The sequence below is a fragment of the Fictibacillus halophilus genome (assembly GCF_042680145.1).
Lineage (GTDB): Bacteria > Bacillota > Bacilli > Bacillales > Fictibacillaceae > Fictibacillus > Fictibacillus halophilus_A.
Map to the genome: position 1 here is coordinate 1 of NZ_JBHTNQ010000006.1, position 55499 is coordinate 55499.

At 39.3% G+C, this 55499-nt stretch carries 65 protein-coding genes, 8 tRNA genes and 2 rRNA genes (1 of these 75 running past the window's edge); 67 read left to right on the top strand and 8 right to left on the bottom strand.

Annotated elements, in window-relative coordinates; translation table 11 throughout:
• The 11 genes from ACFQ4X_RS17145 to rocF form a co-directional block, all read left to right on the top strand.
• Positions 1-84, top strand: a 23S ribosomal RNA gene (locus tag ACFQ4X_RS17145); the annotation flags it as partial.
• 150 nt (positions 85-234) lie between these two features.
• Positions 235-350 (top strand): 5S ribosomal RNA (rrf, locus tag ACFQ4X_RS17150).
• Positions 351-379: 29 nt separating this feature from the next.
• A tRNA-Asn gene (locus ACFQ4X_RS17155) sits at positions 380-454 on the top strand.
• Positions 455-463: 9 nt separating this feature from the next.
• Positions 464-539: transfer RNA gene (locus ACFQ4X_RS17160), tRNA-Thr, on the top strand.
• Positions 540-553: 14 nt separating this feature from the next.
• Positions 554-628: transfer RNA gene (locus ACFQ4X_RS17165), tRNA-Glu, on the top strand.
• Positions 629-638: 10 nt separating this feature from the next.
• Positions 639-714: transfer RNA gene (locus tag ACFQ4X_RS17170), tRNA-Val, on the top strand.
• A gap of 5 nt (positions 715-719) precedes the next feature.
• Positions 720-795: transfer RNA gene (locus ACFQ4X_RS17175), tRNA-Thr, on the top strand.
• 62 nt (positions 796-857) lie between these two features.
• A tRNA-Tyr gene (locus ACFQ4X_RS17180) sits at positions 858-942 on the top strand.
• A 47-nt stretch (positions 943-989) separates the two neighbouring features.
• Positions 990-1063, top strand: a tRNA-Gly gene (locus ACFQ4X_RS17185).
• Between the two features lie 8 nt (positions 1064-1071).
• Positions 1072-1147 (top strand) — tRNA-Ala (locus ACFQ4X_RS17190).
• Between the two features lie 420 nt (positions 1148-1567).
• Positions 1568-2467 carry an arginase gene (rocF, locus tag ACFQ4X_RS17195; RefSeq protein WP_379837354.1) on the top strand — a complete coding sequence of 300 codons (900 nt, stop codon included), beginning with the start codon at positions 1568-1570 and terminating at the stop codon, positions 2465-2467.
• Between the two features lie 28 nt (positions 2468-2495).
• On the opposite strand, the gene ACFQ4X_RS17200 is transcribed toward rocF, so the two are convergent.
• Positions 2496-2666, bottom strand: coding sequence for an aspartyl-phosphate phosphatase Spo0E family protein (locus ACFQ4X_RS17200; protein ID WP_077365737.1), 171 nt, complete (start codon positions 2664-2666; stop codon positions 2496-2498).
• 201 nt (positions 2667-2867) lie between these two features.
• Between ACFQ4X_RS17200 and sigW the strand changes: the two genes are divergently transcribed.
• The 6 genes from sigW to glmS all read left to right on the top strand — a co-directional run bounded on the left by sigW (position 2868) and on the right by glmS (position 10164).
• On the top strand, positions 2868-3443 hold the full coding sequence (gene sigW / locus ACFQ4X_RS17205) for an RNA polymerase sigma factor SigW (protein ID WP_066285604.1): 576 nt from the start codon (positions 2868-2870) through the stop codon (positions 3441-3443).
• Positions 3444-3449: 6 nt separating this feature from the next.
• On the top strand, positions 3450-4112 hold the full coding sequence (locus ACFQ4X_RS17210; protein ID WP_379837357.1) for a zf-HC2 domain-containing protein: 663 nt from the start codon (positions 3450-3452) through the stop codon (positions 4110-4112).
• Between the two features lie 337 nt (positions 4113-4449).
• On the top strand, positions 4450-5283 hold the full coding sequence (gene cdaA / locus ACFQ4X_RS17215; RefSeq protein ID WP_066285608.1) for a diadenylate cyclase CdaA: 834 nt from the start codon (positions 4450-4452) through the stop codon (positions 5281-5283).
• Positions 5267-6520 carry a CdaR family protein gene (locus ACFQ4X_RS17220; protein ID WP_379837359.1) on the top strand — a complete coding sequence of 418 codons (1254 nt, stop codon included), beginning with the start codon at positions 5267-5269 and terminating at the stop codon, positions 6518-6520. The genes cdaA and ACFQ4X_RS17220 overlap by 17 nt, the downstream gene beginning before the upstream one ends.
• Before the next feature lie 18 nt (positions 6521-6538).
• Entirely contained in the window at positions 6539-7879 is a 1341-nt protein-coding gene (gene glmM / locus ACFQ4X_RS17225; RefSeq protein WP_379837361.1) for a phosphoglucosamine mutase, read from the top strand.
• Between the two features lie 482 nt (positions 7880-8361).
• Positions 8362-10164: a glutamine--fructose-6-phosphate transaminase (isomerizing) gene (gene glmS, locus ACFQ4X_RS17230; protein WP_379837363.1), complete on the top strand. Its 1803-nt coding sequence runs from the start codon at positions 8362-8364 to the stop codon at positions 10162-10164.
• Positions 10165-10208: 44 nt separating this feature from the next.
• Here the strand turns inward: glmS and ACFQ4X_RS17235 are convergent, their stop codons facing one another.
• The gene (locus ACFQ4X_RS17235) at positions 10209-10538 is read right to left on the bottom strand and encodes an Mpo1-like protein (RefSeq protein WP_379837365.1); all 330 of its coding nucleotides are present in this window, start codon (positions 10536-10538) and stop codon (positions 10209-10211) included.
• A gap of 168 nt (positions 10539-10706) precedes the next feature.
• On the opposite strand from ACFQ4X_RS17235, the gene ACFQ4X_RS17240 reads away from it, so the two are divergent.
• From ACFQ4X_RS17240 to ACFQ4X_RS17265, 6 genes are all read left to right on the top strand, one after another.
• Positions 10707-11054, top strand: coding sequence for a MerR family transcriptional regulator (locus ACFQ4X_RS17240; protein WP_379837367.1), 348 nt, complete (start codon positions 10707-10709; stop codon positions 11052-11054).
• Positions 11051-11515 (top strand): SRPBCC family protein, encoded by a 465-nt coding sequence (locus ACFQ4X_RS17245; RefSeq protein ID WP_379837369.1) that lies wholly within the window; start codon positions 11051-11053, stop codon positions 11513-11515. Before ACFQ4X_RS17240 ends, ACFQ4X_RS17245 begins: the two co-directional genes overlap by 4 nt.
• A 99-nt stretch (positions 11516-11614) precedes the next feature.
• The gene (locus ACFQ4X_RS17250) at positions 11615-12037 is read left to right on the top strand and encodes a pyridoxamine 5'-phosphate oxidase family protein (RefSeq protein WP_379837371.1); all 423 of its coding nucleotides are present in this window, start codon (positions 11615-11617) and stop codon (positions 12035-12037) included.
• Between the two features lie 135 nt (positions 12038-12172).
• Positions 12173-12670, top strand: coding sequence for a hypothetical protein (locus tag ACFQ4X_RS17255; protein ID WP_379837372.1), 498 nt, complete (start codon positions 12173-12175; stop codon positions 12668-12670).
• 13 nt (positions 12671-12683) lie between these two features.
• On the top strand, positions 12684-13538 hold the full coding sequence (locus tag ACFQ4X_RS17260; protein ID WP_379837374.1) for an ABC transporter permease subunit: 855 nt from the start codon (positions 12684-12686) through the stop codon (positions 13536-13538).
• Complete coding sequence (locus ACFQ4X_RS17265; RefSeq protein ID WP_379837376.1) at positions 13535-14530, top strand: ABC transporter permease; 996 nt, start codon at positions 13535-13537, stop codon at positions 14528-14530. The genes ACFQ4X_RS17260 and ACFQ4X_RS17265 overlap by 4 nt, the downstream gene beginning before the upstream one ends.
• A 42-nt stretch (positions 14531-14572) precedes the next feature.
• Here the strand turns inward: ACFQ4X_RS17265 and yjcZ are convergent, their stop codons facing one another.
• Positions 14573-14755 (bottom strand): sporulation protein YjcZ, encoded by a 183-nt coding sequence (yjcZ, locus tag ACFQ4X_RS17270; RefSeq protein WP_379837378.1) that lies wholly within the window; start codon positions 14753-14755, stop codon positions 14573-14575.
• Positions 14756-14880: 125 nt separating this feature from the next.
• On the opposite strand from yjcZ, the gene ACFQ4X_RS17275 reads away from it, so the two are divergent.
• The 3 genes from ACFQ4X_RS17275 to ACFQ4X_RS17285 all read left to right on the top strand — a co-directional run bounded on the left by ACFQ4X_RS17275 (position 14881) and on the right by ACFQ4X_RS17285 (position 16371).
• Positions 14881-15090, top strand: a complete 210-nt coding sequence (locus ACFQ4X_RS17275) for a hypothetical protein (protein WP_379837380.1) — start codon at positions 14881-14883, stop codon at positions 15088-15090.
• Between the two features lie 149 nt (positions 15091-15239).
• Entirely contained in the window at positions 15240-15368 is a 129-nt protein-coding gene (locus ACFQ4X_RS17280; protein ID WP_379837382.1) for a hypothetical protein, read from the top strand.
• A 133-nt stretch (positions 15369-15501) separates the two neighbouring features.
• On the top strand, positions 15502-16371 hold the full coding sequence (locus ACFQ4X_RS17285) for a metal-dependent hydrolase (protein WP_379837384.1): 870 nt from the start codon (positions 15502-15504) through the stop codon (positions 16369-16371).
• A gap of 265 nt (positions 16372-16636) precedes the next feature.
• Here the strand turns inward: ACFQ4X_RS17285 and ACFQ4X_RS17290 are convergent, their stop codons facing one another.
• A complete protein-coding gene (locus tag ACFQ4X_RS17290) occupies positions 16637-19027 on the bottom strand; it encodes a transglycosylase domain-containing protein (RefSeq protein WP_379837386.1) in 2391 nt (796 codons plus the stop codon).
• A gap of 110 nt (positions 19028-19137) precedes the next feature.
• On the opposite strand from ACFQ4X_RS17290, the gene ACFQ4X_RS17295 reads away from it, so the two are divergent.
• The 13 genes from ACFQ4X_RS17295 to ACFQ4X_RS17355 all read left to right on the top strand — a co-directional run bounded on the left by ACFQ4X_RS17295 (position 19138) and on the right by ACFQ4X_RS17355 (position 31759).
• Positions 19138-19434, top strand: coding sequence for a hypothetical protein (locus tag ACFQ4X_RS17295; protein ID WP_379837388.1), 297 nt, complete (start codon positions 19138-19140; stop codon positions 19432-19434).
• Positions 19435-19731: 297 nt separating this feature from the next.
• Entirely contained in the window at positions 19732-20649 is a 918-nt protein-coding gene (locus ACFQ4X_RS17300) for a GNAT family N-acetyltransferase (RefSeq protein ID WP_379837390.1), read from the top strand.
• Positions 20650-20700: 51 nt separating this feature from the next.
• A complete protein-coding gene (locus ACFQ4X_RS17305; RefSeq protein WP_379837392.1) occupies positions 20701-21309 on the top strand; it encodes a TetR/AcrR family transcriptional regulator in 609 nt (202 codons plus the stop codon).
• Positions 21310-21719: 410 nt separating this feature from the next.
• Positions 21720-22265 (top strand): RNA polymerase sigma factor SigX, encoded by a 546-nt coding sequence (sigX, locus tag ACFQ4X_RS17310; RefSeq protein ID WP_379837394.1) that lies wholly within the window; start codon positions 21720-21722, stop codon positions 22263-22265.
• Positions 22252-23430 carry a hypothetical protein gene (locus ACFQ4X_RS17315; protein ID WP_379837396.1) on the top strand — a complete coding sequence of 393 codons (1179 nt, stop codon included), beginning with the start codon at positions 22252-22254 and terminating at the stop codon, positions 23428-23430. The genes sigX and ACFQ4X_RS17315 overlap by 14 nt, the downstream gene beginning before the upstream one ends.
• A 114-nt stretch (positions 23431-23544) precedes the next feature.
• Positions 23545-24003 (top strand): C40 family peptidase, encoded by a 459-nt coding sequence (locus ACFQ4X_RS17320; protein WP_379837398.1) that lies wholly within the window; start codon positions 23545-23547, stop codon positions 24001-24003.
• A gap of 195 nt (positions 24004-24198) precedes the next feature.
• Positions 24199-27228 (top strand): efflux RND transporter permease subunit, encoded by a 3030-nt coding sequence (locus ACFQ4X_RS17325; protein WP_379837400.1) that lies wholly within the window; start codon positions 24199-24201, stop codon positions 27226-27228.
• Between the two features lie 178 nt (positions 27229-27406).
• Positions 27407-27700 (top strand): hypothetical protein, encoded by a 294-nt coding sequence (locus ACFQ4X_RS17330; RefSeq protein ID WP_379837402.1) that lies wholly within the window; start codon positions 27407-27409, stop codon positions 27698-27700.
• A 110-nt stretch (positions 27701-27810) separates the two neighbouring features.
• Entirely contained in the window at positions 27811-28776 is a 966-nt protein-coding gene (gene uvsE, locus ACFQ4X_RS17335) for a UV DNA damage repair endonuclease UvsE (RefSeq protein ID WP_379837404.1), read from the top strand.
• A 169-nt stretch (positions 28777-28945) separates the two neighbouring features.
• Positions 28946-29671 (top strand): SDR family NAD(P)-dependent oxidoreductase, encoded by a 726-nt coding sequence (locus ACFQ4X_RS17340; RefSeq protein WP_379837406.1) that lies wholly within the window; start codon positions 28946-28948, stop codon positions 29669-29671.
• The gene (locus ACFQ4X_RS17345) at positions 29671-30696 is read left to right on the top strand and encodes an S-adenosylmethionine:tRNA ribosyltransferase-isomerase (protein WP_379837408.1); all 1026 of its coding nucleotides are present in this window, start codon (positions 29671-29673) and stop codon (positions 30694-30696) included. Before ACFQ4X_RS17340 ends, ACFQ4X_RS17345 begins: the two co-directional genes overlap by 1 nt.
• 12 nt (positions 30697-30708) lie before the next feature.
• Entirely contained in the window at positions 30709-31068 is a 360-nt protein-coding gene (locus ACFQ4X_RS17350) for a VOC family protein (protein ID WP_379837410.1), read from the top strand.
• A 184-nt stretch (positions 31069-31252) separates the two neighbouring features.
• Entirely contained in the window at positions 31253-31759 is a 507-nt protein-coding gene (locus tag ACFQ4X_RS17355) for a DUF6886 family protein (RefSeq protein ID WP_379837412.1), read from the top strand.
• 402 nt (positions 31760-32161) lie between these two features.
• Here ACFQ4X_RS17355 and ACFQ4X_RS17360 read toward each other — a convergent pair whose 3' ends face one another.
• Positions 32162-34003, bottom strand: a complete 1842-nt coding sequence (locus tag ACFQ4X_RS17360; RefSeq protein ID WP_379837414.1) for an LTA synthase family protein — start codon at positions 34001-34003, stop codon at positions 32162-32164.
• Between the two features lie 121 nt (positions 34004-34124).
• Here ACFQ4X_RS17360 and ACFQ4X_RS17365 point away from each other — a divergent pair, with 121 nt between their 5' ends.
• From ACFQ4X_RS17365 to ACFQ4X_RS17380, 4 genes are all read left to right on the top strand, one after another.
• On the top strand, positions 34125-34526 hold the full coding sequence (locus tag ACFQ4X_RS17365) for a VOC family protein (protein WP_379837416.1): 402 nt from the start codon (positions 34125-34127) through the stop codon (positions 34524-34526).
• Positions 34527-34536: 10 nt separating this feature from the next.
• Positions 34537-35094 carry a signal peptidase I gene (lepB, locus tag ACFQ4X_RS17370; RefSeq protein WP_379837465.1) on the top strand — a complete coding sequence of 186 codons (558 nt, stop codon included), beginning with the start codon at positions 34537-34539 and terminating at the stop codon, positions 35092-35094.
• Between the two features lie 52 nt (positions 35095-35146).
• Complete coding sequence (locus ACFQ4X_RS17375; RefSeq protein ID WP_379837418.1) at positions 35147-35644, top strand: DNA-3-methyladenine glycosylase I; 498 nt, start codon at positions 35147-35149, stop codon at positions 35642-35644.
• A 62-nt stretch (positions 35645-35706) separates the two neighbouring features.
• A complete protein-coding gene (locus ACFQ4X_RS17380; RefSeq protein ID WP_379837420.1) occupies positions 35707-36042 on the top strand; it encodes a L,D-transpeptidase in 336 nt (111 codons plus the stop codon).
• Between the two features lie 25 nt (positions 36043-36067).
• On the opposite strand, the gene ACFQ4X_RS17385 is transcribed toward ACFQ4X_RS17380, so the two are convergent.
• Both ACFQ4X_RS17385 and ACFQ4X_RS17390 read right to left on the bottom strand, forming a co-directional pair.
• Positions 36068-36319 (bottom strand): hypothetical protein, encoded by a 252-nt coding sequence (locus ACFQ4X_RS17385; RefSeq protein WP_379837422.1) that lies wholly within the window; start codon positions 36317-36319, stop codon positions 36068-36070.
• Between the two features lie 13 nt (positions 36320-36332).
• Positions 36333-37586 carry a tetratricopeptide repeat protein gene (locus ACFQ4X_RS17390; RefSeq protein ID WP_379837424.1) on the bottom strand — a complete coding sequence of 418 codons (1254 nt, stop codon included), beginning with the start codon at positions 37584-37586 and terminating at the stop codon, positions 36333-36335.
• A 224-nt stretch (positions 37587-37810) separates the two neighbouring features.
• Between ACFQ4X_RS17390 and ACFQ4X_RS17395 the strand changes: the two genes are divergently transcribed.
• The 11 genes from ACFQ4X_RS17395 to ACFQ4X_RS17445 all read left to right on the top strand — a co-directional run bounded on the left by ACFQ4X_RS17395 (position 37811) and on the right by ACFQ4X_RS17445 (position 46118).
• The gene (locus ACFQ4X_RS17395) at positions 37811-38713 is read left to right on the top strand and encodes a hypothetical protein (RefSeq protein WP_379837426.1); all 903 of its coding nucleotides are present in this window, start codon (positions 37811-37813) and stop codon (positions 38711-38713) included.
• 78 nt (positions 38714-38791) lie between these two features.
• Positions 38792-39202 (top strand): NUDIX domain-containing protein, encoded by a 411-nt coding sequence (locus tag ACFQ4X_RS17400; RefSeq protein WP_379837428.1) that lies wholly within the window; start codon positions 38792-38794, stop codon positions 39200-39202.
• Between the two features lie 45 nt (positions 39203-39247).
• Positions 39248-39547, top strand: a complete 300-nt coding sequence (locus ACFQ4X_RS17405; protein WP_379837430.1) for a hypothetical protein — start codon at positions 39248-39250, stop codon at positions 39545-39547.
• Positions 39548-39571: 24 nt separating this feature from the next.
• A complete protein-coding gene (locus ACFQ4X_RS17410) occupies positions 39572-40507 on the top strand; it encodes a magnesium transporter CorA family protein (protein ID WP_379837432.1) in 936 nt (311 codons plus the stop codon).
• A 187-nt stretch (positions 40508-40694) separates the two neighbouring features.
• Entirely contained in the window at positions 40695-41900 is a 1206-nt protein-coding gene (locus ACFQ4X_RS17415) for a D-alanyl-D-alanine carboxypeptidase family protein (RefSeq protein ID WP_379837434.1), read from the top strand.
• A gap of 120 nt (positions 41901-42020) precedes the next feature.
• On the top strand, positions 42021-43127 hold the full coding sequence (locus ACFQ4X_RS17420; protein WP_379837436.1) for an HD-GYP domain-containing protein: 1107 nt from the start codon (positions 42021-42023) through the stop codon (positions 43125-43127).
• Positions 43128-43179: 52 nt separating this feature from the next.
• On the top strand, positions 43180-43662 hold the full coding sequence (locus ACFQ4X_RS17425) for a DinB family protein (protein ID WP_379837438.1): 483 nt from the start codon (positions 43180-43182) through the stop codon (positions 43660-43662).
• A gap of 365 nt (positions 43663-44027) precedes the next feature.
• Positions 44028-44333 carry an antibiotic biosynthesis monooxygenase family protein gene (locus ACFQ4X_RS17430; RefSeq protein ID WP_379837440.1) on the top strand — a complete coding sequence of 102 codons (306 nt, stop codon included), beginning with the start codon at positions 44028-44030 and terminating at the stop codon, positions 44331-44333.
• Entirely contained in the window at positions 44330-44704 is a 375-nt protein-coding gene (locus ACFQ4X_RS17435) for a hypothetical protein (protein WP_379837442.1), read from the top strand. The genes ACFQ4X_RS17430 and ACFQ4X_RS17435 overlap by 4 nt, the downstream gene beginning before the upstream one ends.
• A gap of 20 nt (positions 44705-44724) precedes the next feature.
• Entirely contained in the window at positions 44725-45369 is a 645-nt protein-coding gene (locus tag ACFQ4X_RS17440) for a cobalamin B12-binding domain-containing protein (RefSeq protein ID WP_379837444.1), read from the top strand.
• Complete coding sequence (locus ACFQ4X_RS17445; protein WP_379837446.1) at positions 45330-46118, top strand: Stressosome protein rsbRB; 789 nt, start codon at positions 45330-45332, stop codon at positions 46116-46118. Before ACFQ4X_RS17440 ends, ACFQ4X_RS17445 begins: the two co-directional genes overlap by 40 nt.
• A gap of 46 nt (positions 46119-46164) precedes the next feature.
• Here the strand turns inward: ACFQ4X_RS17445 and ACFQ4X_RS17450 are convergent, their stop codons facing one another.
• Complete coding sequence (locus ACFQ4X_RS17450) at positions 46165-46770, bottom strand: rhomboid family intramembrane serine protease (RefSeq protein ID WP_379837448.1); 606 nt, start codon at positions 46768-46770, stop codon at positions 46165-46167.
• A 112-nt stretch (positions 46771-46882) separates the two neighbouring features.
• Here ACFQ4X_RS17450 and acpS point away from each other — a divergent pair, with 112 nt between their 5' ends.
• The 13 genes from acpS to ACFQ4X_RS17515 all read left to right on the top strand — a co-directional run.
• Positions 46883-47242 (top strand): holo-ACP synthase, encoded by a 360-nt coding sequence (gene acpS / locus ACFQ4X_RS17455; protein ID WP_379837450.1) that lies wholly within the window; start codon positions 46883-46885, stop codon positions 47240-47242.
• A gap of 125 nt (positions 47243-47367) precedes the next feature.
• Positions 47368-48381, top strand: a complete 1014-nt coding sequence (locus ACFQ4X_RS17460) for a LolA family protein (RefSeq protein ID WP_379837452.1) — start codon at positions 47368-47370, stop codon at positions 48379-48381.
• Positions 48382-48715: 334 nt separating this feature from the next.
• Complete coding sequence (alr, locus tag ACFQ4X_RS17465; protein WP_379837467.1) at positions 48716-49891, top strand: alanine racemase; 1176 nt, start codon at positions 48716-48718, stop codon at positions 49889-49891.
• A 141-nt stretch (positions 49892-50032) separates the two neighbouring features.
• Complete coding sequence (locus ACFQ4X_RS17470; protein WP_066285713.1) at positions 50033-50314, top strand: CopG family ribbon-helix-helix protein; 282 nt, start codon at positions 50033-50035, stop codon at positions 50312-50314.
• A 3-nt stretch (positions 50315-50317) separates the two neighbouring features.
• Positions 50318-50668 carry a type II toxin-antitoxin system PemK/MazF family toxin gene (locus ACFQ4X_RS17475; protein ID WP_066239453.1) on the top strand — a complete coding sequence of 117 codons (351 nt, stop codon included), beginning with the start codon at positions 50318-50320 and terminating at the stop codon, positions 50666-50668.
• Positions 50669-50863: 195 nt separating this feature from the next.
• Positions 50864-51688 (top strand): STAS domain-containing protein, encoded by an 825-nt coding sequence (locus tag ACFQ4X_RS17480; protein WP_379837454.1) that lies wholly within the window; start codon positions 50864-50866, stop codon positions 51686-51688.
• Positions 51689-51703: 15 nt separating this feature from the next.
• On the top strand, positions 51704-52060 hold the full coding sequence (locus tag ACFQ4X_RS17485) for an STAS domain-containing protein (protein WP_066239455.1): 357 nt from the start codon (positions 51704-51706) through the stop codon (positions 52058-52060).
• 2 nt (positions 52061-52062) lie between these two features.
• On the top strand, positions 52063-52464 hold the full coding sequence (locus ACFQ4X_RS17490) for an anti-sigma regulatory factor (protein ID WP_066285716.1): 402 nt from the start codon (positions 52063-52065) through the stop codon (positions 52462-52464).
• A gap of 11 nt (positions 52465-52475) precedes the next feature.
• Positions 52476-53483, top strand: coding sequence for a PP2C family protein-serine/threonine phosphatase (locus ACFQ4X_RS17495; RefSeq protein WP_379837456.1), 1008 nt, complete (start codon positions 52476-52478; stop codon positions 53481-53483).
• A 62-nt stretch (positions 53484-53545) separates the two neighbouring features.
• Positions 53546-53878, top strand: coding sequence for an STAS domain-containing protein (locus ACFQ4X_RS17500; protein WP_130297393.1), 333 nt, complete (start codon positions 53546-53548; stop codon positions 53876-53878).
• The gene (gene rsbW / locus ACFQ4X_RS17505) at positions 53875-54357 is read left to right on the top strand and encodes an anti-sigma B factor RsbW (protein ID WP_379837459.1); all 483 of its coding nucleotides are present in this window, start codon (positions 53875-53877) and stop codon (positions 54355-54357) included. The genes ACFQ4X_RS17500 and rsbW overlap by 4 nt, the downstream gene beginning before the upstream one ends.
• A complete protein-coding gene (gene sigB / locus ACFQ4X_RS17510) occupies positions 54323-55114 on the top strand; it encodes an RNA polymerase sigma factor SigB (RefSeq protein WP_066285727.1) in 792 nt (263 codons plus the stop codon). Before rsbW ends, sigB begins: the two co-directional genes overlap by 35 nt.
• Positions 55111-55499: the 5' portion of a PP2C family serine/threonine-protein phosphatase gene (locus ACFQ4X_RS17515; protein WP_379837461.1), read on the top strand. Its footprint extends 220 nt past the window's final position; 389 of the gene's 609 nt are visible here — the first part of the coding sequence; the start codon lies at positions 55111-55113; its stop codon lies beyond the right edge, outside the window. The genes sigB and ACFQ4X_RS17515 overlap by 4 nt, the downstream gene beginning before the upstream one ends.

A 55499-nucleotide genomic window follows, 5' to 3' on the forward strand; every position in this document is an offset into this window, starting at 1 on the left:
GAGATGATGAGGTTGATAGGTCTGGTGTGGAAGCGTGGCGACACGTGGAGCTGACAGATACTAATCGGTCGAGGGCTTATCCTTAAAATTGTATGAAACGTTTGGCAACGTCGTATCTAGTTTTGAGAGAACATAAAATGATGAAAATCATTAAAAAAATCTCTTGCAAAATGTATGGAAATATAATAAAATTTATCTTGTCCCAACAGGATATATTATTTTGAGAGTACTAGGTCCAGTGATGATGGCGAAGAGGTCACACCCGTTCCCATACCGAACACGGAAGTTAAGCTCTTCAGCGCCGATGGTAGTTGGGGGTCTCCCCCTGTTAGAGTAGGACGTCGCTGGGCTTTATCTCAAAATACGCAAATTATATTATTCCACAGTAGCTCAGTGGTAGAGCTATCGGCTGTTAACCGATCGGTCGTAGGTTCGAGTCCTACCTGTGGAGCCATTACTTTTTGCTTCCATAGCTCAGCAGGTAGAGTGCTTCCATGGTAAGGAAGAGGTCACCGGTTCGAGCCCGGTTGGAAGCTCCATATCATAAATATATGGCCCGTTGGTCAAGCGGTTAAGACACCGCCCTTTCACGGCGGTAACACGGGTTCGAATCCCGTACGGGTCACCAACTTTTCTTTGGAGGATTAGCTCAGCTGGGAGAGCACCTGCCTTACAAGCAGGGGGTCGGCGGTTCGATCCCGTCATCCTCCACCATTTATGCCGGTTTAGCTCAATTGGTAGAGCAACTGACTTGTAATCAGTAGGTTGGGGGTTCAAGTCCTCTAGCCGGCACCATCAAATTTTACTAACGATTAAAATTTGATTTTAGAGATCTAAGAACGTCTCTTTTTTTATGTGGAGGGGTAGCGAAGTGGCTAAACGCGGCGGACTGTAAATCCGCTCCCTCCGGGTTCGGCGGTTCGAATCCGTCCCCCTCCACCATCTTTGTATAAGATTTAAAAAGACAGACAATACTGCTTTTAGATAATGCGGGTGTAGTTTAATGGTAAAACAAGAGCCTTCCAAGCTCTGGTCGTGAGTTCGATTCTCATCACCCGCTCCATTTATTCCGGGGCTTTAGCTCAGCTGGGAGAGCGCCTGCCTTGCACGCAGGAGGTCAGCGGTTCGATCCCGCTAAGCTCCACCATATACATAACAATTGATATCAGGCGATGGCCTGATTTTTTTTATATTTAAAAAAGGTTAGAAGATGTACTTATCCATCTTCTTTTTCACTTTTATGAAGGATATACCAAATGTCGAAAAGTCTATAAGCGGAGAATTACGGCTACTAAAACTAAAAAAACAGAATTACGGCTTAGAAAATCAAATTACGTCTATAATTTCAAAGAAAATGAAAATAAAGAAATACCACCGCACTCGTTTTCTTCCTCACTCACTCATTTTCCATTCTATATCTCATAAATATGTATTTCACCATCGAAAGCGCTTTCTTTTTGGTATATCTATGCAAAATTTTGTCCAGTTGAACCATGAAATCCCTTACAGATACAATAGTACTAGGAATTCGTTAGTTTTTTTGTTTTTCATAAGGGAGGAAGAAGAAATGTTAAAAGATATATCAGTGATTGGAGTACCGATGGATTTAGGGCAAATGCGACGCGGTGTCGATATGGGGCCGAGTGCTATTCGATATGCAGGAATTATTGAGCGTTTAGAAAACCTTAACTATCTGGTTGAGGATTTAGGTGATATTGAAATTGCTCGTCCAGAAAAACAAAGTAATGAGAACGAAGGTAATCTTAAAAACTTAAACGGAGTTTTGGAAGCAAGTGAAAAGCTTTCTGAATCTGTATCCAGCGTAATTTCCAACAAAAAGTTTCCATTAGTATTAGGCGGAGACCACAGTATTGCGATTGGAACTTTAGCAGGTGTTTCAAAACACTATAAAAACCTTGGTGTCATCTGGTATGATGCGCATGGTGATCTGAATACCGCAGACACTTCTCCAAGCGGCAATATTCATGGAATGCCTTTAGCTGCCAGCATCGGTATTGGCCATGAGATGCTAACAAACATCAGCGGCTATACACCTAAAGTGAAGCCAGAAAACATTGTTATCATTGGAGCGCGCTCACTTGATGAAGGTGAGAGAGAACTTATAAAAGAAAAAGGCATTAAAGTTTACACGATGCATGAAGTGGATCGTCTTGGTATGACAAAGGTTATGGAAGAGACGATTGAATACTTAGCACATACTGACGGGGTTCACCTTAGTCTTGATCTTGATGGATTAGACCCGCACGATGCTCCTGGAGTTGGTACACCGGTACTTGGGGGAATCAGCTACAGAGAGAGTCATCTGGCGATGGAAATGCTTGCAGAAGCAGAAATAATTACTTCAGCAGAATTTGTAGAAGTAAATCCGATTCTTGATGAGAAGAACAAAACAGCTACGGTTGCTGTGGCGTTAATGGGATCTTTATTCGGAGAAAAACTTTTATAAAATTGTTCAAACAAAAACAGTTGCCTCTCTACGGAAGCAACTGTTCTTTTTCATTTATGCGTTGATATTGATTTAGCAGCTGGTCTATTTCTTGAGAAAGTTCAACAACTTCTTCTGCAATTAAGGGAAGATGTTTCGAAAGTTCATTCATTTGCTGTCTGGAGTGTTCGATTTGTTCAATCAATACATCTCTATGCATACAAACAACCCCTCTCTTCACTCGATAAAGTATTTTATATGATTAATATTCCCAGGCCTTATTAGTTTGAAACACCTAAACTAGAAAAATATACCTTTTTATTTCGCCAAATTCTGCAACATGATAAAATAAAAAAATAAAGAGAATCATTGAAACTTATGGCAAGCTGGTACGTAAATAAAATCCGAGTGGTGATAATAGATGGACGCCTTAGTAGCGAATATGGTTGCCCAAGTCAAAAAAGGGGACCAGGAAGCGTTTGAAGGCATTGTAGACCTTTTTAAAGATAAAATATACCGGCATTGTTACCGGATGGTCGGCAATGGACACGAAGCAGAAGATTTAGCACAAGAAACTTTTTTAAGAGCTTACCGTAATATAAGTAAATACAATAATGAATTTAAATTTTCAACTTGGATTTTCAGAATTGCCACAAACCTATGCATTGACAGGCTCAGAAAGAAGAAACCTGATTATTATTTAGATGCTGAAGTACCTGGCACTGACGGAGCTACGATGTATAGTCAGCTCTCATCTGAAGAACCGCTGCCTGAACAGGTTGTTACAGAAAATGAACGATGGAATGAACTGCAAGAAGAAATTATGAAGCTCCCCGAAAAGTATAGGACAGCAATTGTTCTAAAATATGTAGAAGATTTATCACTGGAAGAAATCAGCCACATAATGGACATACCCGTCCCAACTGTAAAAACTCGTATACATCGAGGCAGAGAAGCGCTGAAGAAAGTATTTCAAATGGTTGTAAAAACGAGGTGAAGAAAAATGCAGTGTGAAGCTTCTGTATTTGATGAATTGATGAACAAAGTACTCGATGGTGAAGCGACAAAGGAAGAAGAGCGTGTCTTTCATGCTCATCTGGAAGAATGTGAATCATGTAAAGAAGAATACGAGCTGCTTTTAGATACTCTAAAAGAATTACAGTTACAGAATCATATTATAAAGGCACCTGAAGGATTTACTCGGGCTGTTATGGCAAAGCTGCCTAAAGAGAAACAGCAGATGAAATGGAAACGATGGATGCAGCGCCATCCTGCTTTAACAGCCGCGGCGATCTTTATGTTCTTTATGGCAGCATCGGTTTTCACAAGCTATAATCAACAAGACCTGGCTGTTGTAAAAGGAGAAGGAAACCTTCAGATCAAAAAGGCTGAAAGGGTAGTCGTTGTCCCAGCTGGGGAAACGATAAAAGGCGACCTTGTCGTTGAGAATGCAGACGTCCGTATTGAAGGAAGAGTAGAGGGCGATGTCACCGTAATAAAAGGTAATCAATATCTTGCATCAGCAGGTGAGGTTACGGGCCACAGTCAGGAAATCGGCCAAGTTGTCGAATGGGTATGGTACAAGTTGAAATCATTGGTTAGTACAAAAGAAGAAACTATGCAATATGATAAAAGCCGTTTAGAGACGGCTTTTTTTGTTGGCTGAAGAAAAATGATGCTGGGGTATCCGCGGCGCGAAGTTTGTCAGGGATTGTCGTCTCGTGGTTATTTTTTAATTAACGTGCGATTAATTCAATTAACGTGAGAAAAAACCCAACTAACGTGGGATTAATCCAGTTTACCGTGGAATTCCCGCTCTAATACCTAGGGTGGTATTAAGCAAAGGGCAGTTTCATTGCCGCTACCAAAAGAATGAGCCTCGAATTTCATAAACTTGAGCCTCTCATGCTCAGTTTTCTTTGTAATGAGGTATGCTATAATAAATAAGTTAAATCCATTATAAACTTCAACTTGGAACACATACCCGAGTTGGGAGGGAAGTTATGTTACCAATCGCAGATTTTAATATTTTTAATTACCTTACACAAATAATTGATATTTTATTGGTGACGTATGTCATCTATAAATTGATCATGATTATCCGGGGAACGAAAGCTGTTCAATTGTTAAAAGGGATAAGCGTGATCATTGTAGTATGGTTCCTGAGCAGTTCGTTCGATCTTCGGACGATGTCTTGGCTGATGGATAAAGTCATTACATATGGTTTGTTGGCCATTATTATTATCTTCCAGCCAGAGCTGAGAAGAGCGCTGGAACAGCTTGGGCGAGGCAGATTCTTTTCAAGGACTGGAATTCCTGAAGAAGAGGAAACTGAGAAAACGATCGCGGCAATTGTGAAATCTACAAACTATATGTCTAAACGCCGTATCGGAGCAATCATCTCAATTGAAAGAGAAACAGGGTTAAGTGAGTACGTAGAGACTGGGATTCCAATTCAGGCGCACTTAACTTCCGAGCTGTTAACGAATATTTTTGTACCGAATACACCGCTTCACGATGGAGCTGTCATTATAAAACAAAGTCAGGTTTTTGCAGCTGGCTGTTATTTGCCGCTTACAGAAAGTCCGTTTGTTTCAAAAGAACTTGGGACAAGACACAGAGCAGCATTAGGAATCAGTGAAGTAACAGATGCTATAACGGTTATAGTTTCTGAGGAGACAGGTACGATCTCCCTTACAAAAAACGGGGAAATCTATCGGAATCTGGACGAAGAGTCTTTAAGAAATTTGTTAAATGCAGAATTGATTATTGCGAATAAGTCCACTTCCTCAACTCGCTGGAATTGGAGGGGAAAGAAAAATGGACAAACTCCTTAATAGTTCATGGTTTGTTAAAATCATTGCTTTCCTCCTTGCTTTAATGATGTATACCATCGTTACAATGGAAACGCAGGAAGAAGCAGCTAACCGTTCTATTTTTTCAAAAATGTATACGGAAAGTGAGACCATTCAGGACGTTGAAATTACACCTTATTTTGATGAAAGGCAATATGTCTTAACCGATTTGCCCTCTTCAGTAGATATTACCTTAACAGGCTCGAGCCGGTTAATTACAAAAGCCACAAAAGTAGATAAAGAAGTCGAAGCATATATTGATCTGACTAATGAGGATCCGGGCAATAAACGGGTTAAAGTAAATGTCCGAGGTTTGCCTGAAGGCGTTAAGGCGAAGGTGAAGCCTGAATACATTGATGTAATCCTTCATAAGAAAGTTACGAAAGAGATGCCGGTTAACGTTGATCTGAAAAACACAAGAAAGCTCCCAGAGGGTTATACAGCTGGAGATGTTGAATTCTCTCCAAAATCCGTCAAAGTAACTGGTCCAGAAGGAATGATCGATCAGATCTCATTTATAACGGGATTTGTTGACGTAGGGAATGCGGACGAGACTATACAAACCAAAGTGCCTTTACGAGCATACAATCAACAAGGCGACCTCATTGATGTTCAGGTTTCTCCTGAAACGGCAGAGGTATCAGTGCCGATAAAGAAACCTAAAAAAACAGTACCTATTTCCATCCGTACAAGTGGAGAGCTGGAAGAAGGTCTAACACTTGCGTCAGTAACATCTGATCCAAATGAGATTACGCTGACAGGTACAACAACTTCTTTAGATAAATATGATTCATTTAAAGAGATTTCTATAGATCTTAGCAAGATTAAAAAAGATACAACATTAACCGTGGATGTTCCTGTTCCAGATGGAATTGAATCTGTTTCTGTAAAAGAGGTATCCGTTTCGATTGACGTTGAAGATGAAGAGGTTACACGAACGTTTGAAGATGTTCCATTAACATTGCTTGGCACGACCGATGAGAAAAAAGCTACTATTCTAGACCCTGAAGATGGCGCCGTCGATGTGACGGTGCGAGGCAAGAAGAGTGCGCTTGATTCGCTCCAAAAATCAGATCTCGAAGGTATTTTAGATGTGAGCCAGCTTGAAGAAGGAACTCACGAAGTAAAGATAGATTGGAAAAATCCTGCTGATATTGATCTGACAGATACAGTTCAAGAAGCCAGTGTGGAAATTCAAACAGAAACTAGCAGTCAATAGATGAAGGAGAGAGCAATAATGGGAAAATATTTTGGTACCGACGGAGTAAGAGGAGTTGCAAATACAGAGCTGACGCCTGAACTTGCCTTTAAATTAGGACGTTTCGGAGGATATATTCTAACAAAAGATACAGATAAGCCAAAAATCTTGATCGGCCGTGATACACGAATTTCAGGACAAATGCTGGAAGGCGCTCTTATAGCTGGCCTTTTATCCATCGGTGCAGAAGTAATGCGCTTAGGTGTTATTTCAACACCTGGAGTTGCTTTTATTACAAAAGCGCTGGGCGCACAAGCGGGAATCATGATCTCAGCTTCTCATAATCCAGTTGCGGATAATGGGATTAAATTCTTTGGAGCAGACGGTTTCAAGCTTTTAGATGAGCAAGAAGCGGAGATTGAAGCACTTTTAGATAAAGATACAGATGAACTGCCTCGTCCTGTAGGAGGCGACCTTGGCTCTGTCAGCGATTATTTTGAAGGCGGACAGAAATACATGCAATATTTAAAACAAACGATTCCTGGAGACTTCTCAGGATTGCATATCGCACTTGACTGTGCACACGGTGCTACATCATCACATGCACCGCACTTATTTGCTGATCTTGAAGCAGATATTTCAACGATGGGCACTAGCCCAAACGGCTTAAACATTAATGAAGGTGTTGGAAGCACTCATCCAGAGAAGCTTGCTGCGCTTGTAAAAGAAAAAGGCTGTGACATGGGATTAGCGTTTGATGGTGACGGGGACCGCTTGATTGCGATCGATGAAAAAGGAAATATTGTCGATGGTGACCAGATTATGTTCATCTGTGCGAAGCATCTTAAAGACCAGGGCCGTTTGAAGCAGGATACGGTTGTATCAACAGTTATGAGTAACCTTGGATTTTATAAGGCAGTCGAAGCAAGCGGCATGAAATCTGCCCAAACGGCTGTTGGTGACCGTTACGTAATGGAAGAGATGCGCAAGAACGATTTCAACCTGGGCGGAGAGCAGTCCGGCCACATTATTTTCTTAGATTACACAACGACAGGTGATGGACTTCTTTCTGGAATCCAGCTTGCATCTATTCTAAAAGCAACTGGCAAACCATTATCAGAGCTTGCAGGAGAGATGAAGAAATTCCCTCAGCTTTTAATCAATGTTAAAGTAGCAGATAAATCTAAGCTGAACGGAAATGAAGCGATTAAAGCGGCTATCGACCAAGTGGAAACAGAACTTGAAGGAAACGGCCGAGTGCTTGTACGTCCTTCTGGAACAGAACCACTTGTGCGCGTAATGGTAGAAGCACCTACTGAAGAACTTTGCCAGAAGCATGCAGAGACTATCGTAGAAGTTGTTAAACAAGAGTTAGTATAAAAAGGAAGACTTTTATCCGACATAAAATGAAAAAGGGCACGAAACATATGCATATGCGGCTCACACAAAGGGCTGCTTATGCATATTTTTTTATTATGGAACTTTATGTTTCAACTTTTTCTGAAATAGGGAAAGAATAATAATTGACGGTTTTGAAAAACCCGTGTATGATTATTTTTGTTTACTTCAAATAAAAGGAAGGAGTTTACAGTTAATCATTCATCCAAAAAAGCGCCTGAACTGCTGATCGGAAAAAAGCAGTTGACGAGGAAGAGGTTCATCGATATTTCGGCGGATGCCTCTCGGAACATTCACTTCCGTAAGCTTTTGTTCAAACCAGGCAAGGTGACTTCCTGTACAAAGACGAAAGCAAGTGAAACCAAAATAAAAATAGAAAACATAGGTGGGGTTGTGAGCCCCGCTCACGGCCCTCTTATGTAAGCCGTCAGCAGAGTGTGATGGCTTAAGGAGGACGTTTATTTATGTGTGGAATCGTAGGTTATATTGGAAATAATGATGCAAAAGAAATCTTATTGCGTGGTCTTGAGAAATTAGAGTACCGCGGATATGACTCAGCAGGAATTGCTGTACTTAACGAAGACGGAGTTCACGTATTCAAAGAAAAAGGCCGTATTGCTAACTTGCGTGAGAGTGTTGATCTAGGTGTTGAAGCATCTGTAGGGATCGGACATACACGCTGGGCAACTCACGGTGTTCCAAGTAAAGTGAATTCACATCCACACCAAAGTTCAACAGAGCGTTTTACACTTGTGCACAATGGTGTAATCGAGAACTATGAACAGGTGAAGAAGCAATACATTTCAGGTGTTGAGTTATTGTCTGAAACAGATACAGAAGTAATCGTTCAGCTGGTAGAACACTTTGTAAAAGAAGGCATGGAAGTGGAAGAAGCATTCCGCCGTACATTGTCTGAACTTAAAGGTTCTTATGCGATCGGTTTAATCGACAACGAAAACCCTGAAACCATCTATGTTGGTAAAAACAAAAGCCCATTATTAGTGGGTAAAGGTGAAAGCTTTAACGTTATTGCAAGTGATGCAATGGCTATGCTTTCTCAAACAGATCAATACGTTGAATTAATGGATAAAGAAATTGTAATCGTGACTCGTGACAGCTATACCATCAAGACTCTTGATGGTGAAGTTGTAGAACGTGCACCTTACACAGCAGAACTAGATGCAAGCGACATTGAAAAAGGCACGTACCCTCATTTCATGTTAAAAGAAATTGATGAGCAGCCTTTCGTAATGCGTAACATCATTAATCAGTACCAAAACGAAAATGGCGACCTTAAGCTCGATGATGATATCCGTGCTGCAATGAAAGGCGCAGACCGTGTGTACATCATCGCATGCGGAACGAGCTACCATGCAGGTCTTGTTGGTAAGCAGCTTATCGAAAGCATTGCAAACATCCCAGTTGAATCACACATCGCAAGTGAGTTTGTTTACAACATGCCGCTTTTATCTGAAAAGCCATTGTTCATCTTTATCTCACAATCCGGTGAGACTGCAGACAGCCGTGCCGTATTAGTAGAGATCAAAAGACTAGGTCACAAAGCATTAACGATCACAAACGTTCCGGGATCTACACTTTCTCGTGAAGCAGACTATACGCTTAACTTATATGCTGGTCCTGAGATCGCTGTTGCTTCAACAAAAGCATACACTGCACAAATCGCAGTTCTTGCTATCTTAGCTGTTGATTCTGCTCGTGCAAAAGGCATCGAGTTAGACTTCAATCCGCTTCAGGAGCTTGCGATTGTAGCAAACGCTATGGAAGTTTTATGTGATCAAAAAGAAGAGATGGAACAGATTGCTCGTGAGTTCTTAGCTGTAACTCGCAACGCATTCTTTATCGGCCGTGCTGCTGACTTCTATGTATGCTTAGAAGCTGCACTTAAGCTTAAAGAAATCTCTTATATCCAAGCAGAAGGATTTGCTGGAGGAGAACTTAAGCACGGTACGATCGCGTTAATCGAAGACGGTACGCCAGTTATCGCTCTAGCAACTCAAGAGCATGTTAACTTAAGTATCCGCGGTAATGTAAAAGAGGTAGCGGCACGCGGTGCGTACACTTGCGTGATCTCTATGGATGGACTGCAAGAAGAAGGCGATCGCATCGTTCTTCCGAAGATCCACCCATACTTGACTCCGCTTGTATCTGTACTTCCAATGCAGCTGATCTCTTACTACGCAGCGCTTCACCGCGACTGTGACGTAGATAAGCCGCGTAACCTTGCTAAGTCAGTAACAGTAGAATAAATGAGAGTAAAGACCCCATTTCTATCTTGAAATGGGGTTTTCTTTTACATACTTTTCTCTTTCGAAAGTTTACTTAATTCATTCCCTAGCTGCCCAAACAAAATCATCCGATACATACGAAAATCGGCTCTCAAAGACCAGAATGGATGTCCAAAAGTAGCAGGCTTATTTCCCTCAATGAAAAAGTGGCTGAACCAGGCAATGCCGTAAGCTACAACAGGAGCTAATAAAAGAAACCAAAGGCTTTTCCAAACCGCAAGTATAATAAAGATAAAGACAAATGAAGTACCAACAAAATGCCACGCTCTAGTCGATGGTTTGCTATGCTGCGAAAGATAGAATGGCCAAAATTCTTCGTAATTCTTAAACTCCATGCTAACACCTCCCTATAGTGGTTTAATATTCTCTTATCCAATACTAATTCCTTTTTCTTAAAGGGAAACTCAGCTTCTTGAGGAAGATTATAAAATGATGTGAAAAAAGTTTTGACTCTGTGGTGCGCAACACGGTTTATGATGGAGATGCAGGTGGTGAATGAAAGGATGTATAGAGTTAGTGAGTTTTCAAAAATGACAGGATTAAGCAAGGAGACTTTGAGGTATTATGCAGAGGTGAAACTGCTTGAACCAGCTTACATTGATCCAAAGAATAATTACCGTTATTACGATAATGGATCATATTTAATTGCAATGATCCTGGTAAGTTTGAGAAAATTCAACTTTACGATTCAAGAGATGATCACCGTTATTGAAGATGAATCCTTCGAAAACCTGGAAAACATCCTTAATCAAAAAAAGCGGGACATTCAGAAAAAAATAGAGGAATTGCACGGCACAATAGATGAAATCGACCAGTTTTTAAAGTGGGGAAATGAGGAGGATGTAAGATGATAACATGGAATGAAGAGAAGGTAATCTCTGTAAATATAGAAAAGGTGTGGGAACTCTTTTCTGATGAAAATCTGCAGCGCATCATGCCAAACGTTGTAGAACATACACCAATTGAAAAGAAAGAAGATATAGTGGGCTCTACGTATCGTCAATCTTACAAAGAGGGACGAAGAGTGGAAACATACATTGTTGAGACTCTTGGGTATGAAAACACTGAATCAAAAAAATACTTGCGTATAGGGTTTACGTTAGGAAAAGCCTTCGAAATTGAAACAGCCTTTACTTTAATAAAAATAGATGAAATGAGAACCCGCTTTATTTATATGGGATTTACTAAAGGTATTAATTTCTTAGGCAAAGTCATGCTTAAAATCGCTGGTGATAAAAATAACAACAAAGTGGTAAAAGATTTTATGGATAAGGTAGAAGAGGAAGCGATGAAAGAATCTGCTTCTGTTTAACTTTAAACGAGTCTGCTCCGTTCATGCATAACATGATGTTTTATTTTCCATCCTAGAAGGTAGAGTTAGTAGAGCCAGAAAATTAAAGGAGTGGATGAAATGGATAAAGAGCAGCTAAAACAAGAAATATTGAACGTATTAGAAAAAAGGCAAACAGGAGTACTTGCGAGTGTGAAACAGAATAAGCCGCATTCCAGATATATGACCTTTTATCATGATGAACTTACCTTCTATACGCCAACTAGTATCGAAACTCATAAAGCTGAAGAGATTCAGGAAAATCCTAATGTGCATCTTTTAGTTGGTTATGACGGCGATGGATATGGTAACCCTTATCTTGAAGTAGAAGGTACGGCAACAATTCAAGACGAGCAGGGATTAAAGGAAAAGTTTTGGTCTGAGCAGATGTCTCATTATTTTGATGGACCAAATGATCCTAATTATATACTGCTGAAGATAAAGCCAAGTTTAATCAGATTAATGAACAGTGAAGAAAATTCACCGCTAACATTAGAGTTATAAAAAGAAAGGCCTCTCTTTTGAATAAAAGAGGGGTCTTCGTTCGTCTAATATAAATAATTAGACTTCATTTTCCTATAATTGTAAAAAATAGTAAAATAAATAGACCGAACATTCTTGAAATTAAAGGGGGATAACATGAAGAAGATATGGACAGCTATTGGACAATTAGTATTATTAATCGGATGCTCTGAAAAAGAGATAGATAAAGAGCAGAAGTTTACAGTGAAAGATGCAATTGAGAAAGATCATGTAGTCATTCAAAATTTATCGGATAAAGTAAACGAAATTATGACTGGGGCAACGAAAGCAGAACATCTCGTTCCTATGTTTGCTTTTTTAGATGATGTAGAGGCGGATAAAGAGAGTACGTTAAAAGTAACGATTTTTCCTAAAAACGGAGAGCCTACCACAAGTGAATTACACTATGTGAACAAAGACAAGACAATTTTTAAGAATAAGAATAAATCATTCACCATGCCAATAGGTGATATTGAATGTTCGAGTATAATAGCTAGCAGCAGAAATTTAATGGCAGATGGATGTAATGGTAAGTACAGTACTGTTTTAGTCATTCCATTTGGAGTGAGGGAGTATAATCTTGCAAATGTAGAATACAAAAAGCAAAAAAAATAAATAGGGGGACGTTATGCCATATATATTAAAAGATAGTTTGCTCTCTCTCATTCTATCTGTTATTGGAATTATTCTCTTAGGCTCAGTACCGTTTATGTTTAAAGGGATGTCGTTTAGTACAGGCAGCTATTTAGATGGAATAGGGGAACTATTTAAAACGATGATGAAACCTTCTGAAATCGTGTATTTTACCGGAAGCGGAGTATACCCTCTCTTTCCAGAAATATGGGGTATAATCGGATATTCATTAACCATTTTGTTTTCTTCATTTTTTATCGCCATTATCTTAGCGCTTATGTTTGCTCTTGGGATTTTTACGCTTCCAACACGATTAAAGGATAAGATCCGTGTATTTTCGTTTATGTTCGAATCGATTCCTGATGTTCTCATTGCGATTGGAATGCAGTTCTTTATTATCTGGTTTTTTAAGAAGACGAATATTCTCTTGTTTCAGATTGTATCTTTGTATGACCAGAAAACTTATTTTGTACCGATCTTTTGTTTAACGGTATTGCCAACTCTGCTTATTTTGAGGATATTGCTTCTTAATATGGAAGAGGAATTTAAAAAACAATACATTGATACTGCTAAGGGTAAAGGGATTGGCAGATTTCGCATTCTCTGGAGGCATGTACTTCCGAACACGCTGTTAAGTGTTTTTCACCAATCTCGCAATATCCTCTGGTTTATGCTTTCTAATCTATTAATGGTTGAATACTTGTTTAATATCTATGGAGTTACAACACTGGTAAGAGAAATGGGGAACCCTGCTATTTTTACGATCTCTATGCTTCTACTATTTTCACCCATGTTTCTATTTTTTACGGCTCTTAGAATTTTTACGTATAAGTGGGTGGGTGAAAAATGATAAAAGCGATTTGGAAAGACCCTTTTTTTCTAGCGGGCTTTTTATTCATTTTTGCTTTAATTAGTTATAGTTTTTATCATCATTTTGTAATGGATAATGAAATCTATGAAAACCAGATTATTTATGAAGGAATTACACCTGTTGATAGAGCGCCTTTCGAGCCATCCAGCAAGTATTGGTTCGGCAGTGACAGAATGGGAGCAGATTTATTCCATCAGATTATTTCAGGTGCAAAATACACTTTAGGTGTTGCATTCGCTGCGAGTTTACTGAGAATAATCCTGTCATTCTTTGCTGGAATTATGTTACTGAGTGCCGGCAAGGTTCTTCCGGTCATTAAAGGATTAGGGCAATCTTTCTATTATATACCGTCGGCTCTATTAATCTTTTTTATAGTAGGGCCTATTATTTCAATTGAACAAATAACTTTTTGGGAAAAAGCATTTTTTCAGATTATGCTGATGGTCCTAATTGCAGTTCCCAATACGGCAATACTGATAAAGGAAGAAATAAATTTAATCCAGAGAAACGAATTTATCACGAGTGCCAAGTTAATGGGAGGAAGCAGGTACCGTATTTTATTTAAACATGTTATGCCTCATCTATGGCCGAGGCTCGTCCTTATGTATGTCCAGCAGGTGATTGCAGTGTTATTGTTACTTGCTCATCTAGGCATATTAGGTGTTTTTTTTGGAGGAACAATCTATAGGGAATATGGAATGGAATTTTTGATACCTGCTTCCGTTTCAAACGAATGGTCAGGCTTGTTAGGAGGTTATTATGCTCAGTTAAGACTTGCACCATGGCTTGTGTTTTTTCCGGTACTAAGCTTTGCTGCAGTCATCATGGCGTTTAACTTTATAGCGGAGGGAATAAAACGAGCCGGTGATCAATTGCCTGGCAGGAATAAAGTGAAGAAGAGAGAAAAAGGTAAAGAGGAATCTGTCTCAGGCGAATCTTTTGTTTTTTTAACAGAGCGGAAAATAGGATAAACAAAAAAGGCAAGAGCTGAAACTCTCGCCTTTGGACTGTTCTTATCTCAACGTCGCACCGATGATGATGAGAAGGATAAAAAGCACTACAATTAAAGCGAACACTCCGCCGCCGCTTCCGTATCCATATCCGCCGCCATAGCCATAACCGCCACATGGAGAGCAGCAGCCGTATCCGTATCCTGGATATCCCCAGTTACGTTGTTGTTGTCTCTTTCCAAACATGCTGTAATTCCTCCTTCTTTCTTGTGCCTTATGCTTTCATCTATAGTGTATGTCCCAGGAGAAGGAGTGACAGGGACAATACCCTAATTAAAATCAAAAAGTTTTGAAATTAAAGGAGGACAACCATGAGTGAAGTGCTGACAAAGTATAAGAGTTTTACGAATTGGCTTCTGCAGCTTAAACTAATGCCAGAGGAATATTGGCTGGTGCCTATTAAAGATGGGAAATGGTCAGTTGGTGAAATTGTTGCCCATATTAAAGCATGGGATGTCTTTGTCTGGGATGAGAGAGTTGCTTATTTTGTGAGCGGATCTGAAATTCCGTCAAAAAAATAAACGTTGAAGAGATCAACAGCAATGCTGCAAATGAAGCAAAGTCAGGCATATCCAAAAACCAGCTTCTAGATGAAGTGATTGAATGCCGCCAAGTAGTTGCAAAGAAGTTAGGAGAAGTCCCGAGTTTTGTTTGGCAGGAAAAGATTGAAATGGGTTCAAAAATGATTACATTATGTGAATATATTGGCGGACTGGTGGAACACGACGGACATCATAGAATTCAAATTGAAGAATTCCTTACGGCGAAAGGGATTGATGTATTAAAACAGGAAGTGTAGACCGATAGGAAATAAAGTCGAATTTCCCCGGAAATTATTTCAGGAAATAATTGAAGTTATGGAAAGAGCTTCTATCAAGACAGAAGCTCTTTTTTTCGTTACCATATAAGTAAAAATGAAACAAAGAGGGCACATGGATACAATTACGCATACTTTATTCGGATTAACCCTTTATGGTGCGGCAAATAAATCAAATATGGATAAGTCACATAAAAGAGCACTCCTTCTTACAACGGTAGTGGGCAGTCAAATACCTGATATTGACGTGGTCGTTAATCTGACTGAAACAGGGCGAATCATGCAGCAAATGTGGCATAGAGGCTTAACGCACTCGTTTTTTCTGATACCAATCTGGGGAATCGTGATTTACTTTTTGAGTCGTCTATTATTTAAAGTAAAAGACAGGCGGCTTTTTTATTGGGCACTTCTAGCTGTTTTCATACATGATACGAGCGATCTTTTCAATACATGGGGAACCGGTTATATCGAACCTTTCTCCAGTTATCGTGTAACATTCGGGACGATTCCGATTGTCGATTTTGTGTTTTGGTTTCTGATGCTTGCTGGATTCATTGTTTCTCGAAAAAAACCAGCCAGTGAAAGGTATAAAGTATTCAGAGTGGTATGGCTGTTAATGATCGCTCATGTTGCCATCCAGTCTGCTCAAGGATATATCATTTATAATGAAGCAAAGGAAAAGTATGAAGATGTAGCACTGGCTGCAGGTTTTGTGCCTACTCAATTTCATGTGATCGGAAAAGATGGGAACGAAGTAGAGATTGTAAAAGACAGCATTTTTATAAAACCTGAATTAGAGCACCGTTTGATCTCAAAGGATGAAACCGATCTTGCACCGCTTTTTGAAGAGAATCCGAGAGCAAAAACACTTCATGAATGGTCTCCTTTCGTTGTTGTAGTTGAAGAGGATGACAAGCTGGGAATCTATGACCCGAGGTTTTATCGGAATGGAGAATCTTTCTTATATGAGTTCATAAAAAAGTAACCCTGAAATATTTAGGGTTACTTTTTTTGTAATGTCTATTTTCGTATACATTGTTGCTATGAGAAGATGTTGATTTCCGCTCCAGGATGCTCGCTTTCCGCGGGGCGTGCGGTGAGCCTCCTGGGCGCTTCGCACCATCAGGAGTCTCACCTGTCCCGCTGATCCCGCCGGAGTCTCGCACCTTACGCTCCAATCAACTAGTCAAAGATGCGTACTCAACAAAAAATGTGCAAAAACAACAATCTTTTAGAAGGATACTTTACAGTTAATTCGTTTTTGTTTGAGTGTCTGTTGTTGTCGTGTTAGTCTCTGCAGTGCCATCACCTTCTGCTGGCGGATCAGTTGGTGGTGTGTCTGGTTCTGGCTCTGGTTCTTCTGGATCTTCAGGTTCTGTTGGCGGATCCTCTGGTTCAGGGTCTGTTCCAGGATCGTCCGGTTCGTCATCCTGTGGTGGTGGCGGATCAGCCTCATCATCTCCTTTTGGTTCAGTTGGAGGAGGAGGATCTGTATTCTCGTCATCGTCTTCTTTTCTTTTTTCTTCTTCTTTTTGTTTAGACTCTTCTTCCTTTTTCTTTTCCTTATTTTTCTCTTTGTCTTCATTCTTTTTCGATTCTTTCTTCTTTGGAGCTTTCTTTTCTTTTATTGGTGCTAAAAGCTCTTTTGTAGAAGTTCCTTTTACAATGAGCTCTCTAACTGTGTTGGAACCATTCTTATCTTTTGTGATATAGCCAGTATCTTTATTAATATAGATTTCTTCTACGGATTTCGGCTTTTCAAAACCGGCTGTTTTCTTATCTTTCGAAACCTCAGAAACGATTGATTTAAAGATATATTTAGCAATTTTTTGGTCCTCAGGGGTTAAATATTGTTCGGCGTTTGTCTTGTCATACCCCGTCCATACAGCTGCTGTGTAATTGGTGGTATATCCTGCAAACCATGAATCGCTGGACCCTTTTTCAATATCCAATCCTTCAGGCATGTTCGTTGTACCAGTTTTGCCGGCCACTTCTAATCCAGGAATAGCAGCTATTGTTCCTGTACCTCGTTTCACGACGTCTTTCAGCATATCTGTAACCATATATGCGGTGTAGTCATGCATCGCTGCAACAGGTTTTGATTCAAACTTCTTCTCATAGCCATCAGAAAACTTAACTTTACGCAAAGTTGTTGGTTTATGATAAACACCTTTATTTCCAAAGGCTGTGTATGCTCCGGCAAGTTCCAGTGGGGAAGGACCATGCTTAAATCCGCCAATTGCATAAGCGGGATGAGCAGTCTTGATCGGGATGCCGAGGTTATTGGCAAACTTAACGGCATCTTCTGATCCAACTTCCATAAATGTTTTTATCGCAGGAATATTGTAAGACATAACGAGTGCTTCCCGCATAGAAACGTCTCCATGGAATTCATCATCCCAGTTGCCTGCTTCCCAATCACCGATTTTTAATTCCTCATCTTTTATTTGTTTATAAGTCGACCATTTCAACTTTTCGATGGCAGGACCGTAATCAAGAATCGGTTTGATCGTTGAACCTGGCTGCCTTTGTGTGTCAGTGGCATAATTAAATCCTTTTGCGATATCTTCATCACCGCTCGTTCTGTTTCCGCCTAAAGCACGAATGACTCCTGTCTTCGTATCGAGAAGCGCTACACCCGCTTTAAACTTTTCACTAGGATACTTTATATACTCTTCTGTAGACAGAACTTTTTCAGTATGTGCCTGTGCTTTAGGATCCAGAGTTGTGTAGATTTTTAAACCGCCTTCATAAATAGCACGTTCTGAAATGCCTTTCTCTTTTAATTCTTTGATTACTTGCTGAATGAAAGATTCATATTTTAATCGCTTAGCTTTTTCTTTAACCAGTGTATCAGTAACTGAAGTTTTTACTGCTTTTTCTTTCTCTTCTTTTGTAATGGCCCCATTTTTGTACATTAACTCTAAAACTGTATTGCGTCTCTCCTCAGCCGCTTTTGGATGAAGAAAAGGGTCATATCCGCTCGGTCTTTGCGGAAGGCCTGCTAATAATGCAGCTTCAGCTGGTGTTAAATCTTGTAGCGGTTTGTTGAAGTACGTCTTGGATGCAGTTGCAACCCCGTAAGCTCCGCCGCCAAAATAAATCTTATTTAAGTACATCTCTAAAATTTCGTCTTTGGAGTACTTTTGTTCTAACTGAATAGCAAGGTATGCTTCCTGCACTTTCCGCTTAATCGTTTTATCAGGTGATAGCACACTGTTTTTTACGACTTGCTGAGTGATGGTACTCGCACCTTCTGCACCAAAACCATCTTGCACGTTTGCTAATGCCGCTCCAAATATGCGTTTAACATCAACACCCATGTGTTCTTTGAAGCGGGTATCCTCTGTTGAGATAAACGCTTGCTGCACAAGTTCAGGAATGTCTCCAATTTTAGCGTATTCTCTGCGTTCATTGCTTGTAACATAAGTGACAAACTCATCGTTCATATCATAGATCATAGAAGATTGCGGATCATTTAAGGCTTCTTCCGTTAATTTCGGAGTTCCATTTACATAGGCAAATATCATTGCGCCTCCGAAGGTCACGCTGGATAAGAAAAATATGAGAGTAATAATAGCAGTTCGCCGGATCCAGCGTGACCGTTTCTTTTGCTGACGGAGCTCTGTTCTTTTAGCCACAGCACTCTTCCTTTCTTTGGATACTATCCTTGATTTACCCATTCTCTTCCTAAATAAAACAGTTTATGAAATGAATGAAGGGGAAAATGAGTAAAAGAGGGAGTGATCTCATGAAACCACAGACAAAAGAACGCGCTGAGCTTATCTATTCTATGCTCGGACAAATCATTCAAAAAAAGACCGCAAGTGAAATTGAATTAAACCGTTTAACTGAAATATGCCAGCTATTAAAGGAAGATGTAGAAGTAGGAGAAAAGACATTCGGTGTACTGGATGATCTTTGTGAACTCGGAGGGAAAGCATTGGAACTAACCTCGGATAAACAAAGAGAGGAATTTATCCAGCAGGAGGATAGAAAGCTGGAAGAATATTATGAGCACTTTAAAACCTTATTAGAAGAAAAATGATGGGCTGTCCCAAAAGTAAGTTTAACTTACTTTTGGCAGCNGAGAAAGCTTAATCAGAATAGACATGACCTAAAAAGTTTTTATGCTTTTAGTCATCTCCTTATTTAATGTGGACGGAGATGTCGAAGTTTCGACCCATGGTATGTATCAACAATTACTGTAAATTATTTAATAGAGTCTATGGACCCATTAAATTTTTGTCGAACGATTTTAATAGTCATCCTTCGTTGCTTTTAATAAAATGAAATTAAATAAAACGACCAGTCGTTTTAAAATTAATTTCAGGGAGTGAAGCATGTGCTAGTCATTAAACGTTTTAGTGAGTTATCTTTTAACGAAGCTATATCTTTATGGAATGAATCTTGGAAACACTACTTCTCTGATATGACGATGGACCTCAACCGTTTCTTACAAAAAGTAACAGGAGAGGGAATCTCATTAGAAAATTCCGTTGCAGCTGTTTACGAAGGGAAGCTCGCAGGATTTGTGCTTAATAGTTTTAGAACGATTAACGGCAAACAATATGTATGGAACGGCGGCACTGCGATCGCACCTGATTTTAGAGGAATGGGAATCGGGAAAAAATTAATCTCAGTCTGTCTAGAGATATACGAAGAGCAGAATGTAGATATTGCACGTCTAGAAGCAATTAAAGAGAATGAAACAGCAATAAAGTTATATGAAAAGATGGGCTATCAAACGTTTGAAGAACTTGCTTTTATGCAGCATGTAGGAGAGATTTCTGTATTTAAAGGGCTAGGTTCAAATGTCACTGTGAAAAATGCGGATATGCAGGAGATCAAATCATTGCCATTCTTTGAGCCTCTTACTGCATGGCAAACACAATTCCAAAGTTTAAAAGATTTTTCATGTGCGGTTGCAATAGATGGTGAAAAAACTATCGGATATGCAGTATATAAAAAGGGCTTTAAAGAAACAGGAGAGCTGGCAGGCATTGTACTGTATCAGTGTGGGGTTAATCCTGAATATCATCTAGAGGAAGAAGCAACAGCGAATTTGATCAATTTTGCCTTTGCTCCAGAAGAAGGTGCTGTTAGAAGATTAACGATGAATGTCCCTAAAAAGAATGATGCGTTAAACCGCTTATTAAATGAGGCAGGTTTTACTAAGTTCGTGGAACAAGTCCATATGGAGCGTCCGATTAAAAAAGAGATGGAATCCCAGGCAACAAAAACTTTTTCCGAAATAGACTGAAAACTCTGTTATACTTGAAATGGAAGACGTGTCATAAATGGAGGAAGCATCATGCCTAAAGTTTCAGCTCAGTATAAAGAAGAGAAACGAAACCACATACTTGAGAGCGCCCTAAAATGTTTCGGTGAAAAAGGATATCAAGCGACAATTATTGATGATATCGTGAAAGATTCAAACATCAGTAAAGGCGCTATCTATAATTATTTCGAAAGCAAAGAAGAGATCTATTTGCAGCTTCTTAAAAAACGCACCAATACGTTTTTTGAAGAAATGGATGAAGTGAATGCAAACCTTAATAGTGCGAAAGAAAAACTTGCAAATCTCTTTAAGCGATTTAAAAAGCAAGAATTAAAAGAAGATGATCAGCAGACCATGCGTGTTTATATTGAGTTTTGGCTTTATGGCTCGAGGCAAGAAGACTTAAGAAAAATTCTTGCAGAGAGATACAACCGTTTTATAGACTACATTGTTAATATTATAGTAGAAGGCCAGCAGGCCGGAGAAATTAAGAAGGAAATTGATCCGCAGAATATTTCAAGGATCTTCTGGGCAATTCGCGACGGCAATGTATTGCATTATTCTTTTTTAGGGGAAGAAGAGCAATACCGAATTGCCTGGGATACTATTGAAGAAATGTTCTTGAACTATGTGCAGCAATAAAGACGCCGAGACCGGCGTCTTTTTCTATGGCGCTTTTCTAATTCTTTTGTAAAGCCTTCGTTGACAAGTTGATTGGAGCGCAAGGTGCGAGACTCCTGGGGGATCAGCGGGACAGGTGAGATTCCTAACGGCGCAAAGCGCAGAGGAAGCTCACCGCACGCCCCCCCGGAAAGCGAGCAACCTGGAGCGGAAATCAACAACTTCACATAACGACAATGTTTACGAAAACACCTTTTTCTATTTAACGACTTAATTTGTCTAAGGAGTAATGCTTTTGTTGGTAATTATCGACAAATTGGTCCTTTCGGGATGCCTCAATTAAGAGTAGACTAATAGAGTAACATGTTTGTAATGTAACTTTTTATGAGTAAATACGACTACATAAATAGATAGACAGGGGGCCATTCGAGGTGAAGGAAACGTTCGACCGGTTATACGATGAATATCACCACGCGTTGTTTCAATTTCTTTTTTACATGGTCCGAAACCGGGAATCGGCGGAGGATCTTGTTCAGGAAGTTTATATCCGGGTATTAAACGCGTATGAAAGTTTTGAAGGCAAAAGTTCAGAAAAAACATGGTTGTATTCGATTGCCAGGCATGTGGCCATTGACTGGCTAAGAAAACAATCACGGCGCAACAAACGATTTTTGATCTTTGACATTAAAGAAAGTGAAAGCGTACTAAGAGATCAGGACCCCCTTCCAGAAGAGTTAATAGCAAAGAAAGAGTCTTTTAAAGATTTATATAAAATGCTTAAACGCTGTTCTTTAGATCAGCAGCAGGTACTCGTGCTTCGGTACATTCAGTCATTATCTATCTCGGAAACTGCGCAAATTTTAAGTTGGACAGAAAGCAAAGTGAAAACCACCCAGCACCGGGCCATAAAAGAATTGCGCAATTGGCTGGATCAGCAACCGGGCCTGGAGGAGGAATTGAAAGATGGAACCAATTAAGTGGAACGACGAAAACATTGAACAGCATCTTAAAAGTCTGCCCCCTATAAAAGACCGCCGATCTAAACAAGAACTTTATTTAAAGGTACAGGCGAAGGTTCATTATAAAGACAATAAAGGGAAGCGGCTTCCGACGTGGAGTCTTCCAGCCCTTGCGACAGCTTGTGCACTTGTTATTTTTGGTGTATTTGTTCCTGATTTAATGAAAAATGGCGGAAAGATGGAGCAGAACAAAATGGTTCTTGAAGCTGATAAAGGGTCAAAAGGAATGGATGCAGCTTCAACTGCCACAGATGAAAGGGTAAGTCAGAAAGCTGAAAACAAAGTTGTACCTGTTGCTTATCATGGTCCTATACAAGAAAGCAGCCTTGATGGCGGCGAGGTTGATCAAGATTGGGTAACGGTAGGATACTTGGATGATCAGGCACAGCTTGCGATCCCAGTTAGTTTTATCACTCAGCCAAATCATTACTTGGATAAAGTTAATGAACAGCTTCAGAAATTTGACCCGAAGTCAGCAGGACTTGTGGAAAGTCCGCTGCAGCGAGCCAAAATTACAGAGGAAGAAGAAACAGTAATCATTGATTGGCCGGCAGGATCCATATATGAGGCAGAAGAGCCTTTGCTTAAAAACCTAATTGCTTTAACCTTTTCGAATGAAAGTCAGAAGTATAAAGTGGAATTTAGAACAGAAGGTAAAGCTGGATATGATTTTTCAAATTATGGTCTAGTAAAAGATTGGAATCTTGAAGTACCAGGAGCTCCTCATTTCAGGTATGACGCTCCAACAACAGATTCCTTTATTGTCAGCCTATTTTCAACAGGTCAGGAAGCGAAAGATATGCCAGCAGATTTAGATAATGCTCTTGATGTTATGGATGAAGAACAAGAACGCGGTTTGAAACCATTGCTTCCAAAGGACTTAAATCTAGAAGTTAAGGTAACCGGAGAGCATTCAGTTGAGATTACATTCCCTGACTCGTTTAAACTTTTAGCAGATAATCAGGAACATCTTATGATGATTGATGCTATTCTGCTTACGGCTGAGAGCTATGACTACGACAGCATCAAGTTTAATAATACAGGATTAGACTCTATTGGACCTTATCAACTAGATCAGCCAATTGAAGATATCACGGGAACGAATGTATACCACTATCAATAGATTGTCGAAAAAGACTGCAATTTGCAGTCTTTTTCTTATGGGAAAAAAGTAACTTTGCGGTACGGCCCATCGACTAATAGATTGTAAGAGCTAATTTAAGAGAGGATGTTTTATATGAAACGTATACTGCTGGCATTTGTTTCATTAGGGCTCGCTGCACTATTAATTTTAGGTGGTGTAACCGCAGCAAAAGCTTCTCCATCCTATGACCAGGAAGTAACTGAAACCGCTAAACTCTATAAGGGAACTCCATTTAAGTGGGGAGGCACAACGCCAAAAGGGTTTGATGCATCAGGTTTTACCAAATATATTTTTAAAACAACTGTAGTGAATAAAGATATTCCAAGAACTTCAGCCGCTCAATATAAAGGCGGAGCGGCTGTTGTGAAAGGCAAAGAAAAAATGGGTGATCTCGTTTTCTTTAAAACAAATGGTAAAAGTATCTCTTTTGTCGGGATCTATCTAGGCAACAAAGAATTTATTGCAGCAACTTCTAAAGGGGTGCGCATCCAGTCTTTAAACACAAAGTACTGGAAAGACAATTATGCAGGAGCCCGTCGATATTTACCATAATTTCATAGATTTACACAGCTGTTCTCATGTAAAAGAGAGCAGCTTTTTGCTGAAAAAATTCTATTTATGTAAATTTGGCAATTTTTTATAAATGTTACTTGTTTTTCCTAATTAATCGTACTACAATATCCAAGTATTGTGATATTTTTGAGCCTTTTGTACTAGTGGAGGCGACAGGGGATGGAGGAAGGGAATATGTTGAAACTGACTTGGTTTTCATTGAAAAACCGCTCAGCCATCGTAATTATGTGTTTGCTGATTTCTGCATTAGGGGTTTATGCAGGACAGCGCTTGCCGATGGAATTTTTACCAAGTATCGATAATCCTATGGTGACAGTAACAACACTTGCGGATGGCATGGATTCTGAAACAATGACAGATTCCATTACGGAGCCGATGGAGCAAGAGCTTCGCAATGTAAAAGGTGTGGAATCTGTAACATCCGTATCTGGACAGGGTATTTCTAGAATTGATTTAACATTTGATATGAAGTCAGATATGAAAGAAGTAACAGCTGAGGTTGAAAGAAAGACGAACAGCTTCCCGCTGCCTGAAGGAATTAACAAACCTTACGTCGTTCAATTAAACACGTCCATGATTCCGATTATGGATCTGACGATTAATAAAGACGGTGCATTTACTACAGAAGATTATAAACTTATCGAAGAAGAAGTGATTCCCCAGTTAGAGGGTGTAGAAGGTATAGCTGATGTTGCCTTATTTGGAAAAGCAACACGAGAGGTTACGTTAACCCTGGATCAAGATAAACTTCTGGAAAAGAAGGTAGCAGCTCCGCGAATCATGGCTGCTCTGCAGGGGAAAGATGTTTCACTTCCTGCAGGAAACGTAACACTTGATGAAAAGACAAACACGCTTCGGGTATTAGGTGAAATGAAAGATCTGGATGCGTGGAAAAACATTGCCGTTGCACCAGGTGTTTTATTAAAAGACGTTGCTGATTTAAAAGATGAACAGCGTCTTGAATCGTTTACACATGTTGATGGAAAAGACGCGATGTACTTATCTGTCACGAAAGAAGCGAGTGCAAACGCCGTCCAAATTGGTGACGATGTGCGCGAGAAAATGAAAGAAATCAATAAGCAGTATGGGGACACATTTAAACTTTCGGTGTTCTATGCAACATCTGATTCTGTTTATGATTCTGTAATGAGCATGGCAAAAGAAGTAGCGCTTGGAGCGTTGTTTGCATCTGTCGTTATCCTCCTATTCTTGCGCCACTTTAAGTCAACGGTAATAGCTGTAATCAGTATCCCGTTATCCATTTTCTTAACACTGTTCTTATTGCATCAATCAGGCATAACCCTCAATGTTTTAACACTGGGTGGTCTGGCTGTAGCAGTTGGACGTTTAGTAGATGATAGTATCGTAGTTATCGAGAATATTTTTCGCCGCTTGCAGACAGGAGAACGCTCTAAGGAATTGATCGTTGATTCGGTAGGAGAAGTAGCAAAAGCTATTACGTCTTCTACGATTACAACTATCGCAGTATTCCTGCCGGTTGGTTTAGTCGAAGGTGCACTAGGTGTCTTCTTTATGCCTTTTGCATTAACGATGGTTTATTCTCTATTGGCATCACTGCTTGTAGCACTTACAGTAGTACCATTAATGAGCTATAAAATGCTGAAGAATGTAAAAGAACATACACCAAAACCGCCTAGACGTTATTTAAACATTTTAAACTGGTCATTGAACCATAAATGGATCGTTAGCGGACTTTGCTTATTATTATTTGCTGGTTCGATTGCTCTTTATGTGGTAATGCCAGCGGGGTCTATGGCATCAGCAGATGAAAGCATGGTTAACGTTAGTATCGAATATCCGAAAGATACTTCTCTTGATGCTGTAAAAGAAGGAACATACAAGCTTGAAGAAGTAATCAATAATTACGACGGTGTGGTTTCAAGCTACTCTCAAGTTGGAGTATCAAGTGAGATGGCTCAATGGGGAATGGCTCAAGGAAACAACACAGCAAGATTAGTAGCAAAGATGGAAAAAGGTGCTGATACAGAAAAGTTTGTTGAAGAAATGAAAGCACTTGAAAAAGAATACGCACCTGCAACAATTTCTGCTTCAATGGCAAGTATGATGGGTGGGAGCTCTGATGCCATCAGTTTAAATATAACCGCTGAAAAGCAAGCGGATCTGGCACCAATGGCTGAAAAGCTGACAGCGGAACTGCAAGATGTTAAAGGGCTTGAAAATATTCAATCCAACAATGAAGATTTGAAAAATGAATGGGTGCTGAATGTTGATCAATCTAAAGCGCAAGAAGCTGGATTAACACCAGCTGATATTGCCCAGCAAGTAAGAGGGTTAACAGTGAGTAACCCAGTCGGTCAAATTACGCTGGAAGGCATTAAACTGCCAGTTATGATGAACTATGATTTACGTGATGTGAAGGATCGTGACGATTTATTAAATACGACGATTCTTTCCCCTGTAAAAGGTCCAGTTGCTTTGAACGATATAGCTGAACTATCGCTTCAGCCTGCAAAAGCTCAAGTGTTCCGTAAAGACGGGAAAGAGTATCTGCAGGTTACAGGTATCATCACAGATAAGAACATCAAAAAGGTAAACGCTGATATTGCGAATATCCTTAAAAACATTGAGAAACCAGCTGGCGTATCCGTCGCATTAGGCGGAGTTGGAGAAGAAATGAACGAACAATTCATGGATCTCTTCATGACGATGGGAGCGGCTATTCTGATCGTATACTTAATCATGGTGATCACATTCGGTCAGGCGCGCGCACCATTCGCGATTCTGTTCTCACTTCCGCTCGCAGCGATAGGAGCAATCTTGGCGCTTGTTATTACACGAATTCCAGTTGATATCTCATCATTGATCGGCGCACTCATGCTGATTGGTATTGTTGTAACAAATGCGATTGTATTCATCGACCGCGTTCAGCAGCAGCGTGAAAAAGGTTTAGGTGTAAGAGAATCAATACTGGAAGCTGGTTCTACCCGTCTTCGTCCAATTTTGATGACAGCTGTAGCGACGATCTGTGCTATGATACCGCTAATGTTTGGCGGAGCAAGCGGCAGTCTTGTTTCGAAGAGTCTGGCGATCGTAGTTATCGGCGGTCTATCTGTATCAACATTGCTTACACTAGTTGTCGTACCGGTGATCTATGAAATGTTGGCGAATATCGGCAACCTGTTTAAACGCAAAAAGAAAAAGCAGGCAAAAGCAGCAGCTTAATAATAAAGTCACCTTGGCGGGAAAGGCTCCAAGGTGGCTTTTTGTATGTCGGAAATTGTCTAGAAATGTAAACTCGTGGATAAATGCTAAAAACTTTTGGATTCAAGGTTAAAACTCGTGGATTAAAAACGAAATTGATAAAATATACTTGGTGAGAAGCGAGATTGGAGGCGTAGAGATGAAGAGAAGGTGGATGTTCATAGGCTTATTCTTCCTCGTAGTAATTACGCTAACCACAACGAACCCCTCAAAAGAAGATTATGAAGCTATTTTTGTGCATCCACATATTAAATCAGCTGAAATCTTTAATAAAAGCTACCAATTAGAACGTATAAACTTCTTTCTATTCTCGACGTATACTCCTATTGTTGCAGAAGAACATGGAAAAACGTATTTAGGTATCCTCGGAAACTTTTTCCCTATATCAGACGGCCAGTTTGAATACCCAAAGTGGCTCGAACTTTTTAACTAGTTATCTTATTCCAAAAGCTTAGTGCAGCATCTGCTAAGCTTTTTATATGTCTTTGGTTAGATCATAACTTCATATGGTCATACTGTTAAAGATGAAATGAGGTGTGACCAATGACCATTATTCGGCTTGGATTTGTTGCGATGAGCATGGAACTGCAGAATGCTTCTCCTTCAAAGACAATGACATATAAACAGTTCAGCCAGCTTCAAAACAGAGAAGCAGGGTTAAGAAAACTAGAACGGATCTCGCTCGCAAATGTAACGAATACATTGCGGATCCTAAAACATGCAGCCGCTCACGATATTGCTTTTTACCGGATGACTTCAAGAATTATCCCCCTTGCCAATCATGGTGATTTACTATACTGGGATTATATCAGTCCTTTAGCTGATGCACTTCATGAGATGGGACAGTTTGCCCTGAAAAATAAGATGAGACTGGATTTTCATCCGGATCATTTTGTTCTCATCAACTCTCCTAAAAAAGAAGTCCTGAAGAACTCTTTAAAAACGCTTCAGCTTCACTATAAACTTTTAAAAAATATGGGGATTGATACAACACACCGATGTGTGATGCATGTTGGGGGCAATTACAAAGAGACAGACGTAGCACTCGAGAGATTTGTGCAAAATTGGGCTTACGTTCCCGTCCAGATCCAAAAGATGATCATGCTGGAAAATGATGATACGTCTTTTACGATGGCAGATGCCCTTTACTTATGCGAAAAGCTTCAGATTCCGCTTGTTTTTGATTATCACCATCATCTTGCCTACCATCATGATGAAAATTGGACGCAGCATTGGCCCAGAGTAGTAGAATCATGGAAACAATCAACGCTTCCGTTAAAAATGCACATTTCCAGCCCTAAGAATGAAAAACAGTATAGAAATCATGCAGATTACGTGGATGTTAATATGTTTTTTGATTTCCTAAAAGAAGTAAAAGGCAGTGTAGAACAGATCGATTGTATGATTGAATCTAAGAAAAAAGATTTAGCGCTCTTTCAGCTTATGAAGGAAATTAAAGAAAGAAAAGATGTGGAGATCATTGATGGAGCTTCATTTCGGCTTAAGTAAAACCTTGCTGCGGCAAGGTTTTTTCTTTATCTAAAGAATTTGTCGAACGATTTATAATACAAAGTCATTGACGAATGAAATTATTGGGAATTATAATTTAAATACTTAGTAAACATAAATGTATAAAAAGTATATAATAACTCGAAAATCAAATATTGGAGGCTATAACATGGATAAAGTTGTGATGATTACAGGAGCATCAAAAGGATTAGGGAAAGCGCTTACGCTATTTTTTGCTAAAGAAGGATACAACTTAGCAATCTGTGCACGTAATGAACAGGGAATTCAAGATGTGAAAGAGGAAGCAGAACAATTTGGAGCTGACGTACTGGCGGTTAGTGCAGATATGTCTAAATCAAAAGATGTGGAGCGATTTGTAGCGTTGTCTGAAGAGTACTTTGGGAAAATCGATGTTCTCATCAACAATGCTTCGATCTTAGGACCTAGTCCGATGCCATATCTACTGGATTATCCAGAACAAGATTTTGAAGAAGTATTGCGGGTCAATACGATCGGACCATTCCTCGTGACGAGAAGAGTTCTGCCAATCATGCTGCAAAAACAACAAGGCAGTATTATTAACATCACATCAGAAGCGGGAGCAACAGGTTATGCAGGATGGGGAGCGTACGGCATTTCAAAATTCGCACTCGAAGGTCTTACAGAAACGTGGGCAGATGAAGTAAGCGGATCTGGCGTTCGGGTCAATATGGTCGATCCCGGAGAAATGGATACGGAAATGCACGAGCTGGCAGTTCCAGATTGTGATTATGAACTGGCAAAACCTGAAGATATCACGGCTGTATTTGGTTATTTAGTATCAGACGCGTCAAGGCATATCACTGGAAAACGATTTGAAGCACAAGAGTTTCAGCTTGAGGGGAGTGAAAACTGATGGAATTTGCCATGAAGTTTGAGCTTCCACAAGAATTAAATGCGAAAGAACCGCCGGAGCGCAGGGGAATTCGCAGAGACTACGTGAAGATGATGGTATTGGACAAAACTACTGGCCATACAGAACACACAAAATTTTTTCAGCTTGACCGTTATTTAAAAAAAGGTGATCTTATCGTACTTAATGCGAGCCGCACAGTTCCCGCAGTTTTAAAAAGTATAAGAGAGATAGACGGAACGGAAGTAGAAGTGAGGCTCGCTCACAGAAAAAATGAATCCATATGGGAAGCCCTGCCGGTTAGCGGAAACCTTAAAAAAGGGGAAATCATCCGATTTTCACCATCACTTACAGCAACAGTAGTCGAACAATCATCAGATTCACCTTTTGTTTCATTAGCTTTTAATTTGTGCTGTTCTTCTCTTTATAATCAGATTTATAGTCTAGGAGAGCCTGTGAGATACGAGTACATTCAAGAGCCTTGGAATCTTGATTATTATCAAACTGTGTTTGCAACCATTCCAGGGTCGGTTGAGATGCCGTCAGCAGGCCGTGCGTTCAGCTGGGAACTTCTTTTCCGGCTGCAAAAGAAAGGTGTACAGATCGCATACATCACTCTTCATACTGGACTTAGCTACCTTCTTGATGATAAATGGCATAAGGGACCAGACAAAAATTTTGAAAACTATGAGGTTCCAGAAGAAACAGTAAACATGATCCGTGAAACAAAAGCAGCTGGCGGGCGAGTAGTAGCTGTAGGCACAACGGTTGTCAGAGCTTTAGAAACCGTGGCACTCGAGAAAAATGAACTCCAGGCTCAGACCGGCTGGACGAACTTGTACATTACGGAAAATACGAAACTGGAAATCTGTGATGGATTGATAACAGGCATGCATGAACCAGAAGCCAGTCATCTGCAACTGCTTTCCGCATTTGTTGATAAAGATAAGTTATATGATGCTTATAAAGATGCGATCGAACAACGTTATTTATGGCACGAATTTGGCGATATGAATCTGATTTTATAGGAGATTAAAAGCATGCTCCATCATATAGGTATCTACATTACTGATTTAGAAAAATCGCTTCAATTCTATGAAACAATCTTGCCAGTTCAGAGAAAAGAAACAATGAATTGGAATAAAACAGAGCTCGTGTTTTTAAGAGGCGAAGGATTTGCGCTGGAATTAATCCCTGCTACATTGCCAGATTCCCACTCAACTCATATCGCTTTTGCTGTGGAAAGTGTGAAAGCTAAAATAAAAGAGCTTCAACAATTAGGAATAATACCATCTGAAGGTCCATATAAGCTCGAAAACGGATGGCAAACCGTTTTTTATGAAGGACCAGATCGTGAGGAAATTGAATTTATACAATCAAATGATTTACCTCTATTATGAAAGGCTTTCAGTAAAATAATGATGGCCGAACCGATAAAGTCGTTTTGCGAAAGTTTCTGTATTGTTTCAAGATCAGGTTCGCTGATTATGGGCATAAAGGGATCTTCTGAAATAGGAGATTCCTTTTTTCCTTGTTTAAAAGGATAATAAAAGAAGGCTTTAAATAAAATAGGAGGAAATCAATATGCTCTACCACTTTTCAGAAGAGGATAATATCGAAATTTTTCAACCAAGAAAACATCCGAGTTTTCCAGACCGTCCGCCTATGGTTTGGGCAATTGATGAAGAACGTTCCCCTCTATATCTTTTGCCGCGTGATTGTCCAAGAATTGGGTTTTGGGCTACACCTGAAACTAGTGATGATGACCGTGAAAAGTACTTACATACAACCTCAGCAGACAAGATTATTGCGATCGAAAGCGGCTGGCTGGATCGCCTTCAAAACACAAAGCTTTACCGATATTCATTTGCTCCTGATCATTTTACAATGATGGATCAAGGTGCAGGCTACTTCGTATCGTATGAAACAGAGCAGCCTCTTGAAAGAGAGCCTGTCGGATCACTGTTAGAAGCAATGGTTCAAAAAGGTGTGGAGCTTAGAATTATACCTTCACTTCAACCAATTGCCGAACAGCTCCTCAAAACTACGTTGCACTACTCGATGATCAGGATGAGAAACGCGAAAAAATAGTCCTTGAACCAGGTGCGACCTAAACAAGTCAAAATGGTGGTAGACGAGGGTATAGGAGAGAGCGAAATTCGTCGAGGATTGTAGACTCGTGGATAAACAGCTGAAACTTTTCGATTGTGGACTAAAACTCGTGGATAAAGTGGCCAAATTTCTGGATTAAGGCTGCTTTTTTGTGGAATCGAACTCTTGGATAAGGCTTAATACCCCGTTAGGTATCGTCTAAAAACAGTTTCGGCACCCGAAACTGAACCTGATTTGAGCGTTTTACGAGGAGTTTAACCTGACTAGCGTAGTTTTTTATGATTTCCCCCTGAGAATACAAATATCCCTCCTGAAAATAATCAGAAGGGACATCCACATCACGTTTTCTAACTCATTTTTTTCAGCCGCTTCCTAACGGCTCTATTTTTGTTTTAAGAACCTAAGCAGATCACCATATATAATCTGATCCGACTGATCAAGTTCTTCTTTCGCATTTTCCATATACGGTTCACATTTGGCGGGGTCAACCGGTGCGCCAAATGGCTTAATGTAGCATGTTTCACTCGTATAAATGAAATCTTTCGTAATAAAAGAACCATTGCGAAGTACGGTTAGTTCATTATGATCTTTTGAAAAAAGGTCTGTACCAAAATGAACATCATCTTTTACTTCAATACCAAGCAAGTGAAGCAGAGTAGGTTTTAGATCAATCTGACCGCCAACCGTCTCGACTACTTTTCCTTTTTTACCTGGGATATGGATGAACAACGGAACCTGCTGAAGCTCTACTTGATTATAGGCTGTAATGGATGCCTTTCCTAGAACATCAGCCATCGCTTCCTGATGTCGCTCCGAGATCCCATAATGATCTCCATACACCACTACTACTGAATTCTCGTAAAGTCCAGATGTCTTAAGATCATTAAAAAACTCCCTCAACGCCTCATCTGCATAACGGACGGTGGTAAAATACCGGCTTACTGTTCCATCGTCCACCGGATATGGTTCGACCCATTGTTCCTCCTCATTGATTAAATAAGGATGATGGTTCGTTAACGTGATCATTCTCGCGTAAAAAGGCTGCGGGAGATCTTTTAAGTAGGGTATGGATTGATGGAAGAATGGTATATCCTTCAATCCGTAGTTAATCGTATTTTCGTCTGTGATCTTATAATATTCTTCACTAAAAAATTGATCATAGCCCATCGTCTTATACATGACATCGCGATTCCAGAAACTTTTATTGTTGCCATGAAACACAGCTGAATAATAGCCGTTTGCTTTTAAGATCTCAGGCATGGCGTTATATTCATTCAATGCATGAGTCTGAAAAACTGCACCCCTTGGCAGCGGATATAGTGAGTTGTCGAGCAAAAATTCCGAATCAGATGTTTTGCCTTGTCCGGTTTGATGATAGAAATCAGAAAAATAATAGCTGGATTTTGCAAGTTCGTTTAAGAATGGTGTTACTTCTTCACCGTTAATTTCATAGTTCAAGACAAAGTTTTGAGTAGATTCAAGGGATATCACAATTAGATTCTTGTCTTTTGCTATCCCGTATAATTCAGGATTATTTGCCGTTTCTTTATTAATCTTATGTAGAATTTCCTCTGCATCCATATTGCTTGCCAGTGCTTTTTGTATGGAGGATCTTGATTGAAGCATGATGTCATATAGATGGTAATTAAACGTTCCCAAGCTTTTTACTAGAATCTCCCTGTCAAATGTACGAGTTAACAGCTGCGGACGATTAATCTCAGCTAAAATCAAGTGCACCGCTAAAATAGCTAACCCGTATGCAAAGACTTTTCTTCGTTCTTTCGTTTTTATCGAATGTTCTGATTGCCACAGGGGCTTTTTTAATAGATACGCTAAAACAAAAAGATCGGCAAAAAAGAATAGATCAGTCACGTAAACGAGCTCATAAACACTATTGCCGATATCCCCAACGTTCTTCGTCTGAAAGAGGACGGGAATCGTAAGGAAATCTGTAAAAAACCGATAATATACAACATTGGCGTACAATATGAAACTATAAATAAACGCCATCCAAAAGATGACTCGTCTTCTTTTGGAAGGTGAACTAAAGTAAGCGAAACAAAAATAGAGTACGAGAAAGCTAAGCGGATTGAAAAATAATAAAAGTTCTTGCAGGAAATGATCTGCAGGCAGCGTAAAAGAAACTTTAGAAACAATATAAGTTTTTATCCAAAGCAATGAAATAGCCAGGAAGATTGCTGCGTGTTTTGTTTTAGCGGTCATGGAAACCCTCCTGTTTCGAAAACGGAAATCTTTACCATTGTAGGCTATTTTTTATAAGATTAAAAGTGTAATAACTACTTTTTAGCTATTTTAAATGATTGTATAGGGAGACAATGTTGGAATGAGCACACCTCAAGGGCTTCACCACGTAGAAATTAATGTTCATGATCTTGCACGGACAAAATCATTTTATGACTGGCTGATGGCTGAGCTGGGCTTCAATCTATTTCAAGAATGGGATAAAGGAATAAGTTATAAAAGTGGTTCAGCATATCTAGTTTTTACACAAACAGAAGCTAAGTACAAGAAATATTCTTTCCATCGCAAACACACAGGTCTGAATCATTTAGCTTTCTGGGCTAAATCACGTGCGCATGTGGAGCACCTTCGTGTACAATTGAGTGGAAATAAAGTACCTTTTTTATATGATAATAATTATCCCTTTGCTGGGGGCGAAGGGCATTACGCTTTGTTTTTCGAAGATCCAGACCGCATAAAAATTGAAATTGTGGCGCCGAGGTGATGAGGAAATGATAGAACAGGAAAAAGAGACCCAACAGCAGAAGAGTGAATGGGTAAGCTGGCTTAAAGCGATCGGTTTTGCACTCGTATTTGTTTTCATAACGAAAGCCTATTTCTTCGCACCATATATGGTTGAAGGTGCTTCCATGTCACCTACCCTTCATGATCAGGAAAAGTTATACGTAAACAAAATCGTTTATGCTTTTTCTGAACCGAAAAAAGGGGATATCGTCATCATTAAAGGTGATGATAAACGGTACGTAAAGCGAATAATAGGGGTTGAAGGAGACGTGATTCAAATGAAGGGTGACGTTCTCTATGTTAATAATAAAAAAGTTAAAGAATCGTATTTGCAGGAAAATAAAACAGAAGCAAAAAGCCTTGGAGTGCATTTAACTGAAGATTTCGGGCCGTTGAAAGTACCAAAGGGCAAAGTTTTCGTTATGGGTGATAATAGACTTAACAGCATGGATTCACGAAATGGATTAGGCCTGATTGAAACAAAATCCATTGAAGGCCGTTCAGAAGTCGTAATCTATCCATTTACTGAAATGAGAGCAACTCAATAAAAAGTACAGCGGTGCTGTGCTTTTTTCTTTTATACAAAAAGGAGAATAAGAGATGAACCGATGCAAATGGAGTGAAGAAAGTGAAATGCTGCAGCTCTATCATGATGAAGAATGGGGCAATAAGGCAGAAGGGAATAACAAACTGTTTGAATGCTTAACACTTGAGCTGTTTCAATCAGGATTAAGCTGGAGAACCATTCTTCATAAAAGGGAAAATTTTAGAAAAGCCTTTGCTGATTTTAACGTAGAAAAGGTAAAGCAGTTTGGTGAAGAAGATGTTGAAAGATTAGTAGCAGACGCAGGAATCGTGAGGCACCGGAAGAAGATTGAAGCAACGATCGAGAATGCCAAAAGAATTGAAGAGCTTGTAAGAGATTATGGAAGTTTTGATGCCTTTTTGGATCAGCTGCCAGAAGACAAACTTGAAAAACAAAAAGTATTAAAGAAAACATTCAGGCATTTCGGCTTAACAACGGCAGAAAGCTTTTTAGAAGCAACAGGCAGAATACCCGCTTCACATAGTGAACACTGTTTCATGTTCAAGAGCTAGTCAATGAATTGAGGGGCACAACCGTTATTTCCTGCATAAGCTAAAGCGGGAGGTATCACGCTATGCCTTATGTGATCTATGTATCAACAACTAGGAAAAGACTCGCCCTAGCGAAGGATGGCAAAGTAATCAAACGCTATCCGATTGGAGTCGGGAAAATGCTTACACCAACACCCACAGGAACATATACCATTATCAATAAAGCCCCAAATCCAGGAGGACCTTTTGGTGTCATGTGGATGGGACTGTCCCGACCGCATTATGGAATTCATGGAACAGACAACCCTGCATCTATCGGGAAAAATGTCTCAAAAGGCTGCATACGAATGCACAATAAACACGTTCTAGAGCTTTCTAAACTAGTGCCCATTGGGACGAAGGTGGTTATAAGTGCATAAAAAATAACCCATTAAGGGTTATTTTTTAATTTCCTGGAGGGTTATTTTCAACTCGCATAATAGAAATTAATGATAATGTTAGAGAACTAGGCTTATTACCTGGAGGGTTATTTTCAACTGATAATAAAATAGCTTTTTTGTTACCTGGGGGATTATTTTCAACTGCTGACATTGGTGAGTTACCAGGTGGATTATTTTCAACTGAAGTTAAATAAAAAGGTAATGACATTGCTAAGGCAAAAACGCTCGTAAGTAAAACTTTCTTTAAGTTTTTCATTTTATCCTCCTAATTAAAATATATTTTTTCTAGCATTGTTAGCTATCCTATAATATAAACTCGCTTTTTTGTATAAACCTTGTTCAAAATATATATCAGCTAATAATTCAGAATATAGGGCTTCATACTCTAGTATACCTTTTTCTTCAAAAAATGGAATGGCAAATTTACTAAGAAAAACAGGTAACTCTGAGTCATAGGACTTATTAAGTTTAAATTCTAAAATTTTCAGGTGATAATAGACTTCATCTTGATCATTAACATGCTTTAGCCCTTTTGTTGTCAATAACTGAGATTTGTCATGGTCACCTAATTCATAGTATTCAGATGCTAATACAAATATGGTATTTGCTGTGTGCTGTACTGATTGACTTTCCTTATATATCATACTTTTCTCTAAATATTGAATTGCTTTATTGTGATTCTTTTGACAAGAAGCAACATAACCTAAATTATGATAAATAATACCACTTGTCATGTCATCTTTAAACAAAGTTGAATATTTTAATGCTAGATTCAAATGATATTCGGCTTTCTCATAGTTTCGAGCTCTTCGATAACTCAATCCTAGGAGGATTTGACAGTCGGCACTTCTTGAATAACAATATTCTCTATCAAAAATCGCAATTGCCTTGTATGCATAATTTGCTACTGAACTTATTCGAAGTAAATGATTATGGGTTAATCCAAGTAAATAATAAACAATGGCAGCTTCTACGTCTGCAATATTTGAAGTTTGAGTAAATTGTTTATCTGCCTTATAAAAATAATCTAATGCTATTTGATACATTTTATTGTAATTATAATACATTCCCTGAAAAGTATAATAATAGAATTTCAAATCATTCGGCAACTGTTGAAAAAGTTCTTTTACTTTATTAAGTTGTTCTTTAGCGGCACTACTATCAGGAGAATTGCAAACGATGTAGTGTCTTGCCTTAAATAATTGATATCGTAACAGTAAATTCGGCTCGCTTACACCCTGCATTCTTTCCTCGAGTTGTTCACTAAAGCTTTGAGCTTCTTCAAAAAGCCTATTTACCATCATCATGTTCCACTCATTAAGCATTTCAAGGATCTTGCCTTCGTCCACTTCCTCCGGCGAAATACCTAGACGTTCACAAAGCATGTTAATGACTTCTTCGCTTGATTTGGCGTCCCCTTTCTCGATCTTACTCAAGTAAGAAACAGAGCAAATTCCCTGTGCCAGCTCTTCCTGGGTTAGGCCTTTTGTTTTTCTATAATATCTTATTCGTTGACCGACCATAAAATCCCCCTTTCAGAACTTGGGAAAATTGTCATGCTAGACCCCCAATTAACAAGCATCTTTCCTACCATTTTTCCCAATACAGAATCAGCTGTTTGTTTGATAAGATAAATATAACAGAAAATACAAAGTTTTTGCTAGAAATTGATAATTTCGATAATTGAGTTTTACATAAACCGAAGTCATGCGGGGAACCGGCGCCAAAATTGAAGGGAGAGAGTACTATGGCCAAAATGTATAAATTATCATCACGAACTGCAGAGAACACGAGCTCGCTGTATGTCTCACGTGATCCTGAACAGGCCGGAAGTGTAGTAAAAAATGAGGAGAGCGAATTTGCCTACTCCGAAGTATTCATGGACAACCAGAAGAATTACTGGTTCTCCAAAAAGGTTGAAAACAGCTCGAAGGATTATAAGTTATTTATCTTTGATCATAAAAACGGCTGCTTAAAGTCACAGATCATTAAGGGACAGCCAAACTTCTATGAATTCGAATCTTGTGTTGCAGTTGCTTGTGAGGGCGATGGTTCAAAAGGCTCGGTGCTCATCTTCTCAAAAAATGAACCAGAATTAGTTAAAGAGTGGAAAGTGAACGGCTATCTGTGGGAAGTTGAAATGAATAATGATGTTCTCTATATTTCTTCCTACATTGTTGAAGAAGATCAAGCAGTGCTTTACATCATTCGAAACGGGAAGAAAAAGCGTGTGAATCTAGGAAGCAATATGGCACCGACAGATATCCTGTGTTATGAAAATCACGTTTACGTATCAGGAGCTCCCGTATTAAACGGAGATCCTAAGAAAGTCATGGTACTGAATGAAAAAGATAAAGTAGTCACTGAATATAAATTATCCATCTCACCTCGTGCCCTATATCAGGTAGATAATCACCTTCTTGTATACGAATTGGATCTTTCAACAGGAAAAAGCGAAAGAATCGTTTATATTGATCTCCAAACTGGTGAACAAAAGGAACATGAGATTCCGCATTCGAAAATTGTGGAATGCACGAATGACTCCCTTTCTTTACTCGAACAAAACAGCAAGACGATCTACACTTGGGATCATGGCAATCGAAAAATCATCAACACTCAAAAGGTAAATGAAAAAGCTAAAGTCATCTAATTGTTGAAAAGTCCTGTGTGAATGCGCAGGACTTTTTTGGTGCGTTCAAGAAAATTTTCCTGTAAAGGGGGAGTTTATATGTTTTGGGAAGGTGCGAGCTGCATTTGTTTACATGAAGGGAAACTTTTAATGGTGCTGCAAGGAACACCAGAAGAAGAAAAACGATGGAGTGTTCCTTCAGGGGGCAAAGAAACAGGTGAGACCTTTGAAGAATGCTGTATACGCGAAGTGTGGGAAGAAACAGGCTATTTCGTGAAGATCAAAGAAAAGCTTCATATTAAAGAAGGCATATCATTAGGCATACACTTTAAAGTTCAATATTTCTTAGGGGAAGTAGTCAGTGGTTCTCTAAAAATTCAGGATCCTGACGGTTTAATCTACGATATAAGATGGGTATCCTTTGAGGAACTGAAACATTTAACCTTGTCCTTTCCAGAGGACCGGGAATTGCTGATGAACTATCTTGCTCCATTTGCGGACATTATTTAGGTTTGCTTGTGAAAATACAGGGGAATCTATTGAGGAGGAATATTGGTGGATGTTAAGTTTGCGGACAAAGCTGATCTGAACCGTTTGTTAGACTGGTGCAGTGAAGCTCCGGAAGTTCATGATAAGTTGCCACAATACATAGACCGTGATGATACAGCTGTATTAATGATGGAAAAAGATGAAGAAGTTATGGGGATCGCTTTATTAAAGGTAAAAGTGACTAAAAAAACGGGGACCATCTGGCTTCATTTAAATAAGGAAGGAACAGAGAACCATCCACAAATTATGCAGAAGTCGCTGAACTGGTTGAGACAAAACGGTGCAAAAGATTATACCGTCATCTAAAGCTAAAAAAGGATGGGATTATTAATGGAATATACAAGTGTATATGGCTGGACTTGGCACCAGCACGAATGTCATAAAGAGGAACTAAGCGAACTAATAGCGGATAATAAAGGCTGTAGGAAGTGGCTTACTCATATTAAAGAAAATAAAACGAACTATTTGAGAATTGAAAGAGACAAAGACGGAGATCCGATTATACGCGGTTCTCTAACGTACAAACAAAACCCCGAGAATCAGGAAGAGTTTGAGGTCTTTCATTTCTATATCCGGCCGAAATCATTTATCACAGTTGGTCTTGACCTATCAAAAATTACCGGTGACTATAGAGAATCTTGTGATCATCTTATTATAGAAGAAAAAACTCCAGTTGAAGGCTTTTTAATTCTTATGGGTGAATTGATTAATCATTTTTTAGATGGAATCGATCAGTTTGAGAGTAAGCTTAAGAAATTGCAGCGGGATGTACAGCGAAATAATCATACAACCCTTTTGAACAGTATATATGACAGTCGAATTGAACTCATTAACTGGAGTGATTTGACTCTGCCCGTTCATGAGACTGCAATGGCGATTAAAGAAGCGTTCTTAGATGACATTACTGAAACAAACGCTTATAAAAAGATTACAACGCGTATAGAACGTACATTAACTCTGATATCGCATTACCGTCAGGATATCGATACACTGCTTAACCTGGAAGAGGTTCTTTCCTCGCACCGAGGCAATGAAATCATGAAAACTTTAACGGTATTTACGGTTATCGTTACCCCAGCCATGGCCCTTGGTGCGATTTGGGGAATGAATTTTAAACATATGCCGGAGCTTAACTGGAAGTTTGGCTATTTATATGCAATGATCTTGATTGTGGGTTCAACTGTAGGAATATACGTGTGGCTGAGAATGAAAGGCTGGACAGGCGACTTGCTTCGAGGAAAGAAAAACAGGAAGCATTTTGACTAAAGAATAGGCTGAAATGTACGATATATAAAAGGAATCAGGCGAATTTTGTCGAAAGGTATCAATTGATAAAATCGCCTGTTTTTTTATGGCGATAATTTCTAAATTTCATTTTGATTTCAACCATAATAGAAGAGAAAAGTCTGGCGAAGAGTTATGAAGATTAAATGACTAACGGGAGCGGAATAGTATGAAAAAACTTAGCCTTTTTCTTGTTTTTTCACTTGTGATATTGGCGCAATCACATTTTGTGCAGGCAGCAGGAGAAAACAAACCGGATATTAAAAGCGAAAGCGCCGTAATGATTGATGCGAAAACTGGAGATGTTTTATATCAAAAAAATAGTACGGACCAAATGTATCCAGCGAGCATCACGAAGATTGTTACTGGTATTCTGGCTATAGAATCAGGCAAGTTAGAAGAGTCGGTTATTGTAAGCAGTGAAGCGGCTAAAGCTGACGGAACACGTGTTTACCTTTTAGAAGGTGAGCAAGTACCTTTGAAAAAGCTGGTTCAAGGTCTTTTGATTAACTCGGGAAATGACGCCGCGATCGCGATTGCAGAATATATGGCGGGGGATGTAGCATCCTTCGCAGATCAAATGAATGAATTCGCTAAAAAGGTTGGAGCAGAAAACACACATTTTGTGAATCCTAATGGCCTTTTTGATGTAGAACATTACACAACCGCAGAAGACATGGCGAAGATTACGCAATACGCGATGGAGAATGAAGTGTTTCGTGAGATTGTGTCTACAAAAGAGCTCCCTTGGGTTGGTGAAGGATGGGAAACCACATTGCGAAATCATCACCAGCTATTGTGGGATTATCCTGGCACTACAGGTGTCAAAAACGGTTACGTAAATGAATCCAAACATACTCTTGTTACCTCTGTTTCACGGGATAACCTCGATGTGATTATTGTTACTTTAAAAGCGCCATCAAGCCGTGCAGCTTACTGGGATACGATGACGATCGGAGATTATGGTTTTTCAAATTTTGAAAGACAAACCCTCTCAGCGGGAACAGAGATTCAGGCTGAAACCGGAGAGGTTTATCCCTTAAAAGAAGACCTTTCAGTAACAATGCCTATCGGAGAAAAACCGATTCAAGATGTAACATCAGATGGTGAACTTCAATTAAAGAATGCAGAAGGTGAAGTATTGCTTTCTCATACTCTATTTAAAGAAACGAAAAAAGAAGCAGCTGCTGCATCTAAAGAGGAACCAGTGGAAGAAGAAGAGAGCCCAACATTTATGCAAACAGCTGTAAAGGCTAGTGTTTTTCTCTATGGAGGCTTACTTCTATTATTAGGTTTCCTCGTCATACTAAGAATGCGAAGCCAAAGACAAAAGCATAGAAAAATGAGACATGTAGCCAGAAGCTATGTGAAATAAGCCGTCCTTTGGGCGGTTTTTTTTTGCAATCATTCTCTATTGAAAAAATTTATTAGGATTAAAAGTACGATTGGTATATAATTGCATTAAATTACAAAATTCGACAATTGGAGATTTTAAATGATTCGCAATATAAAACTCGGTCAGTTATTTATAATAGGAAGTGCTGTACTTCAGGCGCTGCACCATTATTTTATACAGCCAATGGAGCTCTTTTACACGTTTATTTTACTGTTTTTAATAGGATTCTTGCCTGCCTTACTCATGAATTACATAAATAAAGATTGGACAAAAGCTGTCTTTGTATTATGCGGAATATATGTTGTTTCTGTTTCTTACATATTCGTGGAATATCCAATTGTTCAGTCTGCCTATTTCTTTTTGCCGGTTACTGCTCTTCTTTTAAATGACAGACGACTTTATTACTTGTCAAGTGCAGGAGGATTCTTTTCTTATCTCATGTTATCGAGAGATGCTACGGCTGATTATTTTGCATTTATATCGATTTATTTGATCTTTTGTTTGCTGCTTTTTATGGTTCAAACCATTGTCTATAAAACGGTGAGGGAAAAGGAGTCCATACAGCAAGGGGTCAAAGCTTTTTCTCTGGCAGTTGAAGCCAAAGACGTATATACACAAGGTCACTCAAAGAGAGTAGCACTTTATTCTATGATTTTGGCAAGGCACGGGGCTTTTAGGGATATTAATCCTGAAGAGCTGGAGTTAACGGCATTGATTCATGATATAGGAAAGATATCTACACCTGACGCAGTGCTTATGAAGAAAGGTAAACTAACCCAGGAAGAGTATGAAATTATGAAAAAGCATCCTGTCGATGGCATGGAACTGGCTAAGTCTTTCGGTTATTCAGAGCGGGTGCTCAAGGCGATTCTTCACCATCATGAAAGGTTTGATGGCCTAGGTTACCCGAACGGGCTTGCGGGTAAAGACATTCCTTTTTATTCTCGAATGTTAGCAATCGCAGATTCTTTCGACGCTATGACTAGCAGTCGAGCATATCGAAAAGCGATGACTCCTTGGGATGCAAAAAAAGAGATCGAAAATCAATCTGGAAAAATGTATGATCCGGCAATTGTAGAAGTATTTAATCGAGCTTATTATGACATGCTTTTAATCTGTGAAGAGAATGAGGACATCTATAATAACGTGAATCTTATCGCACATAAAGAGGTTTCCTCGGGATTATTCGAAGGAAAATTGAATTAGCCAAAGAATAAATAAGAGTGAAAATAATTTATAAAGTAAGGGGCTAATAAAGATGAATGCTACTGTTTCATTGACCGAGACATTATTGGAAGAGTTCTATACTGTCGTTCGAACGACAAGTAATTTATTGAAAAAAGCGGATCAATCCGTATTTGATTTCCGCCCATCAGATAATATGAGGACATTCTTAGAACTGGCTAACCATCTTGTTCAGATCTCACATGTTGATTTAGCCATCCTTCAGGAAAAGTCTGAAAAGGAAATTCGTGAACTTGAAAAGAAATTATCTGCTCAAAATGTTACTGAACTTACACATGTTCTGGAGGAAGGCTATCATTTATTAAAGTCCTACTTTTTATCTCTTTCAGAAGAAGAATTTTTGAATAAGGAAACAAAAGCATTTTACGCTGAAAAAGGCATGACACAGTCAAAGTGGCTCGTCGAAATCGTGACGCACGCTTTTCATCATCGAGCACAATTATTTACATATTTAAAGCAAACGAAACATGAAGTGAATATGTTTGATTTGTACTAAAAGCACCAGGGAGATCTCCCTAGTGCTTTTCCTTTTTAGTGACATATATGTTTCTTTCCTGTAGTATTGGGAGTCAAATAAAGGAGAGGTTTCTTTTTAGGCTTTTTTCTAAAGGCTCTTCTCTAAAAGATTGTTACTTTTGGGTCATGGAGTGCAAGGTGCGAGACTCCTGCAGGATCAGTGGGATAGGTGAGACCCCGCCAGCGCAAAGCGAGCATCCCGGAACGGAAATTAACCACTTTCAAAACCAACAAAGTTTACAAAAACAGCCTAAAAATGAAGAAGGAAAAATATTATTCTTTATTGAATCTTTTATGAAATGAATAATTATCCTGATTTAAATACATCCACGAGGTGATATTTGCATGTATACAGTTTTTTCTACATTTGATGTACCTAATGAAAAAGCAGAAGAAGTAATCAATATCTATAAAAATCGCTCGCGCTCTGTAGACCATGCACCAGGGTTCGTGGATTTTTTACTATTACAAAATGATAAGAGAGCGGGCGAACTAACTGTTCAGCTCATTTTTTCTACAAAGGAAGATTATTTAAAATGGGTCAGAAGTGAGGACTTCAAAAAAATTCACGATCTGGAGAAAAAGTATCCTGATAAGGAACTAGCTGCTGTTATTCCTACGGTTAAACAATATAAGGTGGTTGCAAAATGACGGAAATTAACATAAATGCTATGGTAAAAAGAGTTACTGAGAAAATTTATGAAAATGACCCGTCACTTATGGACCGTTATGGTGATAAAGGAAGAGCTAAATGCATCGAAGACAATCACCACCATTTTAAGCATTTAGAGACAGCTTACGAGTTGGACAACGAGGAATTTTTTTCGGATTATGCTTTATGGCTGGATGGAATCCTACAGAAGTTTGGTATGAGCACTGAACTCCTGATGGATAACTTTTCAATAATCATTGATGTTATAAATGAACAAGATGCAAAAGATACCCCGAGGATTAAAGCATATATAGATTATTTAAACAAAGCCAACAACATTTTAGGTGAGAAAGCAGCAGCTGCTCACTAATAAAAGGGAGGGGTCGGCCAATGGCTATATCAGATGTTGAGAAACTGGCACGGTTGTTTTTAGATGGCAATCATGCTGAAGCGATGCGTTTTATTAAACAGCAGCCCAATCAAAGCCGGATGGTTTTATTTAGAGACCTGTTTACTCCTGCTATGTACCTTATAGGCGAATTATGGGAAAATAATGAGATTTCAGTAGCTGATGAACATTTAGCTACAGGAGTTTGTGATTTTGTTCTTTCTAGATTGTTTCAAGTGTCAGAGGAAAAGATGGGCGGAAACAACAAAGCCATGTTTCTGTGTCTGCAAGGTGAGCAACATTATTTAGGCATAAAAATGATTAATAGTCTTTTTGAAGAAAGAGACTGGGAAACGAAATATTACGGAGCTAGCCTTCCGTTAGAATATGCGCTAAAGTCAGCTCTTCAATGGAAACCTGAAGTGATCGGTCTTTCAGTGTCCATCGTTTATAACCTGCCAGTTCTTAAAAATTATGTCCGTACTTTAGCCGCTCTGCCTCATAAGCCAGTAATTTTAATAGGCGGGAGACTCGCGAATAAGTATGACTTAGAACCATATACCAACAATCAAGGGATCATCATTAATAATCTCGAACAGGCAGAAAAATGGCTGGACGAGTATGTGGAAAAGAGGATCAATGCCTGAACATGAACTGCGCATTACCGGTACCATACGTAAAAATAAATAAAGATGGGCTGATTCAGGGTATGTCTCAAAAGGCAATTGACCTTTTAACTGGACAGGCAGAAACGATTCATGATTGTTTTGATGAGGAGAGCCATAATAAACTAACCAAGTATTTGCTGCCTTTTGAAGGTGAAAAAAGTTTTGAAGCAAACGTAAAAGGAAAAGATAACCCTTTTGTTCTCTGCGACATTCATATCTCTTGGGAACAAGATTATGCCCATGTTGTTTTTATCCCGACTGGCACACATGTAAGGGGACTCGAAGAAAAGCTTTCAGAACTTAGATTGAGGCTGGCTTCTACGGATTTTGAGCTTTTTGAGAAAAAAGAAGCGTTAGAAGATGCTTTGAAGCGCCTGGATGAATTGTCAGGGCCTTTTATTCCGATTTCAGAAAAGATGGCTTTTGTCCCTTTATTCGGAGATATTACAGAAAGCAAGATGATGACTGTCACGGGAAATGCTTTGAAAGCCGCGTACGAAGGCCAGTTTGAAGACATTTTCTTTGATTTGTCTGCTACCGGCGAAATTGATGAACCAGGAGTTCAAAAGTTAAGCGAACTATTCCGCATGCTGCACTACATGAATGGAAAGCCGGTCAATATTATAGGTGTAAAACCCAAGCACGCAAGACAGCTTCATAAACTTGATGTGGACTGGCCCGTCTATTATGAAACGTCATTAAAAGAAGTACTGCAGCAGCATTCCTAAGTACAGAAAGCACCTCGCTTAAATGGAGGTGCTTTTTTCATAGAGATTAATATCTATTTTTCTTCCGGTGCAATGAAGCCAGGATGATAGGGGCTAATGCCGCACCGCCGATCAGTCCGAACAAGTGACCGAGAACATTGATTCTTTCATTTAAAAACGTAGAAACTAAACTGATCCCCAATACGACGAGAAGGATCTGTGTATTGGCTCTGTCGATATATTGACGGTGATTATACAGCATATAAACATAAATTCCGAACAGCCCAAAGATTGAACCAGAAGCACCGATATGTGCATATGACAACGGAAGCATTAAAAGGGTTGCGATGTTCGCTATCAGACCAGCACCGACATAACCGATGATAAACCTGGCTTTTCCGAGTATTTGTTCCAGAGCAGGACCGAATAAAATAAGTGAAAACGAGTTAAAAATGAGATGTCCCGCAGCCTCATGCGTAATAATGGGTGTTAAAAGCCGCCAATAATCTCCCGCCGCAATATAATAGTTAGAACCAACCATCAAATGGTACAAAGAAGTGCGAAAAGGGGTAAAATTAATAAGAAGAAACACAACGATATGAACAGCTGTCAAAAAAGTTACAATTGGATAGCGCCTAATAAAGGTTTGAAAGCTTTCATCCCTTATAAACATTAAAATAGATCACCCTTTTTTATGCGAAGTTTATACATAACTTAAATTCTTCCTTAAGTTTACCATGTGAGAGGGAAGAGAGCGAAAGATATAGCTGTAAAGGAGAAAACGAATGATTGTTGGAACAGGCATCGATATTATAGAACTGAAAAGAATTAAAAAAGCAGCGCTTCATCAAGAGCGTTTTTCGAACAGGATTTTAACGCCTTTTGAGCAAAAAAGATTTGAATCGCTGAACGGGAACAGAAAATATGAATACCTTGCCGGAAGATTTGCAGCTAAAGAAGCGATGGCAAAAGCACTGGGAGTTGGGATTGGTGCAGAGCTCTCATGGCACGACATGGAAATTAAAGCTGATGAAAAAGGTAAGCCTTTTATAACATCTCCTTATCCTTATTTATGCCACTTATCGATCTCTCATACGAAGGAATACGCTGTAGCTCAAGTTATTTTAGAAAGCTCGTCAAGCTAGTCTGCATATTGTCCAGGGTTGTCTCATATATTGTAATGCGGTAGAAGGGGCAGTCCTTTGCTTGTAGCGAAGTTAGCACCCCCTTCAATGTCGAAATTACTTTGGGACAAAGGGGATGGCAAAAAATGAAGAAAACACTGTCAATTATTTTGACGGCGTTCATGGCTTTAATGGTCCTGTCTGCATGCGGTGAGCAAAGCCAGAGTGATGTTCTGGATTCTTTGGAAGAAAGAATGGAAAAGATGACAGGCTATAAAGCAGAAGCCAAAATGACTTTAAACACAGGGGAAAAGCCATTAACGTATGATTTAGAAATATGGCATAAGAAACCGGATTTTTACAGGGTCAGCTTAAAGAATGCTGAAAAAGACCAAAGTCAGATGATCTTGCGCAATAAGGATGGGGTCTTCGTACTGACGCCAGCTCTTAACAAAAGCTTCCGTTTCCAAAGTGACTGGCCGGAAAACAATAGTCAGGTCTATTTGTTCCAATCACTTATCGCAGATATTTTAAACGATACTGACCGCGGCTTTAAATCAAAAGAGAAAAGCTATGTTTTCCATACAAAAACGAATTACCAGAACAAAAACTTATATCAGCAGGAAATCACATTAAATAAAGATTTGGATCCAACTCAAGTTCGTATTATGGATCAGGACCAAAAAGAGCTTGTGAGACTGGATTTCTCAAAAGTTCAATTTAATGCAAAGTTTGATAAGAACTCTTTCGATATGGAGTCCAACATGTCGAGTGCTCAATTCGAAATTCCCACTTTCTCTGGATCAGACGAAGAGTTTGAAGTGCTGTATCCGACATACACGTCTAACTTGAATCTTGTGAATGAAAGAGAAGTAGCACTTGGAGACAATGATTCGAAAGTAGTTTTAAATTATGCTGATGCAGAAGAAAATAAATCATTTACACTCATGCAGCAAAAAAATACAGCTGTAGAAACAGCGTCCAGGTTAACTTTGGCAAACGGAGAACCTGTTGATCTAGGCTTTACAGTTGGTGCCATGACAGAACAATCTGTAACATGGAATTATAACGGTGTAGATTACTTCCTCGCTTCAAATAATTTAAATCAAGAAGAGCTTATGGCTATTGCAAGATCCGTTTATGGAGAAGCAATAAAATAATTTCTTCTATAATATTGAGGACGGCTGAAAATGTTAGCCGTCTTTTTCTTTTGGCTTTTTACGAGTTTTACGGTACGTGTTCTTTTATTTATTACACGTTCGCTCAAAATTTCCGATTTGCGCTCAGAATGTCTGAGTTACGCTCCAACCAGTGCTAGCTGCGCTCAAAAAAGCCCCGTACCGCTCAAACTTTGCCACCTGCGCTCAAAACAAGGTTTTACTTCTTCAACCAAACCTATCTTTCCAAAGAACCAACCCGTATTCACTTACATAATTCTAATAAAAACGTTAAAATAAGAGGCAATCATTCAGTTTTTTCTTTGCAGGAGGCTTAATTGTGGACAGAAATCACTTTTATCGAGATACATGGGCAGAAATTAACCTAGATAAAATCAGCAGAAACATAAAATCATTTAAAAAACATCTTCCAGATCAAAAAATCATGGCAGTTGTGAAAGCAAATGGCTATGGCCATGGAGCCTACCAGACTGCAGTGGAGGCGCTCGAATCAGGAGCTGAACTGCTTGCAGTTGCCATGCTCGACGAGGCGCTGGCTTTACGAAAGCAAGGGATTTCAGCACCGATTTTAGTTATGAACCGTATAAGTCCTGAATATGTTAGTCTTGCGGCGGAAAATGAGATAAGCATAACCGTTTTCCAAAAAGATTGGCTGATAGAAGCTTCGGAGTTTCTAAAAGAAACCGATAAAGTATTAAACATTCACTTAAAACTTGATACAGGTATGGGCCGAGTGGGTATTACAGAAGAAGAGGAGCTTCATGATGTTTCTCTTTTGATACAGAATTCTTCTGCCTGTGAAATAGAAGGTGTTTTTACTCATTTCGCAACAGCAGATGAATGGGAATCTGAACTGTTTGAAACTCAAAGAAAAAGATTTATTAATCAATTAGATTTACTGAATAAGTGGGGAATTACACCGAAATACGTTCACAGTGCCAACAGTGCCGCGGCATTGCGTAAAGTTGAAGGACCTTTTAATCTCGTGAGATTGGGAATCAGCATGTATGGTTTATCTCCATCTTCAGAGATGAAAGAAAAGCTCCCTTTTACTTTAGAAGAAGCTTTCAGTCTGCATTCTCAGCTGATCCATGTTAAAAAACTAATGCCTGGGGATACTGTAAGTTATGGAGCAACTTATACAGCGAAAGAGGAAGAGTGGATAGGCACCCTTCCGATCGGTTATGCAGATGGCTGGCAAAGAAGATTATCGCCAGGAGCTGATGTGCTGATCCGGGGAGAGCGTGCACCTATTATCGGCAGAATCTGTATGGATCAATGCATGGTAAGGCTTCCTTATAAAATGGATGTTGGTGAAAAAGCTACCTTAATAGGGAACCAGAATGATGAAACAATTGAAATGGATGAAATCGCTTCACTAGCTAAAACCATAAATTATGAGATACCGTGTTTAATTTCTTCACGAGTGCCGAGAGTTTTTGTGAAAAAGGGTCGAATTTCAGAAAATATGAATGTAATTCTAAATTTTTAGCAGAATATTAGAAGGACTATTAAAAATTTTGTAGAATAAATACTTTGAAATCGCTTTGCAAATGGAATATTGAAGTGATAAGATTATATGTGGTTAAAAGGAACTCGATCGTAGTATAGCTTTGCGCTGGAGGTGTATGTTGTGTCCGAATTGAACACAAAAAGAATCGTGATTAGTCTTCCTCAAAAGTTGCTGACTGAGGTAGATCGTGTCATTAAAAAAGAGAATTTGGACCGCAGCGAATTTATCCATCAAGCTACTGAAATGTTTCTTCGTGAGCGGAAGAACAAACGTCAGTTTCGTGATGAGATGAAACAGGGTTACATGGAAATGGCTAAGATCAATCTAACGATTGCCTCAGAAGCATTTATGTTAGAGGAGGAAGCCGATCATACCTTGGACCGCTTAGTTAGCGGGGTGTAGTCCTTGATAGTCAAACGCGGAGACGTTTACTTTGCAGATCTTTCACCGGTAGTAGGTTCAGAACAAGGCGGAATACGTCCTGTACTGATAATCCAGAATGATATCGGAAACCGTTTTAGCCCAACAGTGATAGTTGCTGCAATCACAGCCCAAATTCAAAAAGCAAAACTTCCAACACATGTTGAAATAGATTCAAAAAAATATGGCTTTGAACGGGATTCAGTTATTTTGCTTGAGCAGATCAGAACGATTGACAAGCAAAGATTAACAGATAAGATTACACAGCTGGATGAAGACATGATGCGCAGGGTAGACGACGCATTGCAGATCAGTACTGGTCTGGTAGATTTTTAAATTTCCATAACACACATTGAGAAACTGTCTGACGGAGGTCTGGCGGTTTTTTATTTTATATGGAAAAAAATACATGTTTAGACTTTGGTTGAATGGGTTATATATCCAAAGTTAGAAACAGTGTAAACATTGCAGAAAATTATCAGAAATGAAATAATAGAGTCGATACTATATGTAGCGGGGGTGCTATAAGAATTGGACAACTTGATTGTAAAAATGATTAACGAAAATCAAGAAACCCTTAAAAATAATTGGCTTGAAGAGGTCAATCTTTTTAAAGATAAAGAAATTGCTGGCTATACAACTACACTGAAGCTTAGTGAAGAAACAGACCAGCAGTTTTTTGAGCTATTAATTAAGCATATTAATTATCACGATATTTCCAAGGATGGAACACTGGATCAATTTTTCGACCAGGTGCTTCATACTGGATTGCCGCTTAAATATTTAACGCAAGGGCTTCAAGTTGCTCGCCGCGTTATTTTAAATATGCTTGTCGAATCGGAAATGGATCAGGAGAAACTTGCTGCTCTTTACCGTGAAATCGACAGCTGGCTAGATCCAATTTTAAATAGGGTGGTAGAAAACTCATCTCAAATTTGGGAGAGAACAGTATCCATTCAAAAAACAGCACTATTGGAACTCTCTGCTCCACTTATTCCGGTATTCAAAAATATCAGTGTAATGCCTTTGATCGGTTCTATCGATACAGAGCGCGCAAAGCTCATTATGGAGAACTTATTGAATGGTGTAATCAAGTACCGCTCAGAAGTAGTTCTTATTGATATTACAGGAGTGCCAGTCGTTGATACGATGGTTGCCCATCATATTATTCAGGCTGCCGATGCTGTTAGATTACTTGGATCTACTTGTATCCTTGTAGGAATCCGGCCTGAAATTGCACAGACAATTGTAAGTCTGGGCATTGATTTGAGTTTATTCCCTACAAAGAGCACGCTTCAAAAGGGTATGGAAAATGCTTTGGAAATTACGAATCAGCAGTTAATAAGCAATGAATAGGGAGTGTTGGAAAAAATGAGAATTCCTATTTTAAAATTGCATGAATATTTATTGATCACTATCCAAGTTGAAATGGACGATCAAACAGCCCTTCAATTTCAAGAAGATCTGTTGAATAAAATTCATGATACCGGTGCTAAGGGAGTAGTAATTGACTTAACTTCCGTTGATATGATCGACTCTTTTATTGCAAAAGTTCTTGGGGATGTAGTGAGAATGTCAAAATTAATGGGAGCGCAAGTTGTATTAACAGGAATACAGCCCGCAGTTGCTATTACACTTATTGACCTTGGAATATCCATGAGGGAAGTTTCGACAGCGCTTGACTTAGAACAGGGGCTTGATAAATTGCGTCTGGAACTGGAGGGATGATAATGGACATCCAATCCTGTGTGGAAGTACGCAACGAGTGGGACATTGTAAGTGCCCGTCAGCTTGGCAGAAACATGGCCAAGGAGCTTGGCTTCGGAAATGTTGACCAAGCCAGAATTACAACAGCTATTTCTGAACTTGCCCGGAATATTTATTTGTATGCGGGCAGAGGAAAGATCTGTATCGAGCCTATCGATCAATTAGGAAGAAAGGGTCTGCGAATTGTAGCCCTAGACAATGGACCAGGAATCCGCGAAATCCGTAAAGTAATGGAAGATGGGTATACTACTTCCGGTGGTTTAGGAGCGGGATTGCCAGGCGTGAAGCGATTAATGGATGAATTTTCTATAGAATCCACAGTAGATGTGGGAACGGAGATTTCTGCTACTAAATGGCTTCGTTAGGAGGAGAGCTCTTGACTGCAAAAGACGCACTAACTGAACGTTACCAAGATCTATTATCGGTCTATCTAAAAGCTAAAACTGAGACGACACTCTATAAAGGCCAGCAATTTAGCAGAAAATTGCTTGAACAGCAAATCTCACCTGAAGATCTTGTCAGTCTGCATATTCAGGTTATGGACGAATTGTTCCCTGATATGTCAGAAGAAATGAGGGATTCCTTTGATTTTCTTCTCGAGGCAATGATTGGATATGGGTTTGCATATCGTGAACATCAAAGTTTACGTGATAAACAGCAGCAGCTGGAATCAGAAATTGAAGTGGCTGCTAACATGCAGCAGACTTTGCTGTTAAGTGATGTGCCTGAATTTGATGAACTGGATATTGGAGTTGTCAGTGTTCCAGCTAAGAAAATGAACGGTGATTATTATAATTTTGTAAAAAGTGGAAGTAGCCTTAGTGTCGCCGTAGCTGATATAATCGGCAAAGGCATACCTGCTGCACTCTGTATGTCTATGATTAAGTACGCAATGGACAGTCTTCCTGAAGAACAGATGAAGCCTCATCTTCTTTTAGAAAACCTAAACCGTGTTGTTGAACAGAACGTTCATAGCAATATGTTTATTACAATGTTTCATGGTGTATATGAGCCTGAAAGTCATAAATTCTTCTATGCGGGTGCAGGTCACGAACCTGGATTTATCTATAATGCAAAAGAAGATCAATTCCACGATTTAATTGCTAAGGGACTTGTATTAGGCGTTTCCCGGACAACCACCTATCATCCTTATGAGAGAGTAATCGAAATTGGAGATATGGTGATACTGCTCTCTGATGGAGTAACGGAGTGCCGGACAAGCAAAGGTTTTATTGAAAGAGAAGAAATCGTGTCTCTTATCCGAAAGTATATGGATTTGCCAGCTCAGCAAATCGTTCAGAATGTTTTTCAGGAACTGGATCGATTACAAGGATTTGAGCTTAGAGATGATTTCACCTTAATTATTTTAAAACGAATGGTTTAGCATACTTTGGTTTAGGGTAAAGGTAATTTATCGGGTTTTAATCAAAGCGTGGGGGGAAAACAATGAATTTGCAAATTAATCAACACCAAATAAATGAAACACACGAGTTACATCTTACTGGAGAAGTCGATGCATATACTGCTCCAAAGCTAAAAGAGGTAATGCTTCCATTGACAGAAAAAGAAGGCAGCGTTGTTGTTGTCGATCTTTCTGGAATCGATTATATGGACAGCACAGGATTAGGAATTTTTGTTGGAGCGCTAAAATCTTCAAAAGCTAACAATAGTTCATTAAAACTTCGCGGTATGACAGATCGTGTTAAACGTATCTTTGAGATTACTGGATTAACTGAAGTGATGGACATTGAAAGCGGAGTAAAGGGGGAGGCGCTATGAGAACAGCGTCCGACTATATTGAAATGAACGTCCCCGCAAAACCGGATTATGTGGGTGTGGTCAGATTAACGATTTCTGGCCTTGCTAACAGAATGGGTTTTGCGTTTGATGAAATAGAAGATATTAAGATCGCTGTTTCTGAAGCAGTGACGAATGTTGTTAATCACGCTTATGCGGATAAAGATAAAGGTCAAGTCCGTGTTGGCTGCAATATTTTCGATGACCGTATTGAAATAACTGTTGTCGATCAAGGTAAGAGCTTTGATGTTGAATCTATCTCAAAAAATCTTGGCCCAGTAGATGGGAAATCTGTTGATCAGTTAAATGAGGGAGGTTTAGGCCTTTTCTTAATAGATACACTCATGGACAAGGTAGAAATAAGCAGTGAAGCCGGCGTCGTTGTTATGATGACTAAGTATCTTCACAGAGATGAGGTGGAGGAACATGTCGACAGAATCTCGCCAGCGCCTTCACAGTAAAGAGCAAGTTTATGCATGGATCGACGAGTTGCAGCAAGATCCACAAAATGAAGAAATTCAGACGAATCTTGTTCTGCAATATCAAGATCTTGTTCATTCCTTGGCAAGGAAGTTTTCTAAAGGTAAAAGCATTCATGACGATTTAGTTCAAGTCGGTATGATTGGTTTATTAGCTGCATTTAGAAGATATGATAAAACGTTTGGCAGATCTTTCGAATCCTTTGCTGTTCCGACAATTGTTGGAGAAATTAAACGTTTTATTCGTGATAAGACTTGGAGTGTACATGTACCTCGCCGAATCAAGGAATTAGGACCGAGAATTAAAAAAGCGGTTGAAGAATTAACAACCAGCTTGCAGAGATCACCTAAGATTGCCGAAATTGCTGATTATCTGGAAGTTTCGGAAGAAGAAGTGCTAGAGACGATGGAAATGGGCAAGAGCTATCAAGCTCTATCTGTAGACAGCTCTATCGAAGCTGACCAAGAGGGAAGTACAGTAACACTTCTAGATCTTGTTGGTTCCAATGATGAAGGATTTGATCAGATTGACAAAAGACTTCTTTTACAGAAAGCTTTTGCGGTTCTCTCTGAACGTGAACGCGAAATTCTTCAGTGCACTTATTTTGAAAACTTAAGCCAGAAGGAAACTGGAGAAAGGTTAGATATTTCTCAAATGCACGTTTCCAGATTGCAAAGGAGAGCTTTAGAAAAGCTAAAAGAAGCTTTGCGAGTGACTCCTTCGGAGGCGCTTAGATGATCGAACACTATCAATACAGCAGAGCATCTGTTTCCTCGTATCAAAAACCGAAAAAGGGAAATGATCTTTGCGGAGATAGTTTTTATGTGAAAGAAACGGACAATTATTTGATTTGCGCTGTTGCGGATGGCTTAGGAAGCGGGAAAATGGCTAAAGAAGCTTCAGGAGCAGCAACTGACATCATCGATCAACATCATCATGAGACAGTAGAGCAGCTGATGCATCTTTGCAACGATGGACTAAGACATACGCGCGGTGCTGTTATTGCAATCGTTAAAGTCGATTATAAAAATCAAACTGCCACTTATTCTGGAGTAGGTAACATCCGTTTTATGATCTCTGCGGAAAGACAACGTGCCGTACACCCTTTGCCGAAAGTCGGTTT

What these genes read in the sequence shown, in the direction of transcription:
- rocF (WP_379837354.1), top strand. Translation starts at nt 1,568, where the DNA reads ATGTTAAAAGATATATCAGTGATTGGAGTACCGATGGATTTAGGGCAA.
- ACFQ4X_RS17200 (WP_077365737.1), bottom strand. Translation starts at nt 2,666, where the DNA reads ATGCATAGAGATGTATTGATTGAACAAATCGAACACTCCAGACAGCAA.
- sigW (WP_066285604.1), top strand. Translation starts at nt 2,868, where the DNA reads ATGGACGCCTTAGTAGCGAATATGGTTGCCCAAGTCAAAAAAGGGGAC.
- ACFQ4X_RS17210 (WP_379837357.1), top strand. Translation starts at nt 3,450, where the DNA reads ATGCAGTGTGAAGCTTCTGTATTTGATGAATTGATGAACAAAGTACTC.
- cdaA (WP_066285608.1), top strand. Translation starts at nt 4,450, where the DNA reads ATGTTACCAATCGCAGATTTTAATATTTTTAATTACCTTACACAAATA.
- ACFQ4X_RS17220 (WP_379837359.1), top strand. Translation starts at nt 5,267, where the DNA reads ATGGACAAACTCCTTAATAGTTCATGGTTTGTTAAAATCATTGCTTTC.
- glmM (WP_379837361.1), top strand. Translation starts at nt 6,539, where the DNA reads ATGGGAAAATATTTTGGTACCGACGGAGTAAGAGGAGTTGCAAATACA.
- glmS (WP_379837363.1), top strand. Translation starts at nt 8,362, where the DNA reads ATGTGTGGAATCGTAGGTTATATTGGAAATAATGATGCAAAAGAAATC.
- ACFQ4X_RS17235 (WP_379837365.1), bottom strand. Translation starts at nt 10,538, where the DNA reads ATGGAGTTTAAGAATTACGAAGAATTTTGGCCATTCTATCTTTCGCAG.
- ACFQ4X_RS17240 (WP_379837367.1), top strand. Translation starts at nt 10,707, where the DNA reads ATGTATAGAGTTAGTGAGTTTTCAAAAATGACAGGATTAAGCAAGGAG.
- ACFQ4X_RS17245 (WP_379837369.1), top strand. Translation starts at nt 11,051, where the DNA reads ATGATAACATGGAATGAAGAGAAGGTAATCTCTGTAAATATAGAAAAG.
- ACFQ4X_RS17250 (WP_379837371.1), top strand. Translation starts at nt 11,615, where the DNA reads ATGGATAAAGAGCAGCTAAAACAAGAAATATTGAACGTATTAGAAAAA.
- ACFQ4X_RS17255 (WP_379837372.1), top strand. Translation starts at nt 12,173, where the DNA reads ATGAAGAAGATATGGACAGCTATTGGACAATTAGTATTATTAATCGGA.
- ACFQ4X_RS17260 (WP_379837374.1), top strand. Translation starts at nt 12,684, where the DNA reads ATGCCATATATATTAAAAGATAGTTTGCTCTCTCTCATTCTATCTGTT.
- ACFQ4X_RS17265 (WP_379837376.1), top strand. Translation starts at nt 13,535, where the DNA reads ATGATAAAAGCGATTTGGAAAGACCCTTTTTTTCTAGCGGGCTTTTTA.
- yjcZ (WP_379837378.1), bottom strand. Translation starts at nt 14,755, where the DNA reads ATGTTTGGAAAGAGACAACAACAACGTAACTGGGGATATCCAGGATAC.
- ACFQ4X_RS17275 (WP_379837380.1), top strand. Translation starts at nt 14,881, where the DNA reads ATGAGTGAAGTGCTGACAAAGTATAAGAGTTTTACGAATTGGCTTCTG.
- ACFQ4X_RS17280 (WP_379837382.1), top strand. Translation starts at nt 15,240, where the DNA reads ATGGGTTCAAAAATGATTACATTATGTGAATATATTGGCGGACTGGTG.
- ACFQ4X_RS17285 (WP_379837384.1), top strand. Translation starts at nt 15,502, where the DNA reads ATGGATACAATTACGCATACTTTATTCGGATTAACCCTTTATGGTGCG.
- ACFQ4X_RS17295 (WP_379837388.1), top strand. Translation starts at nt 19,138, where the DNA reads ATGAAACCACAGACAAAAGAACGCGCTGAGCTTATCTATTCTATGCTC.
- ACFQ4X_RS17305 (WP_379837392.1), top strand. Translation starts at nt 20,701, where the DNA reads ATGCCTAAAGTTTCAGCTCAGTATAAAGAAGAGAAACGAAACCACATA.
- ACFQ4X_RS17315 (WP_379837396.1), top strand. Translation starts at nt 22,252, where the DNA reads ATGGAACCAATTAAGTGGAACGACGAAAACATTGAACAGCATCTTAAA.
- ACFQ4X_RS17320 (WP_379837398.1), top strand. Translation starts at nt 23,545, where the DNA reads ATGAAACGTATACTGCTGGCATTTGTTTCATTAGGGCTCGCTGCACTA.
- ACFQ4X_RS17325 (WP_379837400.1), top strand. Translation starts at nt 24,199, where the DNA reads ATGTTGAAACTGACTTGGTTTTCATTGAAAAACCGCTCAGCCATCGTA.
- ACFQ4X_RS17330 (WP_379837402.1), top strand. Translation starts at nt 27,407, where the DNA reads ATGAAGAGAAGGTGGATGTTCATAGGCTTATTCTTCCTCGTAGTAATT.
- uvsE (WP_379837404.1), top strand. Translation starts at nt 27,811, where the DNA reads ATGACCATTATTCGGCTTGGATTTGTTGCGATGAGCATGGAACTGCAG.
- ACFQ4X_RS17340 (WP_379837406.1), top strand. Translation starts at nt 28,946, where the DNA reads ATGGATAAAGTTGTGATGATTACAGGAGCATCAAAAGGATTAGGGAAA.
- ACFQ4X_RS17345 (WP_379837408.1), top strand. Translation starts at nt 29,671, where the DNA reads ATGGAATTTGCCATGAAGTTTGAGCTTCCACAAGAATTAAATGCGAAA.
- ACFQ4X_RS17350 (WP_379837410.1), top strand. Translation starts at nt 30,709, where the DNA reads ATGCTCCATCATATAGGTATCTACATTACTGATTTAGAAAAATCGCTT.
- ACFQ4X_RS17355 (WP_379837412.1), top strand. Translation starts at nt 31,253, where the DNA reads ATGCTCTACCACTTTTCAGAAGAGGATAATATCGAAATTTTTCAACCA.
- ACFQ4X_RS17360 (WP_379837414.1), bottom strand. Translation starts at nt 34,003, where the DNA reads ATGACCGCTAAAACAAAACACGCAGCAATCTTCCTGGCTATTTCATTG.
- ACFQ4X_RS17365 (WP_379837416.1), top strand. Translation starts at nt 34,125, where the DNA reads ATGAGCACACCTCAAGGGCTTCACCACGTAGAAATTAATGTTCATGAT.
- ACFQ4X_RS17375 (WP_379837418.1), top strand. Translation starts at nt 35,147, where the DNA reads ATGAACCGATGCAAATGGAGTGAAGAAAGTGAAATGCTGCAGCTCTAT.
- ACFQ4X_RS17380 (WP_379837420.1), top strand. Translation starts at nt 35,707, where the DNA reads ATGCCTTATGTGATCTATGTATCAACAACTAGGAAAAGACTCGCCCTA.
- ACFQ4X_RS17385 (WP_379837422.1), bottom strand. Translation starts at nt 36,319, where the DNA reads ATGAAAAACTTAAAGAAAGTTTTACTTACGAGCGTTTTTGCCTTAGCA.
- ACFQ4X_RS17390 (WP_379837424.1), bottom strand. Translation starts at nt 37,586, where the DNA reads ATGGTCGGTCAACGAATAAGATATTATAGAAAAACAAAAGGCCTAACC.
- ACFQ4X_RS17395 (WP_379837426.1), top strand. Translation starts at nt 37,811, where the DNA reads ATGGCCAAAATGTATAAATTATCATCACGAACTGCAGAGAACACGAGC.
- ACFQ4X_RS17400 (WP_379837428.1), top strand. Translation starts at nt 38,792, where the DNA reads ATGTTTTGGGAAGGTGCGAGCTGCATTTGTTTACATGAAGGGAAACTT.
- ACFQ4X_RS17410 (WP_379837432.1), top strand. Translation starts at nt 39,572, where the DNA reads ATGGAATATACAAGTGTATATGGCTGGACTTGGCACCAGCACGAATGT.
- ACFQ4X_RS17415 (WP_379837434.1), top strand. Translation starts at nt 40,695, where the DNA reads ATGAAAAAACTTAGCCTTTTTCTTGTTTTTTCACTTGTGATATTGGCG.
- ACFQ4X_RS17420 (WP_379837436.1), top strand. Translation starts at nt 42,021, where the DNA reads ATGATTCGCAATATAAAACTCGGTCAGTTATTTATAATAGGAAGTGCT.
- ACFQ4X_RS17425 (WP_379837438.1), top strand. Translation starts at nt 43,180, where the DNA reads ATGAATGCTACTGTTTCATTGACCGAGACATTATTGGAAGAGTTCTAT.
- ACFQ4X_RS17430 (WP_379837440.1), top strand. Translation starts at nt 44,028, where the DNA reads ATGTATACAGTTTTTTCTACATTTGATGTACCTAATGAAAAAGCAGAA.
- ACFQ4X_RS17435 (WP_379837442.1), top strand. Translation starts at nt 44,330, where the DNA reads ATGACGGAAATTAACATAAATGCTATGGTAAAAAGAGTTACTGAGAAA.
- ACFQ4X_RS17440 (WP_379837444.1), top strand. Translation starts at nt 44,725, where the DNA reads ATGGCTATATCAGATGTTGAGAAACTGGCACGGTTGTTTTTAGATGGC.
- ACFQ4X_RS17445 (WP_379837446.1), top strand. Translation starts at nt 45,330, where the DNA reads ATGGCTGGACGAGTATGTGGAAAAGAGGATCAATGCCTGAACATGAAC.
- ACFQ4X_RS17450 (WP_379837448.1), bottom strand. Translation starts at nt 46,770, where the DNA reads ATGTTTATAAGGGATGAAAGCTTTCAAACCTTTATTAGGCGCTATCCA.
- acpS (WP_379837450.1), top strand. Translation starts at nt 46,883, where the DNA reads ATGATTGTTGGAACAGGCATCGATATTATAGAACTGAAAAGAATTAAA.
- ACFQ4X_RS17460 (WP_379837452.1), top strand. Translation starts at nt 47,368, where the DNA reads ATGAAGAAAACACTGTCAATTATTTTGACGGCGTTCATGGCTTTAATG.
- ACFQ4X_RS17485 (WP_066239455.1), top strand. Translation starts at nt 51,704, where the DNA reads ATGAGAATTCCTATTTTAAAATTGCATGAATATTTATTGATCACTATC.
- ACFQ4X_RS17490 (WP_066285716.1), top strand. Translation starts at nt 52,063, where the DNA reads ATGGACATCCAATCCTGTGTGGAAGTACGCAACGAGTGGGACATTGTA.
- ACFQ4X_RS17500 (WP_130297393.1), top strand. Translation starts at nt 53,546, where the DNA reads ATGAATTTGCAAATTAATCAACACCAAATAAATGAAACACACGAGTTA.
- rsbW (WP_379837459.1), top strand. Translation starts at nt 53,875, where the DNA reads ATGAGAACAGCGTCCGACTATATTGAAATGAACGTCCCCGCAAAACCG.
- sigB (WP_066285727.1), top strand. Translation starts at nt 54,323, where the DNA reads ATGTCGACAGAATCTCGCCAGCGCCTTCACAGTAAAGAGCAAGTTTAT.